Source organism: Acidimicrobiales bacterium, assembly GCA_025455885.1.
Taxonomy (GTDB): Bacteria; Actinomycetota; Acidimicrobiia; order Acidimicrobiales; family Acidimicrobilacustridaceae; genus Rhabdothermincola_A.
The window spans coordinates 1-56,006 of record JALOLR010000013.1; the positions used below are offsets into that span (position 1 = coordinate 1).

Below are 56,006 nucleotides of genomic sequence, written 5' to 3' on the forward strand. Positions count from 1 at the left end.
GGGATCACCGCCGGGGGGGCGGAGCCGCCGACGACGATGGCCCGGAACGCGGTGGGATCGAAGCGGGCCAGCGCAGTGGGGACGACGGTGGTGAGGGTTGCGCCCCGGCGGGCGGCGTCGGTGACGGCGGCAGCGTCGAACCCTTGGTGTACCTCGAGGGGCACCTCGAGGGTGAGTGCCCGGGTGATGACCGACAGACCGGCGATGTGGGAGACGGGCAGGCAGCACAGCCAGCGGTCGGTCGCCGGGTCGACCCCGAGGGCGACGCTGGTGGCCATTGCCGAGGCCCGCACCGATTCATGGCTGTGCACGACCCCTTTGGGCACCCCGGTGCTGCCGCTGGTGGGCACCACGAGAGCGTCGCCGTCCTCCACGGGCTCACCCCCCGGGAGCGCGGTTTCGTCCCCGTGGGCGTCGATCATGCGAGTGGGCCGCAGTGCGTCGATGGTGGCCGCGACCGCGGCCGCCGGGAGTCGGTGATCGATCGGCAGCACGGCGTCACCGCCGTCCCACGCCCGGCGTAGCGCGATGACGAACTCGCCTCCGGTGAGGGCCACAGCCACCAGCTCGCGCATGGAGACCGAGGCTAACGGCGCCCGTTCAGCCGGTGAACCTGGGGGTGGCCTGGGCGGCAGCCGCGGCGGGTGCGGCGGGTGCGGCGGGATCGACAGGAGTGGGTGGGGTCGGCGGGGTGGCGGCGGCGACCTCGACGGCGCCGATGTCGCATGCGCCGTTCTGCGGGCGGGTGATGCCCCGCTGGTCGGTGCCGGTGCAGTCGCCCACGCTGGAGGGGATGGCGTCGAGCAGGGGGCTCCCGGTCTCGGGGAGCATCGTGGCGGTGGGCCCGCCGTTGTCGGCGATTCCGGCCAGCCCGGGGTCGCCGTCGACGTCCTCGGTGTCGGTGGCCGTGTTGAGATCGCAGGACAGGTCGTCGGACCAGTTGTACCCGCCGGAGCTGAGGGAGCTGCTGCAGCTGTCGGCGGCGGCGTCGGCGAGGACGGTGGCGAAGACACTGCCGCCCGCGGACGCGATCGCGGCGCCGGACCCGCCCGCCTCGTTGCCCGAGAAGGTGGTGTAGCTGACGTCCACGTCCTGTGCGGCCAGCGCTCCACCGTCGGATGTGGCGGTGTTGCCCTCGAACGTCGAGTTGGTGACGGTGATGGTGCTGTCGCCCGAGTAGACGGCCCCGCCCCTCCCGGCTTGGTTCCGGGTGAAGGTGGAGCCCGTGATGGTCACGGCCTGGTTGGAGGTCCAGATGGCGCCGCCGTCGTCGTCGGCGGTGTTGTCGACGAAGGTCGAGTCGTTGACGGCAACCGGTCCGAAGCTCTTGATCGCGCCGGCGCTACCGGTGCGGTTGCCGCCGGTGATGGTGACCTCGTTGAAGGTCAGCTGCTCGATCGCGTCGTAGCGCATGATGCGCTCGCCGACACAGGTCTGATCGATCGTGGCGCCGTTGCCGTTGATCGTGAGCGGGCCGTTCCCGGCCTGGACCTCGAGGTAGCCGAGATCGCAATCGGTGAGCTCGTAGGTCTCGCCGGCCACCAGGTTGATGGTGTGGGGCCCGGCCCCCGCAGTGTTGATCTCGTCGATGGCGGCCCGCAGCGACCCGGCGCCGCCGTCGGCGGTCGTGGTCACGTCGATGGTGTCGGCGCCGGCGACAGAGGGGGCGATCATCACGAGCCCGCTGGCCAGGAGACCGAGCACCGCCACCCTGCTCGTCGACCGGATCAATGGCTTCATCTTTGTACGCACCTCGCCAATGTAGGGCAACTCCTCCCCTCAGGTCCCGGATCGCGGGATTCGGCGGACCTCACCCGTGCGGGGCATGCTGCTCGGGTGAACGCCTGGATCGAGGGGGCCCGCCCCCGCACCCTGCCGGCGGCGGTGGTGCCGGTCCTGGTCGGCACCGCGGCTGCGGCCGGGATGGCCGGCTTCGACGGCACGGGCAAGGGCATCGTCGCCTGGCGGTTCGCGGCTGCGCTGGTGGTGTCGTTGGCCCTGCAGGTCGGCGTGAACTACGCCAACGACTACTCCGACGGCGTGCGGGGCACCGACGACGAGCGGGTGGGGCCGTTGCGTCTGGTCGCCTCGGGCACCAAGCCCGCCTCGGCGGTGAAGCGGGCCGCCTACCTGGCGTTCACGGTGGCGGGCGCCGCCGGCCTCGCCCTGGCCGCGGCCACGACCTGGTGGCTCCTCGCGGTGGGCGCACTGGCCATCGCCGCGGCGTGGTTCTACACCGGCGGTCCCCGGCCCTACGGCTACGCCGGGCTCGGCGAGGTCTTCGTGTTCGTCTTCTTCGGGGTCGTGGCCACCACCGGCTCGGCCTTCGTCCAGATCGAGCGCCTCACCCCCCTCACCGCGGGCGTGTCGGTGCCGGTCGGCCTCCTGGCCACGGCGTTGCTCGTGGTCAACAACCTGCGTGACATCCCCGGCGACACGGTCGCCGGCAAGCGCACCCTGGCGGTGCGCCTCGGTGACCAGCCCACCCGGATCCTGTACACCGCGTTGATCGGCGCCACCTACGTGACGGTGCCGTTCCTCGCCGGCCTCTCCGAACGGCCGCTGGCCGCCGCCGCGCTGTTCACCGTGCTCCTGGCTCGTCCGCCGGTGCAGAAGGTGCTCGAGGGAGCGAGGGGCCCGGCGCTGATCCCCGTGCTCGGCGCCACCGGACGACTGCAGCTCGTGTTCGGCGTCGTGTTGGCCGGAGGCCTCTGGATCGGGGCCTGACGAGGCCGCTCAGGGTCGGGGCGGCTCGTCGACTCGGACCCGTTCGGGGGTGCCGGGCAGACCGCAGGCGCCGTCGGACTGCTGGGAGCGCCTGATCAGCCAGAACCCGTAGCCGGTCCCGGCCAGCCAGGTGAGGGTGATCACCGTCCCGGCGAACCAGGCGTGGTCGCGCAGGACGGCGCCGAACGCGGTGCCGCCGAAGACCGCCGCCAGGGCGGCCAGCGAGAGGGGGAGGTGGCACGGGCAGAGCACGAACGACCAGAGGAGCCACATCCGACCCCGCCGCTCCAGCGGCGGGGTGATGCCGACGGCTCCGTCGTCGGCGAACGTCACCGGGGATGGACGCTTCATACCCCGCAGGGTACCCGGACAGGTGGCCCGGGCCTAGCCGGCGTCGCGCAACGCCCGCAGGAAGGTCTTCACGTTGGCCGCCGACTGCTGGAGCCCGTCGGCGACCGTCGGGTAGGTGGCGTTCTTGGCGTAGACGGCCATGATCAGCCGCTCGCCGCCGGCTGTCGTCATGTAGCCCGCCTCGGCCTGGGTGACGAAGAGCGACGGGCGGGGTGGGAACTGCCCCTGGGCGCTGGTGCCGCTCTTGGCGGTGATCGTGCCGTCCTCGTCGAGGTCCGGGAGCGCGGCCTCGTAGACCTCGGACCAGGGCTGCGTGGTGGCCCACGTCAGGTAGTCGACCACGGACTGGGGCGTGGCCGACGAGGGGTCGCTGCCCTCACCGTCGTAGAGCAGCACCTGCTCGGGAGCCACACCGGCGTCCTCCACGCTGTCGTACATCGGGCCGAGGCCGTCGAGGCAGTCCTTCGAGCCCGCTTCGACCGCGAGGAGGCAGAGCATCGTCTCGGCTCCCCGGTTGTGGCTGATCTTGAGCACCAGCGTGGCGAAGGTGGACGCCGGGCCCGAGGTGAGCGACGCCACCTGGTTCGCCTCGACGTAGCTCCCCTCCGGCGGGAGGGCGGCGGCGCTCGCCGTGAGCGGGGCGGTGACCGTCACGCCGGCCCGCTGGAGCGCCTCGATGAACAGCGCCCTCGTGTAGGCGCCCGGGTCCGGGGCGAACACGGCCAGGTTGTACGGGTCGGCGCCGACGGGGACGCTGCCGGTGAGGACGATCCGGTTGTCGGCGCCGAGCTCGGCGGTGACGTCGGCCTCGCCGTCGGCGGTGGTGGTGACCTCGTTGACGACCTGGAAGTAGCCCGTCGTCGGGATCACCTGCGTCGCGGCGGGGGCCCCGGCGGCGGTCCCCGCGTCGACGCGGACGTCGAGCAGGTTGTCGTTCACCATGATCGGGGTGACGACGCCCTCCTTGGTCTCGAAGGGCTCCCACAACCGCTCGTCGACGAGGACGTCGCCGGCCACGGTGGTGACGCCCGAGGCGACGACCTGCGCGGCGAGGTCGTCCAGCCCGGCCAGAGGGTCGCCCTCCACCGGGGTCGCGAGGGGGGTGGCGTAGGCGTAGACGTGGTCCGGGGAGTTGAACTGGACGTCGCCGTCGCCGGCACCCACGCCCCGTCCGCCCATGATCATGTCGCCGGCTCCGACGAGCACGAGGTCGCCGGTGAGCGTGCCGCCGACCGGGGCGGCGGTGGCGTAGACCGGCGTCTCGAGGGTCTGGTCGACGCCGAAGATGTCGAGGTACGTGGCGACGGTGAACAGCTTGGTCGTCGAGCCGAGGAAGCTGATCTGGTCGGCGTCGGAGGCCCACTTCACGTCACCGCTCGAACGGTCGACGGCCTGGTAGGCCCACGTCCCGTAGTCGTAGGGGGGGAGGTCGACGACGGCCTGGGCGTCGGGCGGGAGGCTCGGCATGGTGGTGCCGGAGGTCGACTCCGAGTCGTCGGAGGTGCAGGCCCCCAGGAGGAGCGTCGCGGCGGCCACCAGGGCGGCGCCGATCCGCCATCGGGGAGGTCCGGTCCTGACCGCACCGAGGGTTGTTCGGGGTCCGATCGGATTCGGCATCGCGGTGTTCTAGCAGTCGTTCGATGACCGTTCACCCGTGGGCTCGCACGTCATGCTCGCCTCCGGCGGTCAGAGCGGCGCGGCGCCGGGGTCGGCCAGCCATCGCTGCACCGTCGCCGCGGTCCGCTCAGGGGCTTCGAGGTGGGCGGCGTGCCCGGTGTCGGGGACCACCGCCACCCGGGCGTTCTCCCCGATCGCCGCCGCCATCCGGCGGGCCAGGTCCGTGAACTTCCTGTCGTCGCCGCCGGCGAGCAGGAGCACGGGCATCGCCAGCCGGTGGAGCTCGTCCCAGAGGGGCCGCTGGGACCCGGTCCCCGCCGTCCGCAGGCTCGACGCCAGCCCTCCGGTGGTATTCCGGCGCCGTTCGTCGACGGCGGCGGCGCTGGGGGAGAGGCCGGCGAAGAGCGGTTGGGCGAGCCACTCCGCGAGGAAGGAGTCGACGCCGACGGCCTCGAGGTGATCGGCGAGACCCTCGTCGGCCGCCCGGCGGGCCGCCCGCTGGGCGTCGTCGTCGATGCCGGCGGTGGCCCCGATGAGCACCAGCCGGTCGACGAGGTCGGGCCGGGCGAGGGCCAGGTGCAGCGCCAGGCGACCTCCCATCGAGTAGCCGACGTACGTGGCCCGATGCCCCGACCGCCCGAGCAGGTCGGCACCGCCGACGAGATCGGCGCGGACCGCAGCGGATCCTCCGTGGCCGGGGGCGTCGACCGCCCACACGTCGTGGTCGGCGGCCAGCAGATCCGCGAAGGGGCCCCAGCAGCGGGCGGTCTGGGTGAACCCGTGCACCAGCACCAGACGATCCGCGCCGTCCGGGCCGCCCAGGCGCTCGATAGCGAGGCCGTCGTCGCGCGCCGTCGCGTCCGTCGATGCCATGCCGGGGAAGGTAGCGGTCGGCCCCTGCGAGGGGAACCGTCGGGGGCGCGGCGGGGGCATCAGCGCGACGACGGACGACCGTAGGCTGGCCGCCGTGGTCGACGACGCTGCCCCTCTCGCCCCCGACCCGCCGGGCGGGACGCCCGATGTCGGCGTCCTCAACGCCACGTTCGCGGCGACGCTGGTCGACGAGTGGGTGCGCGGCGGTGTGTCCGACGCCGTGGTCTGTCCGGGCTCCCGATCGACCCCGCTGGCCCTGGCCCTCGCCGCCGACGGCCGGATCCGGGTGCACGTCCACCACGACGAGCGCGCCGGGGCGTTCCTGGCCCTCGGGTTGGGTCGGGCCCTCGGCCGGCCGGCCGTGGTGCTCACCACGAGCGGCACCGCGGCCGTGGAGCTGCATCCGGCGGTCGTCGAGGCCGATCTCGACCGGGTGCCGCTGCTGGCCGTCACCGCCGACCGACCCCCCGAGCTCCGCGACGTCGGCGCCCCCCAGACCGTCGACCAGCAGCACCTGTTCGGCCGGGCGCCCCGGTGGTTCGCCGATCCGGGCCCCCCCGACGCCGCCGCGGAGGGGACGTGGCGGAGCGTCGCGGCGCGCTCGGTGCTCGAGGCGGTCGGTCCCCGGTCGGGACCGGTGCATCTCAACCTGCCCTTCCGCGAGCCGCTCCACGGTTCGCCGGCGGCGCTCCCGCCGGGACGCTCGGGGGGCGCCGCGTGGCACGCCCGGCCCCCGGGTGCCGGGGTGTCCGGCGAGCAGATCGAGGCCGTGGCGGCGTGCCTGCGTCCCGCTGCGGCGCGCGGCCTCATCGTGGTGGGCGGCGCGGTCGCCGACCCCGCCGGGGTGCTGGCCCTCGCCGACGCGTGGGGCTGGCCGGTCGTGGCCGACCCGCGCAGCGGCTGCCGTGTCGAGCACCCGCTCGTCGTCGCCCACGCCGACGCCGTGCTGCGCGTGGACGGGCCGCGGCGCGACGCCACGGCGGTGCTGCGCCTCGGCACGATCCCTGCGTCGAAGGTGGTGGCGAAGTGGTCGGCTGCGTCGACCGGCCCCCAGGTGGTGGTCGAGGCGGGCGGCGCCTGGCTCGACCCGCACCGCACCGCCGCACTCCTGGTGGCCGCCGAACCGGGCGCACTGGCGCGGGGGCTTGCCGGTGTCGCCGAGCCTGCGTCCGCCGATCCCGGGTGGTCGGCCGGGTGGCGGGCTGCCGATGACGCGGTGGCTGCGGTCATGGCCGCGGAGCTCGACGGCGAGGGGCCGGTCACCGAACCGGGCACGGCCCGTGCCGTGGCCGCGGCGGTCCCGCCCGGAGGTTCGTTGGTGGTGTCGTCCTCGATGCCGGTGCGCGACGTCGAGTGGTTCGCCGGCTCGCTCCCGGGGGTGACCGTCCACGCCAACCGGGGCGCGAACGGGATCGACGGCGTGGTGTCCACCGCAGTGGGGGTCGCGCTCGCAGGTGCACCGACCGTGACCCTGGTCGGCGACGTGGCGTTGCTGCACGACACCAACGCGCTGCTGGGCCTCGCAGGGCGTGACGTCGATCTGGTGGTCGTGGTGGTCGACAACGACGGCGGGGGCATCTTCTCGTTCCTCCCCCAGGCGGCGGCCCTGGACGCAGACCGGTTCGAGCAGCTCTTCGGGACCCCTCACGGTGTGGACCTCGGGCGGCTCGCGGCGGCGCACCACCTGGCGCTGCGCACCATCGACACCGCCGAGGCGGTCGGGCCCGCCGTGGCCCGGGGGCTCGCCGCGGGAGGCGTCCACCTCCTGCGGGTCGTCACCGACCGCGCCCGCAACGTCGAGGTGCACGAGCGTCTGCAGACGGCGGCAGGGGCCGCGGTCCGCGCCGCCTGCGGCGAGGTGGGTTAGGCGGTCGGGTCGCCGGCCGGACCGGCGGGAGGACCGCCGGGCGGAGGTCGGCCCCACCGGAGGCGGCGCCAGGTGCGACGCGCCACCCGGAAGGACACGATCGACACCGTGACGCTGGCCGCGAACAGCACGAGGGTCACGACGCCCGCGACGCGGGGATACGTGAAGGCGAGTGCCAGGAGCGCGGCGATCAGACCGTCCTCGAGCAGCGAGACGACGACGTTCGAGAACGGTTCGGGCGAGCTGTTCACCGCGGCCCGGACGCTCGCCTTGGCGACGTGGGAGGAGAAGGCCAGACCGCCGCCGGCGAGGGCCAGCACGACCGGATCGGGGATCGTCGGCCCCACCATCTGGTTCGGGGCCAGCGCCCCGATGGCGGCCCCGACGGCGGGCCGGATCACGGTGTGCGCCGCGTCCCAGACCGAGTCGAGCCAGGCGACCTTGTCGATGACGAGGTCCACGACGGCCAGCGCGAGGGCCAACGCGATGAGCCATGGCTGCTGCAGCACGTCGGACGTCTCGATCCACCCGACGCGCCCGGCGATGCCGAGCGCGGCGATCACCGCGTAGACGCTGATCCCCGCCGACCAGCTCGAGGCCAGCACCGTCCCGAGCTCCACGCGCTGACGGTACCCGCCGCCCATCGCGGTCCAGGGCGCGCCGCGTGGTGGTGGTCGCGCCCGCTGTCGATCCGGCCCTCCCTACGGCCGCACCAGGGCCCCAAGGAGGGCCTGGAGCTTGGCCCGCGTCTCGGCCAGCTCCTGGGCCGGGTCGGAGTCGGCGACCACCCCGACCCCGGCGAAGAGGCGAGCGGTGGTCCCGTCGATCTCCGCAGATCGGATCCCGACCGCCCAGGTGCCGTTGCCGGCTGCGTCGACCCAGCCCACCGGGCCGGCGTACCGGCCCCGGTCGAGCTCCTCGAGGTCGGCGATCAGGGCCAGCGCGGCGGCACGCGGCGTCCCGCCCACCGCAGGAGTCGGGTGCAGCGCGGTGACGAGCTCGAGCACCGACGCCGGCGGATCGGACAACCGTCCCTCCAGACGGGTGCCGAGGTGTTGGACGTTGGCCATGGCCACCACCGACGGCTCGGCCTCCTCGTCGAGGTACGAGCACCAGGGGAGCAGCGTGTCGTGGACCATGTCGATGGTGTGGCGGTGCTCGGCCCGTGTGTTCGACGAGGCCAGGAGGGATGCAGCCAGCCGGGCGTCCGCGCTGGGGTCGCCGCTGCGGGGGGCCGTCCCGGCCATGGGGTGGGCGGTCACCCGGTGGCCGCTGCGGGCGACGAGCAGTTCCGGGGTGGCGCCGAGGAAGCCACCGACGCTGAAGAGGTGGCTGGCCGGGTAGCTGCGGCGGAGCTGGTCGAGGATCGCCGAGGGCGCCAACGGCTGGTCGGTCCGGACCTCGACGGCTCGGGCCAGCACCACCTTCTCGGCCTCGCCCCGGGCGATGCGCACCGTGGCCTCGGACACGGCGTCGCACCACGAGGCCGCGCTGCGCAGGGCCCTCAGCGAGTACTCGCCCGGGCCGGCGTCGGCCGGGTCGAGGCCGGCGTCCCGCGCGAAGCCGGTGCTGCGGTCGAGACCCCGCCGTACGACCTGGTCCACCTCGTGGCTCGAAGGCTCGTCGTCCGCAGCGGCGATCGTGGTCACCCACCGGGTGCCGTCCTCGCTCCGGCCGACCACGATCCTCGGGACCACCAGCTCGCCCGCCGCCGACGGAGCGAAGGGCAGGGCGCCGATCGCCACCGGGCCCGAGCCGGGATGGTGGACGGGGTCGTCGTGGTCGATCGCCGCCAGGCTCGCCGCGACGACGGCGGCGTCGGCGGCGCCGCCCGAACGGGGGACCGGGATCCGCGCCGCGAAGCCGACCCCCGCCACGCCGACGCGCTCCTTCACGAACACCACACCGTCGTCGCCGGCGACGGCGACGAGGTCGGGGTCGGCGTCGAGGATTCGGGTGCGGGCCAGCAGGCCGGCGGGGCTCACCGCTCCGGAATCGTGCGGGTGGCGGTGACGAGCTGGGCGACGCCGGTCGACAACAGCGTGCGCTCGACCTGGTCGAAGCCGGCCCCCTCGAGCTGGCCGAGCATCACGCTCGGGGCGGGGAGATAGGCGACCGACTTCGGCAGGTAGCGGTACGCCGCCGGGTCGGAGAGCAGGCCCCCGACCTTGGGGACCACGGAGCCGAAGTAGATCCCGTGCCCCCAGCGCAGAAAGGCGTTCGGGGGCTCGGCCACCTCGAGAAGGGCGATGCGCCCCCCGGGCCGCACCGCCCGGGCCAGCTCCGTGAAGAACGCCGGGAGGTCGACGAGGTTGCGCAACGCGAACCCGCACGTCACGCCGTCGAGGCGGCCGTCGGGGACGGGGAGGCGCAGGATGTCGGCCTGGGCCAGCGGGGCGCCGGTGCGGGCGGCGGCCAGCATGCCGAAGGAGAGGTCGAAGCCGATCGGGCGCAGACCCTGGCCGCTGAGCTCGCGGCAGAAGTCGCCGGTGCCGCACGCCAGGTCGGCGACCGACGACCCGGGCCGGAGGTGCAGCGACCGCACGGTGCGCCGCCGCCAGCCGACGTCCATCCGGAAGGTCATGATCCGGTTGACGAGGTCGTACCGGGGGGCGATGGCGTCGAACATCGACTGCACGGCGACCCGCTTCTCGTCGCCCTCGGGCAGGTTCTCGGCGTCGATGTCGGCCACGAGCCGAGCCTACGGGTGCCGGTCGACGGTCATGCAGTCCGAGAGCGGCCGGACCCGACCGTCCCGCCCCGCAGCACCGGACCTAGCCTCGACCCGTGGTCAAGGCGCCCCGGGTACGGCTGTTCGGGATTCCGGTGCGGTTCGAGCCGGCCTTCTTCGTGATCGTCTTGCTGCTCGGCCTGCCCCAGTCACCGGAGTTCGTCGTCAGCTGGGTGGTGATCGCCACCGTCTCGGTGCTGGTCCACGAGCTGGGCCACGCCGTCGCCTTCCGTGCGTACGGTCTCGACGCCGACGTCGTGCTGCACGGCTTCGGCGGCCTGACCACGGCGGAGGGCACCCTGCCGCCGTCGGGGCGGATCGTGACCAGCCTGGCCGGACCCCTGTCGGCGCTGGTGCTGTTCGGCCTGCCGGCGCTGCTCCTCGAGCAGTCGGGTTCGGCGCCGGAGGGGGCGGCCGCCACGATCGTCACCCAGGTCGTGTGGATCAACGTCGGCTGGTCCCTGCTCAACCTCCTGCCCGTGCTGCCCCTCGACGGCGGTCACGTGTTCCTCGCCATCTGCGACGGGCTCACCAGGGGCCGTGGGCGACGGGCCGCGGAGATCCTGTCGGTGGCGGTCGCCGGCGCCCTCGCCGTCTGGGCGCTGTGGGCGGGTTGGGTGCTGGCGGCGGTGATGGCCGGTGGGCTGGCGGCGCTCAACCTGTTCCAGCTGCGCAAGGTCCGCCAGGACGAGCTGGCTGACGTGCTCGACCGGGCCCACCGGTCGCTGTTGGCCGGTCACCTCGACGACGCCGACGCCGGCCTCGCCCTGGTGGCCGCCGACCGCCCCACGGGGCCGAACCGCGCGCGTCTCGACGAGCTGCGGCGGTGGAGTGCCGTGTTCCACCACGGAGTGGCCGGATCGACCCCCGCCCCCCCGGGCCTGTCGCCGGCCGCGCCGGCGGCGTCCGGATCGACGGCGGTGCGGGCCGCCGAGACGCTGGCGGCCGGGCGCCGCGACGAGGGCGTCGCGATGGCGGCGTGGGCCTTCGCGAACGACGACGCCCCACTCGCCAAGAGCCTGCTCGCCGCGGTGCTGGCCCAGCAGGGCGTGGCCGGGGCCGTGGCCACCGAACTGGTGTTGATGGGCGACGAGGGGCGGGCCGGGGCGCGTCTGCTGTGCGAGCTCCTGCGCCACCTCGGCCGTGACGGCGCGGCCGCCCAGGTCGCGGCGGCCATGGGCTGACGGGCCCGGACCCTTCGTGGGGCCTGTGTCACACTGCCCGACCATGGCGATCGATTTCACGTTCCCGCCCGAGATCGACGAGATCCGTGGTCGCGTCCAGCGCTTCCTGGACGACGTCGTCCGTCCGGTGGAGGCCCGCGCCGACGCCGAGGACTGGAGTCGCGACCAGTGGATCGGCGGCATCGTCGAGATGCGCGCCGCTGCGAAGGACGCCGGGTTGTGGCTGCCGCACATGCCCGAGGAGTGGGGCGGGATGGGGCTCGGCCACGTGGCCATGGCCGCAGTGTCGGCGGAGGCGGGCAAGACCCGCATGGGCCCCTTCGCGCTGAACGCGCAGGCCCCCGACGAGGGCAACATGCACACCCTCCTGCACTGGGCCACCGACGACCAGAAGGAGCGCTACCTGCGCCCCCTCTGCGAGGGGCGGGCCCGGTCGTGCTTCGCCATGACCGAGCCCGACGTCGCCGGGTCGGACCCCACGTTGATCCGCACCCACGCCTACCCCGACGGTGACGAGTGGGTGATCAACGGCCACAAGTGGTTCATCTCCGGAGCCCGGGGGGCCAGGTTCGCGATCCTCATCGCCCGGACCGAGGACGACCCCGAGCGTCCCCAGGCCGCCAACACCGCCTTCCTCGTCGACATCCCGTCCGACGGCTGGGAGGTGGTCCGCGACGTCGAGACGATGTCGGGCAGCCACAACCACTGCGAGATCCGGATCACCGACCTGCGGGTGCACCGCGACCAGATGCTCGGTGGCCGCGGCCAGGGGCATCTCCTCGGCCAGGCCCGCCTGGGTCCCGCCCGGCTGGCCCACTGCATGCGCTGGATCGGCCAGGCCGAGGTCGCCCTCGACATGATGGTCGACCGGTCACTGCGCCGCTACGCCCACGGCTCGCTGCTCGCCGAGAAGCAGGGCATCCAGTGGATGATCGCCGACTCGGCGATGGAGCTCTACCAGTCCAAGTTGATGGTGCTCCACGCCGCCTACCTCGTCGACCACAAGCTCGACTTCACCTCCGAGGTGTCGATGGCGAAGCACTTCGTGGCCAACAGCCTCAACCGCATCATCGACCGGTCCATCCAGGTCCACGGCGCGCTGGGCTACTCCACCGACACCCCGCTGGCCCACATGGCCCAGCAGGCCCGGTGGGCCCGCTTCGCCGACGGCGCCGACGAGGTCCACCAGATGCGCATCGCCCAGCGCACCATCGCCGCCTACAAGGACCACGGCACCACCAAGGCGGCGACCGGCAAGCTCCCGCTCTGACACTCAGCTCGGCTCCGCGAGCGTTCGCCTCGCCGGCTTCGCCGAAACGCGGGACCGGTGCTGAGCCTCCTTGCTGGCGCGGCGTCGGCTGTCTCGTTCGGTTCGGCTCCGCGAGCGTTCGCCTCGCCGGCTTCGCCGAAACGCGGGACCCGTGCTGAGCCTCCTTGCTGGCGCGGCGTCGGCTGTCTCGTTCAGCTCGGCTCCGCGAGCGTTCGCCTCGCCGGCGGTCAGGGGGCGCGCGTGGTGGTCGGGGACGGGCCCGTCACCGCGCCGATGCCGAAGTCGGCGAGGTTGTTCACGCTCGGATGGGCGGCGCCGGCGGGCCCGGCGGCGAAGGCGTCGAGCAGGTTCTGGGTGACCTTCTGGAGGCGGCACGGTGGGCTGGTCTCGACGCCGTCGGGGCAGGCCTCGTCCATCAGCGGGCTCCAGCCGAACGTGCCGGCCGAGAACACCCCCGCTCCGCTCGGGGCGGAGTACCAGGTGGAGTCGGCGAAGGAGGCTTTGCCCCGGCAGTTCACGGGGGAGTGCGAGATCACCTGGATGTTCTCGGGTGTGGGCACCCCCGGGGTGACCCGGTCGTACTCGTTGCCGACCATGTCCTTCACCCGGTCGCCGTTCTCGAACCCTGAGCCGGCGAACATCCACGCTGACGCGTCGCCCACCACCCAGTCGGCCTTCACCGGGTTGCACTCGTAGTAGTTGCCGATCAGCGAGCTCTCGGGGTTGGCCGCCGGGGCGTCGCGGAACGATGTGGTGACCTGGGCGTTGTCCTTGCCGTTGAGGGGGTCCTCGGAAGCCGACCGGTAGTTCACCTCGTGGCGCCGCTCACCGAGCTCGGACGGTTCGAGGCGGATGCGCCGGTAGACGTTGTTGGCCCCGAAGAAGGCGAGGTTCACACCGGCGTCGCGAGCGCGCTCGAGGCCCTGGCGCATGGCGACGGTGTAGTACTCGTCGTGGCCGGGGATGAGCACGGCCTTGTGCTGCTGGGCCCGGTCGGGCTGGGCGTCGAGGTCGATGTTGGTCCAGTAGGTGACGTCGTAGCCGAGGCGCTCGAGGAACCAGATGAACTCGAACTCGCGACCGAGGAACTCACCTGAGCCGTTGCCGCCGTAGGGCCGGTCGAAGCTCACGACGCGTGCCCGGGTCTCCGATGCGCCGTTGACCCCGGTGTAGAGGTTGGTGCCGCCCCACGGGTTGTAGGCCTGCCAGGTGGTCACGGCGCTCTGCATGAGCAGGGGAGCGGTGCTGCCGTCGTCGCGCACCACGAGGGGGACGAAGGTGGCCCCGCCGTCGGAGCTGATGAGCTTGAACAGGTACTGCCCGGGTGGCCACGTGTCGTCGGTCTGCACGGTGAGCGACGGGGCCCACGGGGCCTCGCGCATGTTCGTCCTCGAGTCGATCACCGCGCCGGGTTGGTCGACACCGGGTTGGTCAGGGCTGGACCAGATCAGACGTCCGCCGCCGCCGCCGTAGTAGCCGATGCGGTAGGCGTCGACGCGCCAGGTGGGGGCCTTGGTCGAGACGTAGAGGGTGACGTCCTCGCCGAAGTCGATGCTGGTGGCATCGGCGAAGCCGCGGACCTTGTCCCACATCCTGGGGTCGTCGGGGATCTGCCACTCGGTGGTGCCCGGTCTGGTGTTCTCCTCACGGATCCAGTCCGGCCCGCGGTACTGCTCGATGCCCGCGCTCGTGTCGGCGTCGACCGCCGCCACCTCGACCCTGGCGTCCCCGCTGGCCTCGCTGGTCGGGGCTTCGGCGGAGGTGGTGGCAGGGGCGGTCGCGGACGTCGACGCCGCCCGCTCCGAGGGTGCCCGCAGGCCGAACGCGGCGCCCGCGCCGACGACGAGCAACAGGCCCACGGCCAGCGCCCACGCCGTGGCCTCCCGTCTGCGCATCCGGCGCAGCGACGCTTCGTCGGCGTGGCGCATCCGGGCGATGGTAGATGGGGCGTCAGGCGCTCAGGCGCACCCCTCGACGCCCGGCCCGTGCCCTTCGGGCGCTTCTCCGCTACTCGTAGTACCGGAAGATGACCTCGGCGACGCAGCTCGGCTTGGGGGCACCCACGACCTCGTAGGTGAACGTCATCGTGACCTGGGCACCGTTGCCGTCGAGCTCCTCCAGCGCGGTCAGCTCGGCGCCGAGACGCAGCTTCGATCCCACCGGCACGGGCGACGGGAAGCGCACCTTGCCCATCCCGTAGTTGACGGCCATGCGCATGCCCTCGACGCTCACGATGGTGGGCAGGAGGGCCGGGCCGAGCGAGAGGGTGAGGTAGCCGTGGGCGATCGGTCCGCCGAACGGGCCGTCCTTGGCCCGCTCCGGGTCGACGTGGATCCACTGGTGGTCGCCGGTGGCGTCGGCGAACGTGTTCACCCGCTCCTGGGTGATCTCGAGCTCGTCGCTGTACCCGAGGTGCTGGCCGACGAGCTCCTTCAACCCGGCGATGCCGGTCACGGTGGTGGTCATCTCCCGACCCTACCTGCGGCGGCGGAGCGTGCTACTTGAACCAGATGCGCTGGTAGTCGCGGCTCATGGGGTGCAGCAACAGCGCGAAGAGTGCCACCGGGAACAACAGGTTGATGATCAACCCGATGTCGAAGATCGACCCCAGGCCCTCGGAGGTCAGGAACAGGATGTACGGCAACAGCCCGAGGCCGGCCACGCCGACACCGAGCCAGTAGGCCCACTTCCTCTCGTTGGCGATCCCGAAGCCGGCCGCCGCCTGGCCCACGACGATGATCAGCCCGAGGACGGAGAAGACCTGTCCGAAGAGCACGCCGAACGCCGCGTTGATGTAGAGCAGGAAGACGGCGATCTGCAGCGTCTGGGGCTGGCCAGGGTTCGTCCACCTGCGGGTTTCCATCGGGTCAGTATGGCGGGCCGGGGGTCGGATGTGGAGGTCGCGGTCCGATCGACACCGGGGTTGCCTCGTGGGCGGCGCGCAGCTGGCCGCAGGCCGCGTCGATATCGGTGCCCCGGTTGGCCCGCACCGTCGCGTTCACCCCGACGGCCCGGAGCTGGTCGCGGAACGCCGCCACCCGCTCGGGGGGCGAGCCGGTCGTGGGCCAGCCGGGTGTGACGTTGAGCGGGATGAGGTTGACGTGGGCGCGCAGCGAGCGGGCGTAGTCGGCCAGCTCGTCGACGTCGGAACGGCGGTCGTTGACGCCGTCGATGAGCGCCCACTCGAACGACAGCCGGCGGTTCTTGGTCTCCAGGTAGGTGGCGCAGGCGGCGTGGAGGTCGGCGAGGGGGTAGCGGCGGTTGACGGGCACCAGCTCGTCGCGCAGGGTGTCGTTGGCGGCGTGGAGCGACACCGCGAGGTTGACCGGGAGGGACTCGGCGGCGAGGCGTCGGATGCCCGGCACGATGCCGACCGTCGAGATGGTGAGGTGCCGGGCCCCGATCCCGAGGTCGTCGTGCATCCGGGTCACGGCCGCCCACGTGCGGTCGTAGTTGGCGAGTGGCTCGCCCATCCCCATGAACACCACGTTCGACACGCGGCGGGGCGGGTCGCCGGCGGCCGCGTGGCGCCAGGCCTCCACGACCTGTTGGACGATCTCGCCGACGGTGAGGTGGCGTTGGAAGCCGGCCTGGCCGGTGGCGCAGAACCCGCACCCCATGGCGCAGCCGGCCTGGGTGCTGACGCACACCGTCGAGCGGTCGGGATAGTGCATGAGGACCGTCTCGACGGTGGCGCCGTCGTCGAGCTCCCACAGCCACTTCACCGTCTCGTCACCGTCGGCGCGCGACTCGGCGACGGGGCGCAGCGCCGACGGGAGCTCCGCGTCGAGCCGGGCCCGCAGCGCCGTGGGCAGGGTGGTCAGCTCGTCGGGGCGACGACGTTCGGCGTAGAGGCCCCGCCAGACCTGGTCGACCCGGTAACGGGGTTCGCCGGCGAGGAGCCCGGCGAGCTCGTCGCGGTCGAGGTCGTAGCGGGTGGGCACCTGCTCACGCTAGCGACCGCCCTGCGGTCGCTCCCACCAACGGTGGCTGGAGTGGGGGGTGAACCCGAGGTCGGCGTAGAGGCCCCGGGCAGCGACGTTGGTGGACTCGACGTGCAGCATCCCGTGGCGCAGGCCCTGGTCGGCCAGGTGGCGCAGGCCGGCCAGCGTGAGGGCCCGCCCGAGACCGAGGCCGTGGAAGTCGGGGTCGACGGCGATCACGTAGATCTCGCCGAGGGCGGGGTCGTCGTCGCTCGCGGGGTGGACCTTGGTCCAGCAGAAGCCGGCCAGGCGCCCCTCGCGCTCGTGGAGCAGGAACCCGTCGGCGTCGAACCATGGTTCCGCCTCGGCGGATCGGAGCTCGGCGGGCGTCCATCCCGACTGGTCGGGGTGCCATGCGAAGGCCCGGTTGTTGACGGCCAGGAACGCGTCGTCGTCGATGCCGGGGCGGAACGGTCGGAGCCCGATCGGGTCCGGTTCCGCGGCCGGGAGCGGGCACCGGAGCTGGAGCACCTCACGTACGAGCACCAGCCCGGCGGCCGCCGCTGCTGCGTCGTGGTCGGCGTCGACCGGTTCGGCGTCCAGGGCGATCAGGTCGCCGTCGGCGTTTCGCGTCTCGTGCACCACCCGGGCGACCCTAGGGCCTCGGTCGCGTCATCGGCGGCGACGCCGCGGGCCGTCTCGAAGGGTCGTCCCGACCCACCGCTAGCCTCGCCCGATGGCCCGTCCGAGAAGCCCGAAGGGGCGCGCCCGGGAGGTGCGACTCCGCCTCGACGCCGAGTACCCCGACGCCCGGTGCGAGCTCGACCACCGCAACCCCTACGAGCTGCTGGCGGCCACGATCCTGTCGGCGCAGTGCACCGACGCCCGGGTCAACATGGTCACCCCGGCGCTGTTCGCCCGCTTCCCCTCGCCCGAGGACCTCGCCGTCGCCGATCCGGGTGAGGTCGAGGAGCTGGTGCGCTCGACGGGGTTCTACAAGAACAAGACCAGGAGCCTGATCGGGATGGCCCAGGCCCTCGTCGACCGCTTCGACGGCGAGGTGCCCGGCGCCATGCGTGACCTCGTGACCGTGCCCGGCGTGGGCCGAAAGACGGCCAACGTGGTGCGCAGCGTGGCCATGGACCTGCCGGGGCTGCCGGTCGACACCCACGTGCTGCGCCTCTCGGGCCGTCTGGGTCTGACGACCGAGACCGACCCGGTGAAGGTCGAGCACGTCCTGAACCCGATGGTCCCGGCCGCCGACCGGGGCCGATTCAGCCTGTTGTTGATCCTGCACGGCCGCCGGGTCTGCGTGGCCCGTACCCCCCGTTGCGGCGACTGCGTGCTGTCCGACTTCTGCCCGTCCAGCCGAGTGTGACGATCTCGATCGGCTGGCGGGGATCGTGACGGATGCGGAGACCGCCGGGTCGACCCGACGCCGGAGCAGGCTTCGGTGCTGCCGACCTGACGTGTCCCGTCGGCCCGAGTGCACATGGGCGAGGAATACGGGTAGGGTCCTCGGCGTCAGGTTCCCGCCACCTGACATCGGCGACACACATGGGATCCGCCGCCCAGTGTCGCCCCGCCGACGCCCCCTTCGAGGGGCGTCGGCCTCTTTTTCGCCCTGGCGGGCGATCGACGGCCCATACTGCCGACGTGGACTCCGAACGCGCCCAGCTGTCGTCGGCCAGCACGACCCTCGAGGAGCTCGTCGCCAAGGTCACCGCGGTGGGGGAGCGCCTCCACGCCGACGGCGAGGAGTCCCTCGCCCACGAGCTGTTCGAGGTCGAACGGGCGCTGCGGGGAGCTGATCGGCGCCTGCGCGGCGTCACCGTGCGCATGCGCGGCTGACCGTCACGCACGATCCGGGCTCGAACCGGCGCCGGGGTCCGACGGGTGCGGCAGTAGCGTTCGATCCGTGTTGACGCGACTCGACCTGCGCGGGGTGACCGGCGATCCCGCCGCCCACCTGCCCCGCCCCGACCCCGGCGGGGAGGGCCCGGTGGCCGCGGTGAAGGAGATCGTCGCCGACGTTCGGGCCCGGGGCGACGTCGCGCTCAGGGAGCTCACCGAGCGCTTCGACGGCGTGAGCCTCGACCACCTGCGGGTCGACCCGGCCGAGGTCGCCGACGCGCTGGCCACCTCGCCCGCCGACCTGGTCGCCGCCCTCACCGAGGCCCGTGACGCCGTCGAGGCCTTCCACCGCACCCAGCTGGCCGCCCCGCACTCGTTCACCCGGGCCGGCATCCGCGTCGACGGTCTGACGGTCCCCGTCGACCGGGCCGGGTGCTACGTGCCCGGCGGCCGTGGCGCCTACCCGTCGACGGTGCTCATGACGGCGGTGCCGGCCAGGGTCGCCGGGGTGCCCGAGGTCGTGCTGTGCGTACCACCGGACCGCACCACCGGAAGGGTGGCCCCGGCCACCCTGGCCGCGGCCGCCCTCGCCGGCGTCGACGAGGTCTACGCGGTGGGCGGTGCCCAGGCCATCGCCGCCCTGGCCCACGGCACCGAGTCGGTGCCTCGGGTCGACGTGATCGTCGGACCGGGCAACGTCTACGTGGCGCTCGCCAAACGGGAGGTCGCCGGGCAGGTCGGTGTGCCCACCGCATTCGCCGGTCCGTCGGAGATCGTGGTGGTCGCCGACTCGGGTGCGCCCCCCGACTTCGTCGCCGTGGACCTGATGGTCCAGGCCGAGCACGGACCCGACGGGCTGTCGTGGCTCGTCACCTGGGACCCGGCCGTCGCCGACGCCGTCGACGCGGCCCTCGCCCGACTCGTCGCCGCAGCCCCCCGGCGCGAGGAGATCACCGCCACCTTCGCCACCGGCGGCTTCTGCGCCCTCGTGGAGGGGCCGGAGGCGGCCATGGCGGTCGTCAACCGCATCGCCCCCGAGCACCTCGAGCTGATGGTCCACGACCCCGATGCCCTGGTCCCGATGGTCCGCCACGCCGGGGCGGTGTTCTGCGGCCCGATGGCCCCCGCCTCGATCGGTGACTACGTCGCCGGCCCCAGCCACGTCCTGCCCACCTTCGGCAGCGCCCGCTACGGCAGCGCCCTCACCGTGGCGGACTTCACCAAGCAGGTCCACGTCGTGCACGTCGACGACGCCGGCTTCCGTCGCGCCGCGCCGGTGGTGGCCGCCATCGCCCGCGCCGAGGGGCTCTCGACCCACGCCGAGTCGGTCGACCTGCGCCTGCGCACCCTCGACGCTCTCGCCGCCGCCAACCCGTCCGCCGCACGGGTGACGCCGTGATCTCGCCCCGCGACGACGTCGCCCTCATGGAGGGGTACCACTCGGCCCAGGTCGACGTGGCCGTGCGCCTCAACACCAACGAGTCCCCCGAGCCGCCCCCCGCCGAGTGGATCGACGAGGTCGTCGACGCGGCGCGCCGCATCGAGTGGCACCGCTATCCCGACCGCGCTGCGCTCGAGCTGCGCACCGCCGTCGGAGAGCTCCACGGGGTGGGCCCCGAGCAGGTCTTCGTGGCCAACGGCTCCAACGAGGTCCTCCAGACGCTGCTGCTCACCTACGGCGGACCCGGCCGCACCGCCGCCATGTGGGAACCCACCTACGCGCTCCACGCCCACATCGCCCGGCTCACCGGTACCGGCGTCGTCGCCGGTGAGCGGGCTGCCGACCACGCCGTCGATCTCGACGAGGTGCGCCGCGTCGTCGCCGAGGCCTCGCCGTCGGTCGCCTTCCTGTGCTCGCCCAACAACCCGACCGGTCTCGTCGACTCCGAGGCCACCGTGCGGGCCACCCTCGACCTCGTGGCCGACGCCGGCGGCATGCTCGTCGTCGACGAGGCCTACGGGCAGTTCGCGCCGTGGTCGGCGCTCGGGCTCGTCGCCGACGACGTCCCCCTCGTCGTCACCCGCACGTTCTCCAAGACCTGGTCGATGGCCGCCGCCCGGCTCGGGTACCTGATCGGCCCGGCCGAGGTCGTGGTCGAGCTCCACAAGGTCGTCCTGCCCTACCACCTCGACGCGCTCAAGCAGGCCGCCGGGCTCACCGCCGTCGCCCACCGCGCCGAGATGGAGGCGCGCGTCGCTCGCCTGGTCGAGGAGCGCGGCCGTCTCGTGGCCCGGCTCGCCGAGCTCCCCGTGGACGTGTGGCCCTCGGGGGCCAACTTCGTGCTGTTCCGACCCCGACCCGTCCCCGGCGACGAGACGTGGCGGCGTCTCGTCGACAAGTCGGTCCTGGTGCGCGACTGCTCGTCGTGGCCCCGACTCGACGGGTGCCTGCGGGTCACCGTCGGCACCCCCGAGGAGGACGACCTCTTCCTCTCCGCCCTCGAGGAGATCCTCTCGTGAACGCCCATCGCCCCGATCCCGACCGCCGTGCCGCCGAGGTGGCCCGCACCACCTCGGAGACCGACATCGCCATCGAGCTCGACCTCGACGGCGGCACCACGGTCGAGGCCACCACCGGTCTGCCGTTCTTCGACCACATGCTGAGCCAGCTCGGCCGCCACGGGGGCTTCGACCTCGTCGTGCGGGCCACCGGCGATCTGGAGATCGACGCCCACCACACCGTGGAGGACGTGGGCATCGCGCTGGGGGAGGTGTTCCGGGCCGCGGTGGGCGACAAGGCCGGCATCCGGCGCTTCGGGTCGGTCCGGGTGCCTCTCGACGAGGCTCTCGTCGACGTGGCCCTCGACCTGTCCGGACGCCCCTACCTGCACTACGAGGTCGACTTCCCCGGCGAGAAGATCCTGGGCGATCCGCCGTTCGACCCTCAGCTCGTCGAGGAGTTCTGGCGGGCCTTCGTGGTCGCCTCGGCGATCACCCTGCACGTCACCTCCGTCCGCGGTCGCAACACCCACCACCTCGTGGAGGCCACGTTCAAGGGCGTCGCCCGGGCGCTGCGCGACGCGGTGCGCGTCGAGGGGTCCGGCGTGCCCTCGACCAAGGGCGTGCTGTGAGCGCTGTGGAGGGGTCGGGCGGCCAGGTCGGGCCGCTGGTGGCGGTGCTCGACTACGGGATCGGCAACCTGCGCTCGGCGCAGAAGGCGCTCGAGACGGTGGGTGCCGACGCGCGGCTCACCGCCGACCCCGCCCTCGTGGCCGATGCCGACGCCGTCGTCCTCCCCGGGGTGGGCGCGTTCGGGGCGTGCATGAGCGCGTTGGGGTCCGCCGGCCTCGACGAGGTCGCCGTCGCCGCGGTGGCATCCGGGCGGCCGTTCCTGGGTATCTGCGTCGGGATGCAGATGCTCTACGACGGTTCCGACGAGTCGCCCGGTGTGAGCGGGCTCGGTGTGCTTCCCGGGGTGCTGCGCCTCCTGCCCGACGGCGTCAAGCGGCCCCAGATGCAGTGGAACCTGCTCGAGGTGCGGCGCCCGTCGGCGATGTTCGCGGCCGTGCCCGACCCGGTGTGGGTGTACTTCGTCCATTCCTACGCCGCTCCCCTCGGTCCCGACGTCGTCGCCACCTGTGACTACGGCGGGCCCGTCCCCGCCGCGGTGGAGCGGGGCCCCCTGTGGGCCACGCAGTTCCATCCCGAGAAGTCGGGTACGACCGGGCTCGACCTCCTGCGCGGGTTCGTGGCGGCGGCCCGCACCGGCGTGGCGGCCGGCGCATGATGGAGCTGTTCCCGGCCATCGACGTCCGCGACGGGCGCTGCGTGCGGCTCTACCAGGGCGACTACGACCGCGAGACCGTGTACCACGACGACCCGGTCGAGCAGGCCCGCTCGTTCGCGGCAGCGGGTGCGCCGTGGATCCACGTGGTCGATCTCGACGCCGCCCGAACCGGACTCCCGGTCAACCGCGCGGTCATCGCCGAGATCGCCGCGGGGGTCGACGTGCCCGTCCAGACCGGCGGGGGCGTGCGGGACGAGGCCGCCGCCGAAGCGCTGTTCGAGGCGGGCGTGCGCCGCGTCGTCGTCGGCACCGCCGCCCTCGAACAGCCGGCGCTCGTCGCTCGGCTCGCGGCCCGCTTCCCGGTGGCCGTCGGCCTCGACGCCCGGGGCCGCGAGGTGGCCGTCCGAGGTTGGGAGAAGGGTTCGGGCCGTGACCTGCTCGACGTCGCCACGGAGTTCGCCGACGTCGGCGTCGAGGCGTTGGTGGTGACCGAGATCGCCCGGGACGGCACCTTGGCCGGCCCCGACCTGGACGGGCTGGCCGAGGTGCTGGCGGCGTCGCCGCTCCCGGTGGTGGCGTCCGGGGGCGTGGGCGACCTCGCCGACCTCGCCGCCCTCGCCGCGCTGCGTGCCGGCGAGCGCTCGTTGGCCGGCGTCATCGTCGGCAAGGCCATCTACGAGGGCGCCTTCACCGTCGAGGCCGCCCTCGCCGCTCTCGACCCGTCGCCCCGAACGGCCTGACGGGCCTCCGGGACGCTCCCCGTACACTCCGCCTCATGGACGCCGACGCCTGGAACGAGCGCTACGACACGGCCGAGCTGATCTGGTCGGGTGAGCCCAACCAGTTCCTGCCCCCCGAGGTCGACGGCCTCAGCCCGGGTCGGGCCCTCGACCTCGCCACGGGGGAGGGCCGCAACGCCGTGTGGCTGGCCACCCAGGGGTGGCAGGTCACGGGGGTCGACTACTCGTCGGTCGGGATCGACAAGGCCCGTCGGCTCGCCGCCGAGCGTGGCGTCGAGGCCTCCTTCGTCGTCGCCGACGCCACCGCGTGGACGCCCCCCGCCGACGGCTTCGACCTGGTGATCGTCTTCTACCTGCAGCTCCCCGCCGACCAGCGGAGAGCCGCGGTGGCCACCGCGGTGCGCGCCCTCGCCGCCGGTGGCACCTTCCTGCTCGTGGCCCACGACCTGCAGAACCTGGCCGAGGGCTACGGCGGTCCCCAGGACGCGGTCGTGCTCACCACCTCGGAGGCGATCGTCGACGACATCGCCGCCGCCTGCCTGGACTTCGGGGTCGAGCTCGTGGTCGAGCGCGCCGAGCGGGTCGACCGGGTCGTGGCCACACCCGACGGTGAGCGGGTCGCACTCGACACGCTCGTCCGGGCGAGGCGACTCGACGTGGCGCCCGCCGATTCGGTTCCCCCGCCGGGGTGAGGACCGCTCGGGTCATCCCCTGTCTCGACGTCGACGCCGGACGCGTCGTCAAGGGCGTCAACTTCGTGGGCCTGCGCGACGCCGGCGACCCCGTCGAGCTGGCCGCCCGCTACGACGCCGAGGGGGCCGACGAGCTGGTCTTCCTCGACATCACCGCGTCGTCGGACCGGCGCGACACCATCGTCGACGTGGTCCGCCGCACCGCCGAGCAGGTCTTCATCCCCTTCACGATCGGCGGCGGGATCCGCACCGTCGACGACGCCCGCCGACTCCTGCGCGCCGGGGCCGACAAGGTGTCGGTGAACACCGCGGCCGTCGAGCGCCCCGCGCTGGTGGCCGAGATCTCCGCCGAGTTCGGCAACCAGTGCGTCGTCGTGGCCATCGACGGGCGTCGGCGCCGGGATGCCGACGGCGCGCCGGGCGAGGGCTGGGAGGTGTTCACCCACGGCGGGCGGACTCCCACTGGCCTCGACGTCGTCGAATGGGCACGAGAGGCGGAACGGCTCGGGGCCGGGGAGATCCTGCTCACCTCGATGGACCGTGACGGCACCCGCGACGGCTTCGACGTCGAGCAGACCGCGGCGGTGGCCGACGCCGTCGGGATCCCGGTGATCGCGTCCGGCGGCGTCGGTACCCTCGACCACCTCGTGGAAGGCGTCACCGAGGGTCGCGCCGATGCCGTGCTGGCGGCGTCGATCTTCCACTTCGGCGAGCACACCGTCCACGAGGCCAAGGCGCACATGCTCGCTGGCGGCGTTCCCGTCCGCCCCTGAGCACTCAACAGTTCGGAGAAGGGGGAGGGGGAGGGGCGAGGGAGGCCGCGAACTCGATGACGAGGCGGGCGGCGGCGTCGGTGCGTCCGACGAGGAAGTGGTCGGCGCCGGCCACCACCTCCACCCGGGTGTTCGTCCATGTCGCGGTGGCCTCCCGGGCCGATGCCGGCGACCGGAACTCGTCGTGCTCCGGCACGATCAGCAGCTTCGGCCGGACGTCCCGGGCCACGGCCGCGTAGTCGGCGGTGGGGCGGATCCGCATCGGCGCGGCGATCAGCACCCACCCGTCGAGGCGATCGTCGAGGACGGTGAGCGACACGTCGGCGCCGAAGGACCAGCCGCACAGCACCAGTGGCCGCCGGTCGGTCCGCTCGGTGAGCGCGTCGATGGCCGCCTCCACGTCCAGGCGCTCGTCGACGCCGTGGCCGTGGGAGCCCTCGCTTCCTCCGACGCCTCGGAAGTTGAACCGCAGGGCTGCCAGCCCGGACTCGGGCAGCACCCGGAACAGCTCGCTGGTCACGAGCGACGCCATCGAGCCCCCGTGGAGCGGATGGGGGTGGGCGAGCACCACCGCGCCGACGGTCTCCGCCGTGGCGGGGCAGCGCACCTCCGCCTCGAGGTTCAGCCCGTCGCCCGTCGCCAGTCGCAGGGAGGTGGTGGCGAGGTCGTCGGGCACAGGGCGAGACGGTACCGTCCCTGCGGTGACCCCACCGAGCTCCGACATGGCCCCCGACGACGCCTCCGCTCCCGACAGCCTCGACAAGCTGCCGATCCAGATGCTCAACGACCGGATCCTCGTCCAGACCGCCCGGGCCGAGGGCGAGCGCCGCTCGACCGGCGGCATCCTCATCCCGGCCACGGCCCAGATGGGCAAGCGCCTGGTGTGGGCCGAGTGCGTCGCCGCCGGCCCCAACGTGCGTTCCATGCAGCCCGGCGACCAGGTCCTCTTCAACCCCGAGGACCGCTACGAGGTCGAGGTCCGCGGCGACGACTACATCATCCTGCGTGAACGCGACGTGCACGCCGTGGCCGCCAAGCGCCTCGAAGAGGGCAGCACCGGCCTCTACCTCTAGCCCGCCAACCCGTTCGCGGCCCGGCCACCCCGCCGGTACCCTCGCACCATGCCCGTGAGCACGCCCATCGCCTTCACCGACGACCAGCTCGAGGCCGTCACCTACAACGCCGACGGCCTCGTGCCCGCCATCATCCAGGAGGAGGGCACCGGGCAGGTGCTGATGATGGCGTGGATGAACGCCGAGTCGCTGCGCAAGACCCTCGAGACCGGTCGCACCTGGTTCTGGAGCCGGTCGCGCCAGGAGTACTGGTGCAAGGGCGAGACCTCCGGCGACCGCCAGTTCGTCCGATCCGGCTCCTACGACTGCGACGGCGACACCTTGTTGTTCGTCGTCGAGCAGGAGGGCAAGGGCGCCTGCCACACCGGCCACTACTCCTGCTTCTTCTCGCCGTTCGGGCCCGCCGCCGACGCCTCGTGAACCGGTGATCCGTCCCACCCGGGAGGAGTTCCACGCCTGGGCGGCCGAGTTCACGGTCGTCCCGGTCTGGCGCGAGCTGCTCGCCGACCTCATCACCCCCGTCGCGGCCTTCGCCCGGCTGTGCGGGGACGACGAGCCCGGCTTCCTCCTCGAGTCCGTCGAGCACGGCGAGCGGTGGAGCCGATGGTCGTTCGTGGGCCGCAACCCGCTGGCCACCATCGTGTCGAGGGACGGCGCACTGGTCGTCGAGGGCGACCTGCCCGACGACCTCCCTCTCGACGACGGCGTGCTCGGCGCGATCGAGTGGCTGCTCGGTCGGTACCGGTCACCGGTCGTCGAGGCGCTCCCGCCCCTGCACGGCGGGCTCATGGGCTACCTCGGCTACGACGTCGTCCGGGAGGTCGAGCACCTCCCCGACGTGCCGAGCGACGTCACCGGGTACCCCGACGCCGTCCTGTCGGTCATCGGTCAGCTCGCCGCCTTCGACCACTTCCGCCAGCGCGTCACGCTCATCGAGAACGTGCTCGTACCGGCCGACGCCGATGCCGCCACGCTCGATCGGCTCTACGACGACGCCCTGGTCCGCCTCGACCGGTTGGCGGCCGACGGCGCCCGCCCGCTGTCCGAACCGATGGTCGATCCGCCCGATGCCGAGGCCGCCGCGCCCGACGTGGTCTCGTCGATGGACACCGACACCTTCCACCGGGCCGTCGAGGTCGCCAAGGAGCACATCCTCGCCGGCGACATCTTCCAGGTGGTGCTGTCCCAGCGCTACTCCTTCGACCTCGGTGCCGACCCGTTCGACGTCTACCGGGTGCTGCGCCAGGTGAACCCGAGCCCCTACATGTACTTCGTGCGCACCCCGACGGTGAGCCTCGTCGGGTCGTCGCCCGAGCCGATGGTGAAGCTCGTGGACGGACGGGTGATCTCCCGGCCCATCGCCGGCACGCGGCGCCGTGGCCGGACCGAGGCCGACGACAAGCGCCTCGGCGCGGAGCTGCGGGAGCACCCCAAGGAGGTCGCCGAGCACGTGATGCTGGTGGACCTCGCTCGCAACGACGTCGGCCGGGTGGTGCGCTTCGGCACCGAGCAGGTCGACGAGATGATGGTGCTGGAGCGCTACAGCCACGTGATGCACCTCACCTCGCAGGTGTCCGGCGAGCTCGCCGCGGGGCGCACGCCCATCGACGTGCTGCGAGCCACGCTCCCCGCGGGCACGGTGTCGGGCGCCCCCAAGGTGCGGGCCATGCAGATCATCGACGACCTCGAGCCGGTGAAGCGGGGTCCGTACGCAGGCGTGGTCGGCTACATCGACTTCTCGGGCACGATCGACACCGCACTGGCGATCCGCACCCTGATGGTCGGCCCGGACGGTCGCGCCCACGTGCAGGCCGGGGCCGGCATCGTGGCCGACAGCGTGCCCGAGCACGAGGACCTCGAGTGCCGGAACAAGGCCGGCGCGCTGCTGGCCGCCATCCCCGGCGCCCGGTCCCTCACCGCCGCCCGCCGGGCGGCTGCAGGTGGCGACGGCGAGGGCGGCGCGGGGCGGCCGGTCCTCTAGGCCCGGGCGGGGGGTTGGTTCGGTGGCGCGCGCTGCGACACTGTCGGGATGCATCCCGCCGACCCGCCCGCCGTCGCCGCGGGCTTCGACGCCCTCGTCGGTGCAGGGGCCACGGCCGTCACCGAACGAGACCTCGTCCCCGTGGTGGGCCCCGACAGCGGCCGGTACCTCCAGGGCCAGTTGAGCCAGGAGGTCGTGGCCCTCGGCGACGGTGCCTCGGCGTGGTCGCTGCTGCTCCACCCCACCGGCAAGGTCCAGTCGTGGCTCCGCGTCCACCGGGTGGCCGACGACGCCTACGCGCTCGACGTGGATGCCGGGTACGGCGACGCGGTCGTCGCCCGCCTGTGCCGCTTCCTCCTGCGCACCGAGGCCGAGGTCGGCGAGGCGGAACGTCGTGTCGTGCTCTCCCGCCGCCACGGCGCCGGGCACGTCGAGCTCGGTCGCGACCCGGCCGGGGTCGCCGCCGGTGCGCTCGCCGGGGTGGTGGTCGGCCCTGGGGTCGCCGGCATCGACCGCATCCTCCCGGCGGGGACGACCATCGACCTCGCCGAGTCGGCCGCCGAGGCCGACGGCGACGTCGTGCCCCGTGCCGCCCTCGAGCGGTACCGCATCGTCCACGGCCTCCCGGCCATGGGCGCCGAGCTGACCGACGACACCATCCCCGCCGAGGCGGGCGGGTGGCTCGTCGAGACGTCGGTCAGCTTCACCAAGGGGTGCTACACGGGCCAGGAGCTCGTGGCCCGCATCGACAGCAGGGGCAACACGGTGCCCCGTCCGGTTCGCGTCCTGCGCTTCGACGACGCGCCGGGCGGTGAGCCGATCCCGGGGTCGACGGTACGCCTCGACGACAAGGAGGTGGGCGTGGTCACCAGCGTCGCCCCCTCGCTCGGTCCGGGGCATCCTGCGGTGGCCCTGGCCACCGTCGCCCGGGCCGTCGCGGTGGGCACCACCGTGTCGGTCGGGCCGGAGGCGACGCCCGCCGTCGTCGCCGACCCGGCGAGCGACGGCTGACCCCCCGTAAGGTCGGGCGATGGCCGGCGATCCCACGCACTACGACGTGCTCGACGTCGCCCCGGGGGCGACGCCCGCCGAGATCCGCGCCGCCTACCTCGCCCTCGCCCGGGCCCACCACCCCGACTTCCACACGACGTCCTCAGCCGCCACCCGCGCCGCCAACGAGCGGGAGATGCAGCTGGTCAACGAGGCATGGGCGGTGCTCGGCGACGAGCGTCGGCGCCGGGAGTACGACGACGAGCTGCGACGCCGCCGCCGTGACGAGCGGCGGCCCGGCGCGGCGAGCTACGACTTCACGCCCATCGACGACGACGACACCGACTACGCCGCGCTCCTCGACGACGAGCCGGTCGGCGACGGCGCCACCGTGTCCCGGGGGCTCCAGATGCTCCCGGCCGTCGGCGTCCTCGGAGGGTTGGGCGTCCTCGTGCTCGGGATGTTGCTGCGCACCACCTTCTTCCTCGCGTTCGGCGTCGCGGCGGTCGTGATCGGCGTGCTGGCGTTCGTCGCCACGCCGGTGGTCGCCGTCATGCGCTCCTACCGCAGCGACCCCGAGGGCTGAGCCGGAACGGGCGAACCCCGCTTCGGACGAGAGCGCTAGGGTCCCCGACCATGGCACAGACCTCGCTGTTCGTGAAGATGGTGGCCCAACCCGGCAAGCGCGACGAGATGGTGGCCGCGCTCGAGACGATGCTCCCGCAGGTGGCCGACGAGGAGGGGACGCTCGTCTACTCGTTCCACCTCGATGCCGGCGACGAGAACACGGTGTGGGTCTTCGAGCTCTACACCGATGCCGACGCCCTCGGCGTGCACGGTGGCAGCGACGCCATGGCGACCTGCTTCGGCCTGCTCGGTCCGCTCTTCGCCGAGCCGCCGATGATGGTCATGGCCACGCCCACCGCGGGAGCGAAGGGCCTTCCCAGCTGACGACCTACCTCGACCGCATCCTGGTCGCCCATCGGGCCGCGGCTGCGGCCGACGAGCGGCCCGAGGGGCCGTTGCTCGACCGGGCCCGCGCCGCGGCACCGGCACGCGGCTTCCGCGCCGCACTCGACGCCGTGGCGGCGTCGGGTGACGTCGCGGTGATCGCGGAGGTGAAGCGACGGTCCCCGTCCAAGGGGGACCTGGCCCCTGACCTCGACGCCGCGGCGTTGGCCCGGGAGTACGCGGCCGGGGGAGCGGCCGCGCTGTCGGTGCTGACCGACGCCGAGTTCTTCGGGGCCCGCCCGGACGACCTCACCCTGGCCCGCGGGGCCTGCCCTCTCCCGGTGCTGCGCAAGGACTTCACCGTCGACCGCCGCGACGTGCTCGACGCCCGCATCATGGGCGCCGACGCGGTGCTGTTGATCGTGGCGGCGCTCGACCAGTCCGAGCTCGTCGACCTGCTCGACCTGGCCCGCCAGGTCGGGCTCGACGTCCTCGTCGAGATCCACGACGAAGCCGAGCTGGCCCGCGCCGTCGACTGCGGGGCCGACCTGGTGGGGGTCAACCAGCGCGACCTCGTGACCTTCGCGGTCGACACCGACCGGGCGGTCCGCATGGCCGCGGCGATGCCCGCCGGCGTGGTGCGCGTCGCCGAGAGCGGCATCACCGGTCCCGACGATGCGACGGTGCTGGCCGCGGCCGGCTACCACGCCGTGCTCGTGGGCGAGTCCCTCGTCACCTCCGGCGACCCTCGTGCCGGCGTCGCCGGGTTGCGAGCCGCCCGGCGCTAGCGATCGGACCGGGCCGGCGCGATCGGGCGTCCTACACTCCGGACGCCCGATCAGCGAGGAGTCCCCATGACCCGTTTCGTCCTTCCCGAGGCGCAGCTCCCGACCGCCTGGTTCAACATCCTCCCCAGGCTGGCCGAGCCGCTCGACCCACCTCTCCACCCGGGTACGCGCGAGCCGGTGACCCCTGACGACCTCGCGCCGTTGTTCCCGATGGCCCTCATCGAGCAGGAGATGTCGCCCGCCCCGTGGATCGACGTCCCCGGCGAGGTGCTCGACATCCTGAAGCTCTGGCGCCCCACCCCGCTCGTGCGGGCCACCCGCCTCGAAGCGGCGCTCGGCACGCCGGCGCGCATCTACTTCAAGGACGAATCGGTCTCGCCGGCCGGTTCGCACAAGCCCAACACCGCCGTGCCCCAGGCCTTCTACAACAAGCAGGAGGGCGTCACCCGTCTCACCACGGAGACCGGCGCCGGTCAGTGGGGAACGGCCCTGTCGTTCGCCACCGCGCAGTTCGACATGGAGTGCATGGTGTACATGGTGCGGGCGTCGTACGACCAGAAGCCGTACCGCAAGATCATGATGGAGATCTGGGGTGGGGAGGTCGTGCCCTCGCCGATCGACGACCCCACCAGCCCGGGGTCGCTCGGCGCGGCCATCTCCGACGCGGTGCGCGACTGCGTGGGCCGGGACGACTCCCACTACGCCCTCGGCTCGGTGCTCAACCACGTCTTGCTGCATCAGACCGTCATCGGCCTCGAGGCCAAGGAGCAGCTCCAGCTGGCCGGTGAGGACCTCCCCGACGTCGTGATCGCCCCGTGCGGCGGCGGCTCCAACCTCGGAGGTCTGGCGTTCCCGTTCGTCCCCGACGAGGGCGTGCGCATCGTGGCCGTCGAGCCCGAGTCGTGCCCGACCCTCACCGCCGGGCGCTTCGAGTACGACTTCGGTGATGTCGCCGGCATGACCCCGCTCATGCCGATGTACACCCTCGGCCACGACTTCATGCCCCCGTCCATCCACGCCGGGGGACTGCGCTACCACGGCGACTCCCCGATCGTCTCGAAGCTCGTGAAGGACGGCCGCATCGAGGCCGTGGCGCTGCCCCAGAGCAAGGTCTTCGACGCCGCCATCCAGTTCGCCAACACCGAGGGCAAGGTGGCCGCCCCCGAGGCGGCCCACGGCATCCGGATCGCCATCGACGAGGCGCTCGCCGCCAAGGAGACGGGCGAGGAGAAGGTGATCCTCTTCAACTACTGCGGTCACGGCCACCTCGACCTCGCCGCCTACGACGACTACCTGCACGGTCGTCTCGTCGACGGCTGACGGATCCATCCGGAGCGCCGCCGGGCCCCGGCGATACCGTGGCACTCCGATGTTCGTCAAGATCTGCGGGACCACCAACCTCGCCGATGCGCTGATGTCCGTGGCCATGGGCGCCGACGCGATCGGGTTCGTCATGGCCCCGTCACCGCGGCGGATCGAGGCCGACGAGGTCGGCCGCATCCTCCGCGAGGTCCCCGACGACGTCCTCACGGTGGGCGTGTTCCGTGACGAGTCCGCCCAGTACATCGTCGACGTGGTCACCGAGACGGGCCTGCGGGGCGTCCAGCTGCACGGGCGGGAGTCCCACGGTGAGGCCAGCTGGATCCGGGCGCGGGTGCCGTTCGTGGTGCAGGCCTTCGGAGCGGGTGATCCCCGTCTCGACCGCGTCGACGACTACGACGTCGACGCGGTGCTGCTCGACTCGTCCACGCCGGGGTCGGGGCGGACCTTCGACTGGTCCCTCGTGGGCGACCTCCCCCGCCGCCGGCGCGTCCTGCTCGCCGGGGGCCTCCGGCCCGACAACGTCGCGGCAGCCGTCGCCGCCGTCCGGCCCTGGGGGGTCGACGTGGCGTCCGGCGTCGAGTCCTCGCCCGGGCGCAAGGACGTGAGGTCGGTGCGGCGCTTCATCGCCGAGGCGAACCGGGCGGCCGACCTGCCGACGGCGACGGCGCCGTTCGACGACGCTGCCGACGAGACCGGCGATCCGCGGGACGAGGGCGAGCCCACGCACGACACCGACACCCTGCAGCTCTTCGACGAGCGTCGTTGAGCGCACGCTGCAGTCGGCAGCGTTCCTCCTCGGCACCGCAGAGGTCACACGTTCGAGACCTCAGTCGGCGTCTCCTCGTGACCGGCCTCGACCCGTCGGTGGGAGACCTCGCCCGAGGTCGACCTCAGGACTGGTCCCGGCACACCCCTTCCAGGGTGCGAAGCCAATCGGTCGGGCGGTAGTGCAGGAACAACGACGCGTAGTAGCGGCCGCGCAGAGGATGGGGCCGGCCGTGGGGGAGCTTCGCTCCCTCGTACAGCAGCATCTGGCCCGGTTCGAGGTACACGTCGTGGCATTGGCCCTCACGGTCCTCCACCACGAGCGGCCAAGGTTCGTCCACATCGGCGCCGACGTGGACGATGGAACTGATCACGTGGGTCTCGTAGCGGTCGTTGTGGCGGATCAGCGTCTGACCCTCTCGGTAGACCCTGAGTCCGTAGTGCGCGGTGGGCTCCAGCGGCGCCTGGTACCACTGCTCGTGCATCGACTTCAGCTCCTCGATCACCCAGGCGCCGAGCTCGCCGACGTCGATGAACGAAGGCATCCCGTCGGGCAGGAAGTGGTCGTCGGTGGTCTCGTCGGGGGCTGATGCCGCCCGGGCGGCGAGGACCTCGGCGAGCCGCTCTTGGACATCGGCAGGGGTGGTCACCACCCGGAACCCGTCGGCGGTCAGTGCCGGGAGGAGTTGGTGCTGGAGATCGGTGCGTCGATCGGCGTCCCCGGTGAAGACCTCGGCGGGGGACTTGGTTCGCCTGGCCCAGAACACGATCGTGAACCGTCGGTCCTCGAAGCGGTCACCGGGGACGTGAACGGGGCGGACCTCGTGGGGCACATGGCTGTCGAAGACCACGAGGGTGTTGTCCTTCGGGGCCACCTCGGTGAAGGTGTCCGCAGCCTCGATGACCCCGCCCACGTCGACGGTGTCGAAGAGTCGGAGCTCGCCACCCGAGAAGGCTTGTGGCTCACGGTTGAAGTAGTAGACCGCGCTGATGACGCGAGCCGCGACATCCGGACCGGCGGCGTCGACGTGCAGTCCGAAGTGGTCGCCGTCACCGTGCACGGTGAGCTGGCGCTCGATCGAGCCGAGTCTGAACCACTCGATGCCGAGCTCTCGACGGATGTGGGGGAGCAGGCCGACGAGTCGACCCTCGAACAGATCCCAGACCTTGTCGACATCGAAGTCCGTCTGTGATCGGCGCAGGTGGATGTGGTCGTCGAGCGGTTCGTCGGTGAGGACCTTGCTGGGGCTGAGATCGGCCTCCCGTGACAGCGCATGGTCGAGAAGACGACGGTGTTCCTCGGGAGTCAGGAGGTCGTCGAAGCGCAGGTGGCGGGCCCGGGTGACCTTCGCTTCGAACGCGGCCACCGCGGGCCGGGTCTCGGTGTCGTCGGGCGGCGCCTGGAGCTCGACCATCGGCTGTTGCTCGGCTCGGAGGAGCATGTCCGCAGCCAGGCCGTCCGCATCGGATGCCGCGCCGCGGAGCAGGACCAGGTGCGGTGCGAGCCGGCCGAGCAGGGACCTGGCCGCTGGAGCTCGTTGCTGGTTCGGCACCACGTGCTCGAGCAGAGCGAGCGCGGCACGGGCACCGGTGACCTCGACCAGGTCCGGGTCGGGCTCGACCGCGACCACGAGCATCAGGGGTGCGGGTCGCGGTGAACCCGGCTCGTCGCGTTCCCTCGGGTCCGGGTCGGCGCAACCGCCCCCCACGAGGATCGGGAGGACGTGACCGGATCGGTCGAGGACCGCGAGACCGATCGAGAGCAGGGTTGCACCCGCTCTGACGAGCGCGTCGATCAGAGCCGGCGACTCGTCTGATCCGACGACAATGATGCCGCGACCGTGCCACGCGACGGCGCTGGCCCTCGCGACCACCAAGTCGGGACGCCGACGGTGCAGGCCGTCGAGGAGATCGGTGAGGAGCGCTCGGATGACGACGTCCCCGGCGACGTTGTGTCGCAACCCGCCATGCCCTCGCTCGAGCCCGTAGTGGTCGGGAGCACGGCCGGTGACCTCGTAGCGCACTGCCGGTGCACCCGAGAGCACAGGCAGGGGCCCGTTCAGTCGGTCCGTGAGGGGTGCTCGCAGCTCCTCGGGCAGCACGATCGAGGCCACGAAGCCATCGACCTCCACCAGCAGTTCGCGCCCTGGTGTCGCGTGTGTGTCCATCGACGTGGCCGTCAGGCCATCGGAAGGTTCAGCCAGTGAACTTCGGCGAGGCATTCACCGCGGTCGCCGCGTCCGCTTCGGCGTCGGGGTCCACCGCCGCCGGTGCGGGGGCTGGTGCCGGTGCCGGTGCCGGTGCGGGGGCCGGTGCGGGGGCCGGTGCCGGTGCGGGGGCTGGGAACGGTGCGGGGAACGGTGCGGGGAACGGTGCCGGGAACGGTGCTGCCGCCGGCGGGGGAATGGGGGCGCCGGGTGCGGTCTGCGCGTCGGCACGGCTGGGCGAGGTGACGATCGACTCGACGATCGGGAGCGCCACCGCGGCAGCAGCCGCGGTCAGACCCAGCTTCTTGATGAGCTCGCGGCGGCCGATGGTCGGGACGCCGACCACGCCGGTGTCGATCAGCCCGCTGTCCACGAGCTCCTCGATGGCGAGCTCGACCACCTGGGCGTCCGGCGCGAGGCCGGTCGCCGCGGCGACCAGCGGGACCATGTCGGCGATCGTCGTCTTCCCGTCGCAGTGGTCCCAGACGACGGCCGCCGCCTCGTTGAGGGCATGCGCCTCACCGGTGACGTCGTTGAAGGCGAGGAGCTCGGTGGGCGTCCGCTCGACGAGGATGCCGTCGGTGCGGATCGGGCGGCTGTTCAGATCCATGGGCGGAACCGTACAACGGATGCCGGCGGATTTCAGGGGTCCCTGAGGCGAGCCTCCGGCCACTCGCGCATCCACGCCAGCGCCGCGGGGTCGACCGGGTACCCGAGGCGGTTCCAGGTGAAGGGTCCGTCGACGACCGGCAGGTAGGTGCAGCGCTCGAAGCGAGTTCCGCCTCCCAGGAAGTCAGCGGTGAACATGAACGGCTCGAGCGGGTCGGCGAGGTGGCGTCGGCGGTGGATGATGCCGGTGAACGTGCTCGCGAAGGTGCCGACGAAGCTGTCGGCTCGGGCCGCCACCTCCTGGGTGACCATCGCCAGCGCCGAGTCGTCGTGTCGCTCCAGTTCGGCGAAGCGCGCTCGCCACACCGGATCGTCGAGCAGGTGCTGGGAGAGGAACACCACGTCGCCGAAGTGGGAGCGGAGGGGCTTGAACACGTCGGAGTCCGGGTCGGCCTCGGTGCAGACCACCAGCCGCTCCTCCGACGGCAGGACCGCCGCCAGGTTGTCGCGGATCATCCACGGCGTGACCCGTCGGTAGTCGGGAACCCCGACGAGGTGGTCGGTGCGTCGGATGTGGACGGCGTTGAACCGACCGAGCTCGGCGGCCACCGAGCTCGCCAGCTCCCGGTAGGGACGCTTCGGTCGGATCTGCTCCAGCAGCGAGAACACCTCGCGGCGCCGGTCCGGTCGCAGGTGGAAGAAGTACGAGTACGAGGCGAGGCCGCGTGCGGTGAGGTCGAGGATCGGTGCGTCGGCCCAGTCGGGATCGAAGGCGACGGTCGGGCGCCCGTGGGCGAAGGCGGCGGCACACTCCTCGTCCTGCGGACCTGTCGGACCATCGGCGTAGGCGACCTGGTAGAGGTCCGGCCAGTCGACGGTGAGCACCGGATGCGCGCCCACGAGCTGGTCGTAGTCGTCGTCGCCGAGCACCGTGACCGGGAGGTCGAACAGATCCCGGAGGCTCGAGGCCGTCCCCGCATCCACGCCGTCGAGCGCCGGTCGCGGCCCCCAGCCGATCGGCGAGTCGACCGGGAGCGACAACGCGCGATCGCTGAGGTGGGCGAGTCCGACCCCGATCTCGAGCGCCATCAGCTTGTTCGAGAGGTAGCCGACGTCCTCGGCCATTCGGAGCACCCGTACCACCCGGCGAGCCTACGGCGCATCCGTCGGTACTCTCCGGCCATGGCCGGCGCGAGCGAACCGCTGATCTTCGTGGCGCTGGCGTCCTACTGCGAGCCGGAGCTCGCGCTCACGATCGAGGACTGCCTGCGTCGGGCCGAGCGTCCCGACCGGCTGCGCTTCGGCGTCCTCCACCAGTTCGACGAGGACGGCCCGCCGGAGATCGGCGAGGACTGCTTGGCTCACCTCGCCGAGGATGATCGCTTCCGCATCGTCGTCCGTGACCACCGCGAGAGCAAGGGCGGATGCTGGGCCCGTCACTGGGTGCAGGGCCTCTACGAGGGCGAGGAGCTCACGCTCCAGGTCGATGCCCACACGCGGTTCGCCGACGGCTGGGACGCCCGGCTCGTCGAGATGATGGAGGAGCTCCCCTCGGAGCGGCCGCTGATCACCGGATTCCCTCCCCCCTACTTCCGTGCCGACGGCGTCGACCTCGTCGATCGGACCGCCGTCGAGCGGGTCCCGTCCGTGCGAGTGGTGCACTGGTCCGACGAGGGGTGGATCCACCATCCGACCGAGCACATCGAACACACCAGGCCTGCGCCCCGGCGCACCAGGGTCCTGTCAGGGGCCTTCGTCTTCGCCCCCGGCTCCTGGATCACCGACGTCCGCCAGGATCCGTCCCACATCTACACGGGTGAGGAGTTCGCGCTGACCCTGCGCTCGTTCACGCACGGCTACGACCTCTTCGAGCCGACCCAGGTGGTGGTCTGGCATCGCAGTCATCCCACCACGAACCGGAAGTGGATCGGCGACGCCCCCAGTGGCCTCGTCGGTGCCCGCCAAGGCCGGGCCTACGCCCGCCTCCGGCTGCTCCTCGCCGGTGACCCCGACCGGCGGCTCGGGTCCTACTCCCTGGGTTCGGAGCGGACGCTCGACGACTACCACCGGTTCTCGGGCCTCGACTGTCGGACCCGAACGATCCACCCCGACGCCTTCGCAGGGATCCCGCCCGACTCGATGACGATCACCGCCCCGCCTCAGGAGACGCGCCGCGGGTCCGCGGACTTCTGATCCACGGCGTCGGCCAGGATCGTGAGCAGATCACGGCAGTAGTCGAGCCGGGCCTCGGCCGGATCGACGCCGATCGGCTCCCATGGTCGGTAGTCGCGCTTGGACCACAGCGGCCGGCCATCGTGGGCCTCGACGGTCTGGCAGTAGTGGATGATCGGCGCCCCCGCCACCACGTCCTCGGGCCAGTTCATCCACGCAGTCATCGCCTCGGTGACCAGGTCGAGACCGTCGGCGGCCAACGCGCCCACCAACGCGTACATGTCGCTCTCCCACCGCCCGGTCGCTTCCCGAACGACGGCCGTCAGCTCGATCCAGCGGGGGAGGATCCGCTCGAGGTCGGCGGTGTGGACGAGGCCGGGCCAGGTCACTGCCGGGAGGTCGCCGGCATCCGACCCGATGGCGTCGGCCACGACCCGGGCGGGGGCGCTGGTCGGGTGGAAATCGAGCCACCGCTGCAGCGTCGCGGTCCCTGCGACCGCCCGCCCTGGCACTCGAGCTCGGAACACCATGTCGGGGTCGAGGATCAGTACCGTGCCGACCGGTCGCTCCTCCTCCAGCCACTCGAGCAGGGAGAACAGCCGGTTGTAGGGCGGGTAGCGATCGCCGGTGGCGGGGTGGACGTTCGGCGCGTCGGTCGCCACGACCCGCGCGTGGACGTGATCGGGCACCGGTCCTCCGTCAGGGGTGGCGACCAGACGCACGAACTCACCGGGTTGTCCCACCTGCTTCCAGGTGTGGATCAGCAGCTGGCACTGCCAGTTGACCGAGGGGGCGGTGTCGGTGCACACGACCGAGTAGAGCGATTCCCGAGCGGTCATGACGAGGAGAGGGCGATCCGGCGTCGGGCCGAGGGCTCCGGCCGACGACGACCGGTCGACGGTCGGCGGCTCCGGGACGATCGCAGGAAGAGGGCAGTGGGATGCTCGGCGAACCGACGGGTCGTCTCCGGATCGTACATCGGCACGTTCCTGGGCTGGAGTGGGCCGAGCCGACCGATCATGGCAGGCCGAATCGCTCGATCTTCGCGAGCTTCTCCGCGGGGTCGCGTGTCCACGAGTAGTGGATCACCACGCCGTCGGACCGCCACCGGTGCGCCGCCGGACTCAGGCCGTCCACCAGGTCGAAGAGGTGGCCGTTGAGGTACTCCGACTCGGGGAGCACCTGCACCCGCACCTGGTTGTAGGCATGGAATCGTTCGAGGACCCGATTCAGCACGAGCTGCTCGCTGCCGAGGTGCACGATCGAGGCGGCGTTGCCCACCACCGTCGCCCACAGGCTGCGGGTGGCGTCACCGGCCCGCACGTGCACGAATCCCGAGTTCACGTGCAGCGGTGCGAAGTGCGGATTGGGACCGTCGTGCATGACGAGCACGTCGGCATCCGTCTCGCGCCCGGCCAGATCGGCGATGGGGTCGCGGAGCCAGATCAGGTCGACATCCTGGAAGAGCACGACCTGTGCCACGTGCAGGGCGTCCCACGTGGCCACCGATTTCCAGGGCACCAGGCGCGAGAAGCGGGCGTCGTTCCAACCGACGACCGAGCCCAGCCGGTCGCAATCCTCGACGTTGGCGGCCACCGACGTCAGGCCGAGCTGGCGGCAGCGCCGATCGGTATCGAGATCGAGGGCGACGATGACGGTGCGGGACCGCACCTCGATCGATCTCTCGTCACAGGAGGACAACCAGCGCTCGAGGAACGGCAGGAACGGGGCGTTGCAGACCGACACGACCAACGTCCGAGGGTGATCGAGGGCCGCCACCGCCTGGTGCCACGCGTCCGCCCGTCGGGGGCCGTCGACGTTCAGCATGTCGACGAACATCTGCCGTGTCTCGTCGATGCCGAGGGGACGGGGGTCGGGCAGGAGACCGAGCTCCGCGTCCAGGATGCGGACCAGGTTCGGGTTGACGGCCGCCTCCTGCGCCACCGAGGGCGCGTGCATGGCCATTCCCGCCATCGTCACCCGGTCGTCGAGCCCCACGACCCACGGCCAACGGACATCGTCCACCCGTCGACGGTACCGGTCGGGAGTTCGGCCTCGTTGCCGTGGCCGCCCGGCGTCGCCATGACGCCCTCGCCCGAGCCGGTCGAACAGGCAGGCCTCCCCGGCTGTCGCCGTCACGGGACGAGAGCTGGGGCCGAGGACGAGCCGTACGACCATGGGATACGGTCGCCGGCTTGTGAAGGTTCTTGTCGCCGGTGCCGGCGGGTTCATCGGTGGTCACCTCGTGGCGTCGCTGCTGGCCGACGGCGTCGACGTGCGTGCAGTCGACCGCAAGCCCCGGGTCGAGTGGCTCCAGTGCTTCGCCGACGCCGAGAACGTGACGGTCGACCTCGACAGCGCGTCGACGTCGGCTGCGGCCGTGGCCGGGTGCGACCGGGTGTTCAACCTGGCGTGCGACATGGGAGGGATGGGCTTCATCGAGCTGAACAAGGCCCTCTGCATGCGGTCGGTGCTCACCAACACCCACCTCATCGCCGCCGCCGTGGACGCTGAGGTCGACCGCTACTTCTTTGCGTCGACCGCCTGTGTGTATCCCCAGAGCCGGCAGGACACCACCGCTCCGGTCGCTCTCTGCGAAGACGATGCGTACCCGGCCGATCCCGAGGACGGCTACGGGTGGGAGAAGCTGTTCAGCGAACGGATGTGCCGACACCACGCGGAGGACTTCGGCTTGGACGTGCGCATCGCCCGTTTCCACAGTGTCTACGGACCGCACTGCACCTGGCAGGGCGGGCGGGAGAAGGTCCCGGCCGCGATCTGCCGGAAGGTGGCCGAGGCCGCCGCCGACGGCGTGGACGAGATCGAGGTGTGGGGCGACGGCGAGCAGCGCCGCAGCTTCCTCTACGTCGACGACGCCATCGTCGGGGTGCGTCGCCTGATGGACTCCGAGGTGTCGGATCCGATCAACATCGGGTCCGCGGAGATGGTGAGCATCAACGACCTGATCGATACGGTGAGTGCGGTGGCCGGTGTCGCACTCGCCCGTCGCCACGATCTCTCGGCCCCCCAGGGGGTCCGCGGTCGATCGAGTGACAACACGATGGTGCGCGAACGACTCGGCTGGGAGCCGACCACGACCCTGCGGGAGGGCATCGAGCCCACGTACCGGTGGGTCGCCGCGCAGCTGGGGACCGGGACCGTCGAGCCGTAGCCGATCGGTCTGCTCGGGTGGGGAGCAGGGCTGACCCGCGCCGACCCAACCGTCCTTTCCGAGTTCCCCCTCCCGTCCGGGGCGACCTACCCTCCGCGAGTCCGTCCCGTCCCCGTCGTCGCCCACCACCGAGGTGCGTTCCCATGGCCCTGTCCGAACCCTCTGCGAGCGGGCGCTTCGGCGAGTTCGGCGGGCGATTCGTACCCGAGACGCTGGTGCCGGCCTGTGAGGAGCTGGAGCGGGCCTTCCGCTCGGCGTGGGGGGACCCGGCGTTCCGCGGCGAGCTCGACGGCCTCCTGGCCGACTACGCCGGCCGCCCGTCCCCGCTCACCGAGTGCACCCGCCTCTCCGAGGAGCTCGGCGTGCGCGTCCTGCTGAAGCGCGAGGACCTCAACCACACCGGCAGCCACAAGATCAACAACGTGCTCGGCCAGGCCCTGCTCGCCCGGCGCATGGGCAAGACCCGCCTCGTCGCCGAGACCGGGGCAGGCCAGCACGGCGTCGCCACCGCCACCGCGGCAGCCCTGCTGGGCATGGAGTGCATGGTCTACATGGGTGAGGTCGACATGGGCCGCCAGCAGCTCAACGTCTTTCGCATGCGCCTCCTCGGCGCCGAGGTCGTCCCGGCCGTGTCGGGCAGCCGGACCCTCAAGGACGCCGTCAACGAGGCCATGCGGGACTGGGTGGCCACCGTGGCCACGAGCCACTACTGCCTCGGTTCGGTGATGGGCCCGCACCCCTACCCGTGGATGGTCCGGGAGTTCCACACCGTGATCGGCACCGAGGCCCGGGCGCAGTGCGCGGAGCTCCTCGACGGTGGTGTCCCCGACGTGGTGACCGCGTGCGTGGGCGGCGGCTCCAACGCCATCGGCATCTTCTCGGGCTTCGCCGACACCGACGCCGAGCTCGTGGGCGTCGAACCGGCCGGCGGCGCGGCCGTCGGGCGGGGCGTGCCCGGCGTGGTGCACGGGATGAAGAGCTACCTCATGCAGGACGAGTTCGGGCAGGTGCAGGAGGCGCACTCCATCTCCGCCGGGCTCGACTACCCCGGGGTCGGGCCGGAGCACTCGTTCCTCTCCTCGATCGGCCGGGCCCGCTACGAGCAGGTCACCGACGCCGAGGTGATCGACGCCTTCCAGCTGCTGAGCCGCACCGAGGGCATCATCCCGGCGCTCGAACCCGCGCACGCGCTGGCCTGGATCAGCCGCGACCGGGCCGCCCTCGCCGGGCGCACCGTGTTGTTGAACCTCTCGGGGCGAGGCGACAAGGACGTCGGCCAGATGATGGAGATCCTCGGTTGACCACCGAGGGCTCCGAGGCCGCCCCCGGGGTCCCGGTCGCACCGCAGGAGTGGGGCACCCTCGAGCGGGCGCTGCGGGCGGCCCGCGACACCGGGCGCAAGCTGCTCGTCCCGTACGTCACCGGTGGGTTGGGCGACGACTGGCCCGACGTGGTGCGCGCCGTCGCCGACGCCGGCGCCGACGCCATCGAGATCGGGGTGCCCTTCTCCGACCCGGTGATGGACGGACCCGTCATCCAGGCCGCCAGCGAGCGGGCGTTGGCCTCCGGTGCCACGCCGCCCTCGATCCTCGACCGCCTCCGCCACATCGACGCGGGCGTCCCGATGGTGGTGATGACCTACTACAACGTCGCCTTCCGGGCCGGGCACCACCGGTTCGCAGCGTCGCTGGCCGCCGCCGGGGTCAGCGCGGCGATCCTCCCCGACCTCCCCCTCGAGGAATCCGGCCCGTGGGCCGCCGCCGCCGACGCCGCCGGCGTCGAGACGGTGATGCTCGCCGCACCCACCGCTCCCGACGCTCGGCTGCCCCGTATCGCCGCCCGCAGCCGGGGCTTCGTCTACGCCGTCGGCCTCCTCGGGGTCACCGGGGAGCGCGACGAGCTCGCCGCCTCGGCGCTCGACATCGCCGGGCGGGTGAAGGCGGTGACCGACAAGCCGGTGCTGGTGGGTGTCGGGGTCTCCAACGCCGCCCAGGCGGTCGAGGTGAGCGAGGTGGCCGACGGCGCGGTGATCGGCTCGGCGCTGATGCGGCGGATCCTCGACGGCGAGGGACCGGCCGGCGCGGGCGCCTTCATCGCCGGGGTCCGGGCCGCCCTCGACGGCTGAGGGCCTCAGCCCAGCCCGAGGGCCCGGGCGATGACCAGGCGCTGGATCTCGCTGGTGCCCTCGCCGATCTCGAGGATCTTGGCGTCCCGGTAGAACCGGGCCACCGGGGTCTCGTCGATGAAGCCGTAGCCCCCGAAGACCTGCGTGGCGATCCGGGTGGCGCTCACCGCCGCCTCGGTGGCGTGCAGCTTGGCGACGGCCGCCTCGCGTGCGAAGGGGCGGCCCTGGTCGCGGAGCCAGGCGGCGCGGTAGGTGAGCAGCCGGGACGTGTCGGCCATCACGGCCAGGTCGGCGCACTGGAACGAGACGCCCTGGTTGGCCCCGATCGGCCGGCCGAACGCCTGGCGCTGGCCCGCGTAGCGGGTGGCGTGCTCGAGGCAGGCCTGTACGACGCCGGTGGCGAGGGCGGCGATGGCGACGCGGCCCTCGTCGAGGATCTCCAGGAACTGGTGGAAGCCCCGGCCCCGTTCGCCGAGGAGGTTCCCGGCGGGCACCCGGCAGTCCGTGAACGTGAGGCCGTGGGTGTCCGAGGCGTGCCATCCCATCTTGCGGTAGGGCGGTTGCACCTCGAACCCGGGGGTCCCGGCAGGGACGATGATCGTGCTGATCTCCGACGGGCCGGTGCGGGCGGTGACGGTGACGAGCGAGGTGATCGGCGTGCCGGAGTTCGTGATGAACGCCTTCTCACCGTTGATCACCCACTCGTCGGTCGTCTCGTCGAGCACCGCGGTGGTGCGGGTGCCGCCGGCGTCGGATCCGGCATCGGGCTCGGTGAGCCCGAACCCGCCGAGGGCCCGCCCGGCGCACAGGTCGGGGAGCCACTCGGCCTTCTGGCGGTCGTCCCCGTAGCGGTGGATCGGGTTGGCCCCCAGGCCCACGCCGGCCTCCAGCGTGATGGCCATCGACTGGTCGACGCGGGCGACCTCCTCGATGGCCACGCACAGCGTCACGAGGTCGGCACCCCCGCCGCCGTGCTCGGTCGGGAACGGGAGTCCGAACAGGCCCAGATCGCCCATGGCCAGGACCGTGTCGACGGGGAAGACGTGGTCACGGTCCCAGCGCTCGGCGTGGGGGGCGATCTCGGCCTCGGCGAAGTCGCGCACCACCCGCCGGAGCTGCTCCTGTTCGTCGGAGAAGTCGAAGCCCAGCACGCGACGAGGGTAGGCCACCCGCCGCTAGCGTGACCGGGTGGTGGCGACCCGCACATCGGCGGCCCGGCAGGGGCATCGGACGTGACCGGCACGGCCGAGGAGCAACCGCTCTTCGAGCGGGTCGACGGCGAGGCGTTCTTCGTCGGGCTCGTCGATCGCTTCTACACCGGCGTGATGGCCGACCCGGTGCTCGCTCCGCTCTACCCGCCCGACGACGTCGAGGGTGCCAAGGAGCGCCTCGCGGGCTTTCTCGTGCAGTTCTGGGGCGGCCCGACCACCTACAGCGACCGCCGTGGGCACCCCCGGTTGCGCATGCGGCACGCTCCGTTCGTCATCGGACCCGCCCAGCGCGACGCCTGGTTCCGTCACATGGCCACCGCGGTCGGCGGGGCCGTCGAGGCGGGCGAGCTCTCGACGGACGACGAGGCCCGGATGCTGGCGTACTTCCACCGGGCCGCCGAGCACATGGTGAACCAGCCCCCGGACCCTGTCCCTCGGGCGTGAAATCCACCACCCCGGCGGAGAATGGCACCATGCTGTGCACGACAAGGGTGATGCCGTCGCCCGAACCGCCCGCCCGTGGTCGACACGCAGTGCCTCCCCGGGCCTACAGGAGGATCCAATGACGAAGTCCGAGCTCATCGCCGAGATCGCCGAGCGCACCGGCGTTGCCAAGGCCGATGTCGAGAAGTCTCTCAAGGCGTTCGAGGAGGTCGCCAACGAGGTCGTCGCCAAGGGCACCGAGAAGCTGACCCTTCCGGGGTTCCTCAGCTTCGAGCAGACCACCCGCTCCGCCCGCACCGGTCGCAACCCCCAGACCGGCGAGACCATCCAGGTGCCGGCCAGCAAGGCCGCCAAGGTCACCGCCGGGTCGAAGCTCAAGGCCACCGCCAAGGCCGCCAAGATGTGAGCCGGCGGCCCTCCGGGGTCGCCGTCGTCGAGCATGGCCGAAGGGAGCGTCGTCCGACGCTCCCTTCGGCGCGTCCGGGCCGGCGTGTCGGACCTCCCCCGCTAGATTCGGCGCCATGACCGCATCCGAGACCCTCGCCGTCGGCGCCAAGGCCCCGTTGTTCGCCCTCCTCGACCAGAACGGCGACAAGGTGCGGCTCAGCTCGTTCAAGGGCCGCAAGGTGCTCGTGTACTTCTACCCGAAGGCCGACACGCCCGGCTGCACCACCCAGTCGTGCGGCCTGCGCGACATCCTCGGTGACATCGGCGACACCGTCGTGCTCGGGATCAGCCCCGACCTGCCCGCCAAGCAGAAGAAGTTCGACGACAAGTACTCCCTCGGCTTCCCGCTCCTGTCCGATGCCGACCACACCGTCGCCGAGGCGTACGGCGCGTGGGGGGAGAAGAGCATGTACGGCAAGAAGTACATGGGGATCGTCCGTTCGGCGTTCCTCGTCGACGAGAAGGGCCGGATCGCCGAGGCCTGGCCGAAGATCAGCCCCAAGGACACCCCGACGAAGCTCCTCGCGGCGCTCGGGGCGTGACCGCACTGCGCCCGCCGGCGGAGGTCCTCCCGCACCGGCCACCGTTCCTGCTGCTCGACGAGGTCACCGAGCTCGCCGTCGGCCGGTCCGCCGTCGGGCGTTGGGCCCTCACCGGGGAGGAGAGCTTCTTCGCCGGTCACTTCCCGGGCCGGCCCACGCTGCCGGGGGTGCTGATGCTCGAGTCGATCGCCCAGCTCGGCGCCTACGCGGTCCTCTCCGACCCGGCGTTCGCCGGACGGCTACCGCTCTTCGGTGGGGTCGACAAGGCCCGCTTCCGACGCCAGGTCGGCCCGGGCGACGTGCTCGTCGTGGAGATCGAGCTGGGTCGGATGTCGGCGCGCGCCGGGAAGGGCCACGGGCGGGCGCACGTCGCGGGGGAGACGGCCTGCGAGGCCGATCTGCTGTTCGTGTTCGCCTGACGCGCCGTCCCGCTGCCCCGGTCGGGGCTCAGGCGTCGGGCGGGCCGAGGACGATGCACCCGTTGTGGCCGCCGAAGCCGAAGCTGTTCGACAACGTCGGGCCCGGGGTCCACGGTCGGGCCTCGCCGACCACGAGGTCGATCGGGGCCATCTCCGGGTCGGGGTGCTCGAAGCCCGCGGTGGGCGGGATGAGGCCCTTCTGGATCGAGAGCACCGTCGCCACCGCCTCGAGCGCTCCGGCGGCCCCGAGCGAGTGGCCGGTGATCCCCTTCAGCGAGGTCACCGCGGGCCCCGGCGTGCCGAACACCTTGGCGATGGCCTCGGCCTCGGCGGCGTCGTTGAGCGGGGTCGACGTGCCGTGGGCGTTGATCTGGGTGATCTGCTCGGGACGCAGGCCGGCGTCGGCGAGTGCCAGCTCGATGCAGGCGATGGCTCCGGCGCCGCCCGGGGAGGGGGCGGTGATGTGGTGGGCGTCGGCCGTGGAGGCGGCGCCGAGGACCTCGGCGAGGATGGTCGCACCGCGGGCCCGGGCCGTCTCCCACTCCTCGAGCACCAGCACGCCGGCGCCCTCGGCCATCACGAACCCGTCACGGTCACGATCGAACGGTCGGGACACCCCGCTGGCCGACATCGCCGTCATGTTCGTGAAGCCGGCGATGCAGGTGGCGGTCATCGTGGATTCGGAGCTGCCCGTCACGACGGCATCGCAGCGGCCGTACGCGATGAGCCGATAGGCGTTGCCGATGGCCTGGGTGCCGGCGGCGCACGCGGTGCAGGTGTTCTCGCAGGGGCCCTGGTAGCCGTAGCGCATGGACACCGCAGCCGACGCGGCGTTCGCCATGAGCATCGGCACCATGAACGGGCTGACCCGCCGCGGTCCCTTGTGCTCGTGGACGAGCACCTGCTCCTCGAGGGTGGTGAGCCCCCCGATGCCGGTGCCGATCCACGTGCCGATGCGCAGCGGGTCGGCGGCGAGGTCGCCGGACTGCGCGAGGGCCTCGGCGGCGGCGGCCAGCGCGAACTGGGCGAAGCGGTCGGTGCGGCGGGCCTCCTTCGGGTTGTCGAAGGCGACGTCCATCGGATCGAAGTCGACGACGTGGCGGAGGCCGACGGGTGCCGGGCCGAGGAGGCCCTCCCAGAAGGCCTCGGCGCCGATGCCACAGGGGCTGACGACGCCGACGCCGGTGACGGCGACGCGGCGCTCGGCCATCAGGTCTTCGAGGTGATCAGCGCGAAGGCCTGACCGACCGTCTCGATGTCCTCGAGCTCGGATTCGTCGACGGTGACGTCGAACTCCTCCTCGAGGGCCATGACCAGCTCGACCAGGTCGAGGCTGTCGGCGTCGAGGTCGTCGCCGAACTTCGCCTCCATGGTGACCTGCTCGGGGGTCACGTTGAGAAGGTCGACTGCGCACTTGCGGAAGCGCTCGAAGGGATCGTCACTCACGGGTTGCTCCTTGTCGGGTCGGCACGACGGTAGCCGTGCCGGGGGTCGGGATCGGGCCGAGTCGGGGGACGGCGAGGATCACGTGGCCCCCATGCCGAGGCCCCCGTCGACGGGGAGGACGGCGCCGGTTATGTAGCCGGCGTCGTCGGAGGCGAGGAAGGCCACTGCGGCGGCGACCTCGCCGGGCTCGGCGAGGCGACCGAGGGGCACTGCATCGGCGATGGCGGCGCGGGTGTCGTCGGCGACCGCCGCGAACATGTCGGTGGCGACGGGCCCGGGGGCGACGACGTTCACGGTGATCGAACGGGATGCGAACTCGCGGGCCAGGGAGCGGGCCAGGCCGACGAGGCCGGCCTTGGACGCCGCGTAGTTGGCCTGTCCGGCCTGGCCCGTGCTGCCCACCACGGACCCGACGAAGACGATGCGCCCGAAGCGGGCCCGCATCATCTTGGCGACGGCGCGCTTCGCCACCCTGAACCCACCGGTCAGGTTGGCGTCGAGCACTGCGGTGAAGTCCTGCTCGCCCATGCGCAGCACCAGCATGTCGGCGGTCATCCCGGCGTTCGAAACGAGGATCTCCACGGTTCCCCACGTCTCCTCGACGCGGCTGAACGCCGCGTCGACCTGCTCGGTGTCGGTGACGTCGCAGGGCAGGCAGAGCCAGTCGTCGGGGATGTCGCCCGGCAGCTCGGAGCGGTGCGTGATCGCCACCCGATGGCCCGCGGCGGCGAGCGCCTCGGCGCAGGCGCGGCCGATGCCCTTGTTGCCGCCGGTGACCAGCGCGACCCGGCTCATGTTCCGCGGCGCCGATCGGCGGGATCGGGCCAGCGCAGCACCGCCGACGCCCAGCTCATCCCGGCCCCGAAGCCGATCATGAGCACGAGGTCGCCGGGCCGGACCCGTCCGCCGTCGAGGGCGTCGACGAGGGCGAGGGGGATCGACGCCGAGGAGGTGTTGCCGGTGGAGTGCAGCACCATGGCCACCTTGTCCGTGGAGATGTCGAGGCGCTGGCAGGCGGCCTCGATGATCCGGACGTTCGCCTGGTGGGGCACGACCAGGGCGATGTCGTCGGCCGTCACGCCGGCGGCGTCCATCGACGCCTTCGCCGACGCGACCATCACCGTGACGGCCTGGCGGAAGACCTCCCGGCCGTTCATCTGCATGAACCCGCCGATGGGCGCGTCGAGGAGCTCGCGGAGCGACCCGTCGGAGCCGAGGTCGAAGGAGAGGAGCTGGTCGCCCGCCTCGGTCGCCTCGATCACCACCGCGCCTGCGCCGTCTCCGAAGAGGATCGCGGTGTTCCGGTCGTCCTGGTCGGTGATCCGACTCATCGTCTCGGCCCCGATGAGCAGCACCCGCCGCATCCCCATGGCGATGAGCCCGTGGGCGTGGACGAGGCCGTAGACGAAGCCGGAGCAGGCGGCGTTGAGGTCGCTCGCCCCGCCCCGGATCCCCAGCTCGTCCTCCACCTGGGAGGCGGTGGACGGCACCTGGTAATCGGGGGTGCAGGTGGCCAGGAGCAGGTAGTCGATGTCGGCGCCCGTGAGGCCGGCCGCGTCCAGGGCCTGCCGGCCGGCGTCTGCGGCGAGCGCCGCCGTGGTGCTCCCGTGGCGGCGCTCCTTGATGCCGGTGCGCTCGGTGATCCACTCGTCGGTGGTGTCGAGCCGCGCCTCGTAGTCCTGGTTGGTGACCACCAGGTCGGGCAGTGCGGTCCCCCAGGCGACGATGGCCGCTCCCGTCGCGCGCCGGTGGGTGGTGCCCGGATCCGTCACGATGCTCGCAACCAGGCGATCGGCTGGCTGGCGGTGACGCGCTCGCCGTCGACGGCCAGCATGCCCATGACGACCCCCGCGAAGGGCGAGCGGACCTCCTCGGCGCCCACGGTGCCGAGGACGGAGCCGGGGACGACCTCGGTGCCGGTGGCGGCGTCGTCGGCCGGGGTGAAGACCCCGGCGGCGGGGCTGACCACGATCCGCTCGGTGGCGAAGAGGTGCTCGCCCTCGTGGACCCCGGCGCCGGCGGCGCTCGGCACGGCGAGCGTGGAGAGGAGCTTGTCGAGGTCGTCGGGAGTGGAGACCGACAGGGTGGTGGCCCCCTGCACGGTTCTCTTGGCCATGCCGGTGAGCACGTTGCCCGGACCGAGCTCGACGTACACCGTGGCGCCGTCGTCGGCGAGGTGGAGGAGCGACTGGCGCCACCGGACCGGGCTGCACAGCTGCGCGCCCAACAGGGTCGCCCAGTCGGCGGGATCGGGGTGGGCCCGGGCGTCGACGTTGGCGTAGACCCCGATGTCGGGTGACCGGAGCTCGACGGCGGCGATCGCCTTGCGCAGGCGGTCGCGGGCCGAGGCCATGAACGGGGTGTGGAACGCCCCGCTCACGGCCATCGGCATGACCTTCTTGGCGCCCAGTGCGCGGGCTTCCTCGGCGACGTCCTCGACGGCCTCGGGGCTCCCGGCGACGACGACCTGTCCGGGAGCGTTGTAGTTCGCCACCCAGACGTCGCCATCGACCCGGGCGCAGGCGATCTCGACGTCGTCGTCGTCGAGGCCGAGCACGGCGGCCATGGTGCCGGTCCGGTCGGTCGCGGCGGCGCGCATCGCCGCACCCCGCTCGGCGACGAGGCGCACGCCCTCCTCGAGGGAGAGCGCCCCGCAGGCGACCAGGGCGGTGTACTCGCCGAGGCTGTGGCCGGCGGTGGCCGCCGGCTCGACGCCCACCCGCTCCACGGCGTCGAGCACGACGAGGCTCGTGACGAAGGTGGCGAGCTGGGCGTTGTCGGTCTCCTTCAGCTCGTCGGCCTCGGCCTGGAGCAGCAGGCGGGCCACGTCGCGATCGAGGACCGAGGAGGCCTCGTCGACGATCTCCCACGACGGGTGGTCGCGCCACGGCTCACCCATGGCGGGCTTCTGGGAGCCCTGTCCGGGGAAGGTGAAGACGATCATCGGTGGCTGGGGACCTCCCGGCGAGGGGGACGGTGCGCTCGGAGCGACGGGGCGTGGGTGTGACCGCCGCCGCGGTCGGGACGTTTCATCGGCGGCGAGGTGGACCGGGGGCGCCCCGCGGGGTGGCGGGTCATCGGGCGTCCCTCCCGCCGTAGACGGCGGTGAAGGACGCGTGGTTGTGCTCCATGATCCGACGTCGCACCGCGGCGACGGCGACGACGAGGACGATGGCGACGGCGGCGGAGGCGAGCCCCCGGACCCCCGGTCGCCGTGGAGCGGACATGGTCGACATGAGTGCGGCGGGAGGGATTCGAACCCTCAAGCCCTTGCGGGCAGCGGGGTTTGAGCCCGCCCTGTATGCCGGTTCCAGCACCGCCGCGTGCGATGAGGAGCAGGCTCACGGTAGCGCCGGTCACGTGGGGGTCTCCGGCTACCGATCGGTAACCGCCGTAGACTCCTCGACGATGAGCAGGGCCATGGTCGAGAGACGCCTGTCCGACGTCGCCGTGAAGCTGAAGGAACTGCGTCGCGAGCTGTCGGTGAGCGACGAGCAGCTGGCCCACCTGGCCGACGAGGCCGACGACGCCCGGCTCAGGTCGCTCGTGTCGGAGACCCCGCTGGCCGAGCGCGAGCACCGTGAGGCCTCCCGGCACGCCGAGGCGATGGGGCGCCACCGGGCCGATGTCGTCGCCGACATCGCCCGGCTCGAGCGCCTCCAGGACGAGCTGCTCGACAAGCTCCTCGACGCCGGTTCCTGATCGCCGCTCCCCGATCGGGACACCGCGCCCGCGCCCGGGGGGCGGGCGCGGTGGGTCCGGTAGCCTCGCCCGAGTGTCGACCAGAGTCGTGATCGCGGAGGACGAGGCCATCATCCGCCTCGACCTGAAGGAGACCCTCCTCGAGGAGGGCTACGAGGTGGTCGGCGAGACGGGGCGTGGCGACGAGGCCGTCGAGCTCGTCAAGGCCCACTCGCCCGACATCGCCATCCTCGACATCAAGATGCCGGGTCTCGACGGGCTGTCGGCCGCCCGGGAGATCGCCGGCGAACGCCGGGCGGCGGTGCTCGTCCTGACCGCGTTCAGCCAGCGCGACCTCGTCGAGCAGGCCCGCGACGCCGGGGCGCTCGCCTACCTCGTCAAGCCGTTCCAGCGCAGCGAGCTCGTCCCCGCCATCGAGGTGGCGATCGGGCGCTTCCGGGAGATGAAGGCGCTCGCCGAGCAGGCCCAGAGCCTCGAGGAGCAGCTCGAGACCCGCAAGGTCGTCGACCGGGCCAAGGGGATGCTGATGGACGGCCACGGCCTCTCCGAGGCCGACGCCTTCGGCTTCGTCCAGCGCACGGCGATGCAGCAGCGCCTCACCATGAAGGCCGTGAGCGAGCGCATCATCGCCGGTGAGCTGGCCCCGCCCTCGTCGTGAGGCGCGACCGATGACCACGTTGATGCTGATCGACGGGAACTCGCTCGCCTACCGCGCCTTCTTCGCCCTGCCCACCGACCTGGCCACCGCGTCGGGCCAGGTCACCAACGCGGTCTTCGGCTTCACGTCGATGCTCGTCAACCTGGTGCGCGACCACCGGCCCGACCATCTCGCGGTGGCCTTCGACCGACCCGAGCCGACGTTCCGCCACGAGGCGCTCGCGTCCTACAAGGCCAACCGCACAGAAGCCCCGGACATCCTGCGCCAGCAGCTCGGCCTGGTGCGCCAGGTCGTCGAGGTCCTCCACGTCCCGGTGCTCGAGGCGCCCGGCTACGAGGCCGACGACATCATCGCCACCCTCGCCACCCAGGCCCGTGACCGCGGTGACGACGTCCTCGTCGTCACGGGGGACCGCGACAGCTACCAACTCGTCGAGGACCCCCACGTTCGGGTGCTCTACAACCGCCGCGGTGTCTCCGACTACGCGCTCTACGACGAGGCGGGCATCCTCGAGCGGACCGGCGTGCCGCCCACGAGCTACCTCGAGTACGCGGCCCTGCGCGGCGACCCGTCCGACAACCTCCCGGGGGTGCCCGGAGTGGGGGAGAAGACCGCCGCGAAGCTCATCACCACCTATGGCGGCATCGACGGGATCTTCGAGCACCTCGACGAGCTGACCCCGAAGCTGCGCGAGAACCTCGGCGCGGCCGAGGCGGCGGTGCGCGGCAACGCCGTCGTCATGGAGCTCGTGCGTGACGTCCCTCTCGACGTGGAGCTCGACGAGCTGGGCTTCGGCGACTACGACCTCGACGAAGTCCGCCAGCTCTTCGACTTCCTCGAGTTCCGCACCCTCTACGACCGCCTCCTCGAGGCGCTCGCCGCGACGGGCGCCGCCGTCCCGGCGGCCGGCGGACCCGGGCTCGCCGTCGTCGAGGCGGAGCGCAGCGACCTGTCGACCGTCGACGACGCGGTCGGCGTGCTCCGGGCCCTCTCCGACGGCGACGGGCTGCTCGCCGTGGCCGCGTCGTGGGTGGGCCAGGAGGGCCGCTCGCCGCTCGAGGGCCTGGCGCTGGTGACCGACGCCACGACGGCCGACGTGGCCTGGATCTCGGCCGCCACGCTGGCTGCCCCGGAGGTCCGGGCGGCGCTCGCCGACCTCGTGGTCGACGGGGGTCGCCCGGTCGCCGCCCACGGCGCCAAGGCGCTCGTGCGCAGCCTCCACGAGCTCGGCGTCGACCTGCGCAGCCTCGCCCTCGACACCATGATCGCCGCCTACCTCCTCGATCCGGCCGAGGCGCGCTACGCGCTGGGCGAGCTGCTCGAGCGCTACGCGCAGGCCCAGCTCCCCGAGGAGGTCGCCGAGCTCGACGGGCGGCTCGACTTCGGCGGCGACGCGGAATCCGACGGGCAGGTCGCCGCCCGTCACGCCCTCGCGGTCGCGACGCTCGCTCCGCCTCTGCTCGACGCGCTCGACAGCCGGGGCCTGCGGGCGCTGCTCGACGACATCGAGATGCCGCTCGTCCGGGTCCTCGCCCGGATGGAGATCGTCGGCGTCGGCGTCGACGTCGACGAGCTGCGCCGTCTCAGCGAGGAGTTGGGCGCCGAGTGCGAGCGCCTTCGGGTCGAGATCTGCGCCGATGCCGGTGAGGAGTTCAACGTGAACTCCACCGTCAAGCTCCGCGAGATCCTCTTCGACCGGCTGGGCCTGACCCCCCAGAAGAAGACCAAGACGGGGTACTCGACCGACGCCGCCACCCTCGAGAAGCTGCGCGGCGAGCACCCGATCGTGGAGCACCTGCTCGCCTATCGCGAGGTCGAGAAGCTCCGCTCGACCTACGGCGAGGCGTTGTTGGCCGAGGTCGGCCCGGACGGGCGGATCCACGCCACGTTCAACCAGACGGTGGCCCGCACGGGTCGTCTCAGCTCCGACGCCCCGAACCTGCACAACATCCCGGTGAGGACCGAGATCGGCCGGTCGTTCCGCAAGGCGTTCGTGCCCGCTGAGGGCTTCCGGTTCCTCGTCGCCGACTACAACCAGATCGAGCTGCGCTGCATCGCCCACCTGGCCGAGGACCCCGGGCTGATCGAGGCCTTCGAGTCGGGCCGCGACATCCACACCGCGACGGCCGCCGAGGTCTTCGGCGTGGACTCCGCGGCGGTCACCTCCGAGCAGCGCGCCAAGGCCAAGATGGTGAGCTACGGGTTGGCGTACGGGATGGAGGCCTACGGCCTGGGGCAGCGCCTCGGCATCCCCACGGGGGAGGCGCAGACGATCCTGGACGCCTACTTCGTCGCCTTTCCGTCGGTGCAGGCCTACATGGACCGCACGGTGGAGGAGGCTCGTGAGCGGGGCTACACCGAGACGCTGTTCGGGCGGCGGCGTCAGATCCCCGAGCTCTCCTCGTCGAACTTCCGGATCCGCCAGGCCGGGGAGCGCCAGGCGATGAACGCCGGGATCCAGGGTCTCGCCGCCGACATCTTCAAGGTGGCTCTCGTCCGCCTCGACCGGGCGCTCGCCGAGCTGGGCGGCGAGAGCCGGCTCATCCTCCAGGTGCACGACGAGGTGATCGTCGAGGTGAGGCCGGTCGAGCTCGAGCAGGTGACCTCGGCCGTGGTCGAGGCGATGTCGGGCGCCTTCTCGTTGCGGGTCCCGCTCGAGGTGAACCTCAGCGTGGGCGACTCGTGGGCGGAGGCCAAGGGATGAGCTCCCCCGACGACCCGGTGGTGCACTGGTTCGAGGAGGTCGCCGACCACCTCGGCGAGGCCTATCTGCGGTATTCGTTCACGAAGGGGACCGAGAACGAGGTGGCCTTCCTCGTCGAGGAGCTGGGTCTGGCGCGGGGCGATCGTGTCCTCGACGTCGGGTGCGGACCCGGCCGCCACGCCCATGCGCTGGGGCGACGGGGCATCGAGGTCGTCGGGGTCGACGTGTCCGAGCGGTTCCTGGCCATCGCCCGCGACGGGGCTCCCGACGGGGTGACCTTCGTGCGCGCCGACGCCCGCCGGCTCACCTACGACGCCGAGTTCGACGCGGTGATCTCCCTCTGCCAGGGGGCCTTCGGCCTCGCCGGCGGGGGGCCGGGCACCGCGGTGGCCGCCGACGTGGCCGACGGGCTGGTGCCGGGCATCGCCCCCGGGGCCGGGCCCGGCGCCCGGGCGGGCGATCCCGACGTCTCGGTGCTCGACGGGATGGCCCGGGCGCTGCGCCCGGGCGGGCGCCTCGCGTTGTCGGCGTTCTCGGCGTACTTCCAGGTGCGGTACCTCGAGCACACCGACAGCTTCGACGTCGCCGCCGGGGTCAACCACGAGCACACCACCGTCCGCTCGCCCGACGGCGTGGAGGCCGCGGCCGAGCTCTGGACCACGTGCTTCACCCCGAGGGAGCTGCGGTTGATGGCGGTGCGGTCCGGTCTGCGGGTCCGTGACCTCTGGTCGGTGACGCCCGGCGACTACGCGAGGCGGGACCCGGATCTGGACCATCCCGAGTTCCTCATGGTCGCGGTGACCGGAGCGAGCCGGCCGCCCACCTGAGGTCGCGCCCCGGTCGATGGGGTGCCGGCGGGGTCGGGTTGCTACCCTTTGCGGCTGACGTGCGCGCCCGCGCACGCCTCGTCCCGCCCGGTGGGTCACCCTGCCGGGCTCGAGTCCCGTGTCCGAAGAGAGCCCTACCTTGTCCGAGCAGGTCGACGCCGTCACCCACGACGACGCCACTCCCGAGTCCACCGCCCGCACCGCCACCCTGACCGTCGACGCACCGACGGGCATGGGGAGCTTCGACGACGAGGGTCGCTACGTCCCCCGTCAGGTGGTCGAGGACGACCTCGCCGGTCTCTCGCTCGACGAGGCCTACACGGCCTCGATGGTCCAGGTCGAGGACGGGCAGATCGTGGAGGGCACCGTCGTCAAGGTCGATCGCGACGAGGTGCTGCTCGACATCGGCTACAAGTCCGAGGGCGTCATCCCGTCACGGGAGCTGTCGATCCGCAACGACGTCGATCCCGCCGAGATCGTCGCCCTGGGCGACCAGATCGAGGCCCTCGTCCTCCAGAAGGAGGACAAGGAGGGCCGTCTCGTCCTGTCCAAGAAGCGGGCCCAGTACGAGCGGGCCTGGGGGACGATCGAGCGCATCAAGGAAGAGGAAGGCGTCGTCGAGGGCCCGGTCATCGAGGTGGTCAAGGGCGGCCTCATCCTCGACATCGGGCTGCGCGGCTTCCTCCCGGCGTCGCTCGTCGAGCTGCGTCGGGTGCGCGACCTCGCCCCCTACGTGGGTCGCCGGCTCGAGGCCAAGATCATCGAGCTCGACAAGAACCGCAACAACGTCGTGCTGTCCCGACGGGCATGGCTCGAGGAGACCCAGAAGGAGCAGCGCGAGGACTTCCTCGCCAACCTCAAGCCCGGCGAGGTGCGTCGCGGCACCGTCTCGTCGGTCGTGAACTTCGGGGCGTTCGTCGACCTCGGCGGGATGGACGGCCTCGTCCACGTCTCCGAGCTCTCCTGGAAGCACGTCGACCACCCCGGCTCGGTGGTGGCCGTCGGCGACGAGATCGACGTGCAGGTCCTCGAGGTCGACCTCGACCGTGAGCGCATCAGCCTGTCGCTGAAGGCCACGCAGCAGGACCCGTGGCAGGAGTTCGCCTCCAACCACCAGGTGG

Annotated in this window: 61 protein-coding genes and 1 tRNA gene (1 of these 62 running past the window's edge); 35 read left to right on the forward strand and 27 right to left on the reverse strand. The window is 72.4% G+C overall.

The window, feature by feature from the left end; all coding sequences use genetic code 11:
- Positions 1-575 (reverse strand): AMP-binding protein (locus MUE36_11725; protein MCU0311594.1); only part of this gene is annotated, 575 nt, incomplete at its 3' end.
- Between the two features lie 25 nt (positions 576-600).
- Positions 601-1,752 (reverse strand): hypothetical protein, encoded by a 1,152-nt coding sequence (locus MUE36_11730; protein ID MCU0311595.1) that lies wholly within the window; start codon positions 1,750-1,752, stop codon positions 601-603.
- Positions 1,753-1,836: 84 nt separating this feature from the next.
- Here MUE36_11730 and MUE36_11735 point away from each other — a divergent pair, with 84 nt between their 5' ends.
- Positions 1,837-2,727 (forward strand): 1,4-dihydroxy-2-naphthoate polyprenyltransferase, encoded by an 891-nt coding sequence (locus MUE36_11735; GenBank protein MCU0311596.1) that lies wholly within the window; start codon positions 1,837-1,839, stop codon positions 2,725-2,727.
- A 9-nt stretch (positions 2,728-2,736) separates the two neighbouring features.
- On the opposite strand, the gene MUE36_11740 is transcribed toward MUE36_11735, so the two are convergent.
- The 3 genes from MUE36_11740 to MUE36_11750 form a co-directional block, all read right to left on the reverse strand.
- On the reverse strand, positions 2,737-3,078 hold the full coding sequence (locus MUE36_11740; protein MCU0311597.1) for a hypothetical protein: 342 nt from the start codon (positions 3,076-3,078) through the stop codon (positions 2,737-2,739).
- 33 nt (positions 3,079-3,111) lie between these two features.
- Positions 3,112-4,614, reverse strand: a complete 1,503-nt coding sequence (locus MUE36_11745; protein MCU0311598.1) for a D-alanyl-D-alanine carboxypeptidase — start codon at positions 4,612-4,614, stop codon at positions 3,112-3,114.
- A 150-nt stretch (positions 4,615-4,764) separates the two neighbouring features.
- Positions 4,765-5,568 (reverse strand): alpha/beta fold hydrolase, encoded by an 804-nt coding sequence (locus tag MUE36_11750; protein ID MCU0311599.1) that lies wholly within the window; start codon positions 5,566-5,568, stop codon positions 4,765-4,767.
- A 94-nt stretch (positions 5,569-5,662) separates the two neighbouring features.
- On the opposite strand from MUE36_11750, the gene menD reads away from it, so the two are divergent.
- On the forward strand, positions 5,663-7,435 hold the full coding sequence (menD, locus tag MUE36_11755) for a 2-succinyl-5-enolpyruvyl-6-hydroxy-3-cyclohexene-1-carboxylic-acid synthase (protein MCU0311600.1): 1,773 nt from the start codon (positions 5,663-5,665) through the stop codon (positions 7,433-7,435).
- Here the strand turns inward: menD and MUE36_11760 are convergent.
- The 3 genes from MUE36_11760 to MUE36_11770 all read right to left on the reverse strand — a co-directional run bounded on the left by MUE36_11760 (position 7,432) and on the right by MUE36_11770 (position 10,127).
- The gene (locus tag MUE36_11760) at positions 7,432-8,055 is read right to left on the reverse strand and encodes a DUF4126 domain-containing protein (protein MCU0311601.1); all 624 of its coding nucleotides are present in this window, start codon (positions 8,053-8,055) and stop codon (positions 7,432-7,434) included. The genes menD and MUE36_11760 overlap by 4 nt on opposite strands.
- Before the next feature lie 81 nt (positions 8,056-8,136).
- A complete protein-coding gene (locus tag MUE36_11765; GenBank protein ID MCU0311602.1) occupies positions 8,137-9,420 on the reverse strand; it encodes an isochorismate synthase in 1,284 nt (427 codons plus the stop codon).
- Positions 9,417-10,127, reverse strand: a complete 711-nt coding sequence (locus MUE36_11770; GenBank protein MCU0311603.1) for a ubiquinone/menaquinone biosynthesis methyltransferase — start codon at positions 10,125-10,127, stop codon at positions 9,417-9,419. The genes MUE36_11765 and MUE36_11770 overlap by 4 nt, the downstream gene beginning before the upstream one ends.
- 95 nt (positions 10,128-10,222) lie before the next feature.
- Between MUE36_11770 and MUE36_11775 the strand changes: the two genes are divergently transcribed.
- Complete coding sequence (locus tag MUE36_11775; GenBank protein ID MCU0311604.1) at positions 10,223-11,350, forward strand: site-2 protease family protein; 1,128 nt, start codon at positions 10,223-10,225, stop codon at positions 11,348-11,350.
- 43 nt (positions 11,351-11,393) lie between these two features.
- Complete coding sequence (locus MUE36_11780) at positions 11,394-12,620, forward strand: acyl-CoA dehydrogenase family protein (protein ID MCU0311605.1); 1,227 nt, start codon at positions 11,394-11,396, stop codon at positions 12,618-12,620.
- Positions 12,621-12,847: 227 nt separating this feature from the next.
- On the opposite strand, the gene MUE36_11785 is transcribed toward MUE36_11780, so the two are convergent.
- The 5 genes from MUE36_11785 to mshD all read right to left on the reverse strand — a co-directional run bounded on the left by MUE36_11785 (position 12,848) and on the right by mshD (position 17,185).
- Positions 12,848-14,548: a hypothetical protein gene (locus MUE36_11785; protein ID MCU0311606.1), complete on the reverse strand. Its 1,701-nt coding sequence runs from the start codon at positions 14,546-14,548 to the stop codon at positions 12,848-12,850.
- Positions 14,549-14,627: 79 nt separating this feature from the next.
- Positions 14,628-15,086, reverse strand: a complete 459-nt coding sequence (locus MUE36_11790) for a MaoC family dehydratase (GenBank protein MCU0311607.1) — start codon at positions 15,084-15,086, stop codon at positions 14,628-14,630.
- A 31-nt stretch (positions 15,087-15,117) separates the two neighbouring features.
- Complete coding sequence (locus MUE36_11795) at positions 15,118-15,483, reverse strand: hypothetical protein (GenBank protein ID MCU0311608.1); 366 nt, start codon at positions 15,481-15,483, stop codon at positions 15,118-15,120.
- A gap of 4 nt (positions 15,484-15,487) precedes the next feature.
- Positions 15,488-16,564, reverse strand: coding sequence for a 23S rRNA (adenine(2503)-C(2))-methyltransferase RlmN (rlmN, locus tag MUE36_11800; GenBank protein ID MCU0311609.1), 1,077 nt, complete (start codon positions 16,562-16,564; stop codon positions 15,488-15,490).
- Positions 16,565-16,573: 9 nt separating this feature from the next.
- Positions 16,574-17,185 (reverse strand): mycothiol synthase, encoded by a 612-nt coding sequence (gene mshD / locus MUE36_11805; GenBank protein ID MCU0311610.1) that lies wholly within the window; start codon positions 17,183-17,185, stop codon positions 16,574-16,576.
- Between the two features lie 94 nt (positions 17,186-17,279).
- On the opposite strand from mshD, the gene nth reads away from it, so the two are divergent.
- From nth to hisF, 9 genes are all read left to right on the forward strand, one after another.
- On the forward strand, positions 17,280-17,921 hold the full coding sequence (gene nth / locus MUE36_11810; protein ID MCU0311611.1) for an endonuclease III: 642 nt from the start codon (positions 17,280-17,282) through the stop codon (positions 17,919-17,921).
- A gap of 278 nt (positions 17,922-18,199) precedes the next feature.
- Complete coding sequence (locus MUE36_11815) at positions 18,200-18,394, forward strand: hypothetical protein (GenBank protein ID MCU0311612.1); 195 nt, start codon at positions 18,200-18,202, stop codon at positions 18,392-18,394.
- Positions 18,395-18,461: 67 nt separating this feature from the next.
- A complete protein-coding gene (hisD, locus tag MUE36_11820; GenBank protein MCU0311613.1) occupies positions 18,462-19,796 on the forward strand; it encodes a histidinol dehydrogenase in 1,335 nt (444 codons plus the stop codon).
- On the forward strand, positions 19,793-20,857 hold the full coding sequence (hisC, locus tag MUE36_11825) for a histidinol-phosphate transaminase (protein MCU0311614.1): 1,065 nt from the start codon (positions 19,793-19,795) through the stop codon (positions 20,855-20,857). Before hisD ends, hisC begins: the two co-directional genes overlap by 4 nt.
- Positions 20,854-21,468, forward strand: coding sequence for an imidazoleglycerol-phosphate dehydratase HisB (hisB, locus tag MUE36_11830; protein ID MCU0311615.1), 615 nt, complete (start codon positions 20,854-20,856; stop codon positions 21,466-21,468). Before hisC ends, hisB begins: the two co-directional genes overlap by 4 nt.
- Positions 21,465-22,124, forward strand: a complete 660-nt coding sequence (gene hisH, locus MUE36_11835) for an imidazole glycerol phosphate synthase subunit HisH (protein MCU0311616.1) — start codon at positions 21,465-21,467, stop codon at positions 22,122-22,124. Before hisB ends, hisH begins: the two co-directional genes overlap by 4 nt.
- Entirely contained in the window at positions 22,121-22,864 is a 744-nt protein-coding gene (gene hisA, locus MUE36_11840; GenBank protein ID MCU0311617.1) for a 1-(5-phosphoribosyl)-5-[(5-phosphoribosylamino)methylideneamino]imidazole-4-carboxamide isomerase, read from the forward strand. The genes hisH and hisA overlap by 4 nt, the downstream gene beginning before the upstream one ends.
- Positions 22,865-22,899: 35 nt before the next feature.
- Entirely contained in the window at positions 22,900-23,556 is a 657-nt protein-coding gene (locus tag MUE36_11845) for a class I SAM-dependent methyltransferase (GenBank protein ID MCU0311618.1), read from the forward strand.
- Positions 23,553-24,329 carry an imidazole glycerol phosphate synthase subunit HisF gene (hisF, locus tag MUE36_11850; protein ID MCU0311619.1) on the forward strand — a complete coding sequence of 259 codons (777 nt, stop codon included), beginning with the start codon at positions 23,553-23,555 and terminating at the stop codon, positions 24,327-24,329. The genes MUE36_11845 and hisF overlap by 4 nt, the downstream gene beginning before the upstream one ends.
- Before the next feature lie 4 nt (positions 24,330-24,333).
- Here hisF and MUE36_11855 read toward each other — a convergent pair whose 3' ends face one another.
- Positions 24,334-25,005 carry an alpha/beta fold hydrolase gene (locus MUE36_11855; GenBank protein ID MCU0311620.1) on the reverse strand — a complete coding sequence of 224 codons (672 nt, stop codon included), beginning with the start codon at positions 25,003-25,005 and terminating at the stop codon, positions 24,334-24,336.
- A gap of 25 nt (positions 25,006-25,030) precedes the next feature.
- Here MUE36_11855 and MUE36_11860 point away from each other — a divergent pair, with 25 nt between their 5' ends.
- The 9 genes from MUE36_11860 to MUE36_11900 all read left to right on the forward strand — a co-directional run bounded on the left by MUE36_11860 (position 25,031) and on the right by MUE36_11900 (position 32,201).
- Positions 25,031-25,402, forward strand: a complete 372-nt coding sequence (locus MUE36_11860; GenBank protein ID MCU0311621.1) for a co-chaperone GroES — start codon at positions 25,031-25,033, stop codon at positions 25,400-25,402.
- Positions 25,403-25,450: 48 nt separating this feature from the next.
- Positions 25,451-25,822, forward strand: a complete 372-nt coding sequence (hisI, locus tag MUE36_11865) for a phosphoribosyl-AMP cyclohydrolase (protein ID MCU0311622.1) — start codon at positions 25,451-25,453, stop codon at positions 25,820-25,822.
- A 4-nt stretch (positions 25,823-25,826) separates the two neighbouring features.
- The gene (gene trpE, locus MUE36_11870) at positions 25,827-27,383 is read left to right on the forward strand and encodes an anthranilate synthase component I (protein ID MCU0311623.1); all 1,557 of its coding nucleotides are present in this window, start codon (positions 25,827-25,829) and stop codon (positions 27,381-27,383) included.
- Between the two features lie 48 nt (positions 27,384-27,431).
- A complete protein-coding gene (locus tag MUE36_11875; GenBank protein MCU0311624.1) occupies positions 27,432-28,394 on the forward strand; it encodes a hypothetical protein in 963 nt (320 codons plus the stop codon).
- Positions 28,395-28,413: 19 nt separating this feature from the next.
- A complete protein-coding gene (locus MUE36_11880; GenBank protein MCU0311625.1) occupies positions 28,414-28,959 on the forward strand; it encodes a J domain-containing protein in 546 nt (181 codons plus the stop codon).
- A gap of 50 nt (positions 28,960-29,009) precedes the next feature.
- A complete protein-coding gene (locus MUE36_11885; protein MCU0311626.1) occupies positions 29,010-29,324 on the forward strand; it encodes an antibiotic biosynthesis monooxygenase in 315 nt (104 codons plus the stop codon).
- Between the two features lie 71 nt (positions 29,325-29,395).
- On the forward strand, positions 29,396-30,112 hold the full coding sequence (locus MUE36_11890) for an indole-3-glycerol phosphate synthase TrpC (GenBank protein ID MCU0311627.1): 717 nt from the start codon (positions 29,396-29,398) through the stop codon (positions 30,110-30,112).
- A gap of 66 nt (positions 30,113-30,178) precedes the next feature.
- A complete protein-coding gene (locus MUE36_11895; GenBank protein MCU0311628.1) occupies positions 30,179-31,432 on the forward strand; it encodes a TrpB-like pyridoxal phosphate-dependent enzyme in 1,254 nt (417 codons plus the stop codon).
- Between the two features lie 49 nt (positions 31,433-31,481).
- Positions 31,482-32,201 carry a phosphoribosylanthranilate isomerase gene (locus MUE36_11900; protein ID MCU0311629.1) on the forward strand — a complete coding sequence of 240 codons (720 nt, stop codon included), beginning with the start codon at positions 31,482-31,484 and terminating at the stop codon, positions 32,199-32,201.
- A gap of 124 nt (positions 32,202-32,325) precedes the next feature.
- On the opposite strand, the gene MUE36_11905 is transcribed toward MUE36_11900, so the two are convergent.
- Genes MUE36_11905 through MUE36_11915 form a run of 3 tightly spaced genes read right to left on the reverse strand, consistent with a single transcriptional unit; the run spans position 32,326 to position 36,141 of the window.
- Positions 32,326-34,368, reverse strand: a complete 2,043-nt coding sequence (locus MUE36_11905; protein MCU0311630.1) for a 2OG-Fe(II) oxygenase — start codon at positions 34,366-34,368, stop codon at positions 32,326-32,328.
- 28 nt (positions 34,369-34,396) lie between these two features.
- On the reverse strand, positions 34,397-35,017 hold the full coding sequence (locus MUE36_11910) for a PqqD family protein (protein ID MCU0311631.1): 621 nt from the start codon (positions 35,015-35,017) through the stop codon (positions 34,397-34,399).
- A 32-nt stretch (positions 35,018-35,049) separates the two neighbouring features.
- Positions 35,050-36,141, reverse strand: coding sequence for an O-fucosyltransferase family protein (locus MUE36_11915; GenBank protein ID MCU0311632.1), 1,092 nt, complete (start codon positions 36,139-36,141; stop codon positions 35,050-35,052).
- Between the two features lie 57 nt (positions 36,142-36,198).
- Between MUE36_11915 and MUE36_11920 the strand changes: the two genes are divergently transcribed.
- Positions 36,199-37,209: a UDP-N-acetylglucosamine-transferase gene (locus MUE36_11920; GenBank protein ID MCU0311633.1), complete on the forward strand. Its 1,011-nt coding sequence runs from the start codon at positions 36,199-36,201 to the stop codon at positions 37,207-37,209.
- Here the strand turns inward: MUE36_11920 and MUE36_11925 are convergent.
- Together MUE36_11925 and MUE36_11930 are read right to left on the reverse strand one after the other, a co-directional pair.
- On the reverse strand, positions 37,176-38,027 hold the full coding sequence (locus tag MUE36_11925) for a hypothetical protein (GenBank protein ID MCU0311634.1): 852 nt from the start codon (positions 38,025-38,027) through the stop codon (positions 37,176-37,178). The two genes, MUE36_11920 and MUE36_11925, sit on opposite strands and share 34 nt — an antisense overlap.
- A gap of 178 nt (positions 38,028-38,205) precedes the next feature.
- Positions 38,206-39,213 carry a glycosyltransferase family 77 protein gene (locus MUE36_11930; GenBank protein MCU0311635.1) on the reverse strand — a complete coding sequence of 336 codons (1,008 nt, stop codon included), beginning with the start codon at positions 39,211-39,213 and terminating at the stop codon, positions 38,206-38,208.
- Between the two features lie 172 nt (positions 39,214-39,385).
- Between MUE36_11930 and MUE36_11935 the strand changes: the two genes are divergently transcribed.
- From MUE36_11935 to trpA, 3 genes are all read left to right on the forward strand, one after another.
- A complete protein-coding gene (locus MUE36_11935; GenBank protein MCU0311636.1) occupies positions 39,386-40,360 on the forward strand; it encodes an NAD-dependent epimerase/dehydratase family protein in 975 nt (324 codons plus the stop codon).
- A 143-nt stretch (positions 40,361-40,503) separates the two neighbouring features.
- The gene (gene trpB / locus MUE36_11940) at positions 40,504-41,661 is read left to right on the forward strand and encodes a tryptophan synthase subunit beta (protein MCU0311637.1); all 1,158 of its coding nucleotides are present in this window, start codon (positions 40,504-40,506) and stop codon (positions 41,659-41,661) included.
- Entirely contained in the window at positions 41,658-42,485 is an 828-nt protein-coding gene (gene trpA, locus MUE36_11945) for a tryptophan synthase subunit alpha (protein ID MCU0311638.1), read from the forward strand. Before trpB ends, trpA begins: the two co-directional genes overlap by 4 nt.
- Positions 42,486-42,490: 5 nt before the next feature.
- Here the strand turns inward: trpA and MUE36_11950 are convergent, their stop codons facing one another.
- On the reverse strand, positions 42,491-43,636 hold the full coding sequence (locus tag MUE36_11950; GenBank protein ID MCU0311639.1) for an acyl-CoA dehydrogenase family protein: 1,146 nt from the start codon (positions 43,634-43,636) through the stop codon (positions 42,491-42,493).
- Between the two features lie 81 nt (positions 43,637-43,717).
- Here MUE36_11950 and MUE36_11955 point away from each other — a divergent pair, with 81 nt between their 5' ends.
- The 4 genes from MUE36_11955 to fabZ all read left to right on the forward strand — a co-directional run bounded on the left by MUE36_11955 (position 43,718) and on the right by fabZ (position 45,548).
- Positions 43,718-44,140, forward strand: coding sequence for a globin (locus MUE36_11955; protein MCU0311640.1), 423 nt, complete (start codon positions 43,718-43,720; stop codon positions 44,138-44,140).
- Between the two features lie 118 nt (positions 44,141-44,258).
- Positions 44,259-44,546: an HU family DNA-binding protein gene (locus tag MUE36_11960; GenBank protein MCU0311641.1), complete on the forward strand. Its 288-nt coding sequence runs from the start codon at positions 44,259-44,261 to the stop codon at positions 44,544-44,546.
- 115 nt (positions 44,547-44,661) lie between these two features.
- Positions 44,662-45,129 carry a thioredoxin-dependent thiol peroxidase gene (gene bcp, locus MUE36_11965; protein MCU0311642.1) on the forward strand — a complete coding sequence of 156 codons (468 nt, stop codon included), beginning with the start codon at positions 44,662-44,664 and terminating at the stop codon, positions 45,127-45,129.
- On the forward strand, positions 45,126-45,548 hold the full coding sequence (gene fabZ, locus MUE36_11970) for a 3-hydroxyacyl-ACP dehydratase FabZ (protein MCU0311643.1): 423 nt from the start codon (positions 45,126-45,128) through the stop codon (positions 45,546-45,548). The genes bcp and fabZ overlap by 4 nt, the downstream gene beginning before the upstream one ends.
- A 28-nt stretch (positions 45,549-45,576) precedes the next feature.
- On the opposite strand, the gene MUE36_11975 is transcribed toward fabZ, so the two are convergent.
- The 7 genes from MUE36_11975 to MUE36_12005 form a co-directional block, all read right to left on the reverse strand.
- The gene (locus tag MUE36_11975; protein MCU0311644.1) at positions 45,577-46,758 is read right to left on the reverse strand and encodes a beta-ketoacyl-ACP synthase II; all 1,182 of its coding nucleotides are present in this window, start codon (positions 46,756-46,758) and stop codon (positions 45,577-45,579) included.
- Positions 46,758-46,994, reverse strand: coding sequence for an acyl carrier protein (acpP, locus tag MUE36_11980; protein ID MCU0311645.1), 237 nt, complete (start codon positions 46,992-46,994; stop codon positions 46,758-46,760). The genes MUE36_11975 and acpP overlap by 1 nt, the downstream gene beginning before the upstream one ends.
- A gap of 78 nt (positions 46,995-47,072) precedes the next feature.
- Entirely contained in the window at positions 47,073-47,789 is a 717-nt protein-coding gene (gene fabG, locus MUE36_11985; GenBank protein ID MCU0311646.1) for a 3-oxoacyl-ACP reductase FabG, read from the reverse strand.
- Entirely contained in the window at positions 47,786-48,766 is a 981-nt protein-coding gene (locus MUE36_11990) for a ketoacyl-ACP synthase III (protein MCU0311647.1), read from the reverse strand. Before MUE36_11990 ends, fabG begins: the two co-directional genes overlap by 4 nt.
- Complete coding sequence (gene fabD, locus MUE36_11995; GenBank protein ID MCU0311648.1) at positions 48,763-49,938, reverse strand: ACP S-malonyltransferase; 1,176 nt, start codon at positions 49,936-49,938, stop codon at positions 48,763-48,765. Before fabD ends, MUE36_11990 begins: the two co-directional genes overlap by 4 nt.
- Before the next feature lie 130 nt (positions 49,939-50,068).
- The gene (locus MUE36_12000; GenBank protein MCU0311649.1) at positions 50,069-50,221 is read right to left on the reverse strand and encodes a hypothetical protein; all 153 of its coding nucleotides are present in this window, start codon (positions 50,219-50,221) and stop codon (positions 50,069-50,071) included.
- A gap of 12 nt (positions 50,222-50,233) precedes the next feature.
- Positions 50,234-50,317 (reverse strand) — tRNA-Leu (locus MUE36_12005).
- An 85-nt stretch (positions 50,318-50,402) separates the two neighbouring features.
- Between MUE36_12005 and MUE36_12010 the strand changes: the two genes are divergently transcribed.
- From MUE36_12010 to rpsA, 5 genes are all read left to right on the forward strand, one after another.
- Positions 50,403-50,696: a hypothetical protein gene (locus MUE36_12010; GenBank protein MCU0311650.1), complete on the forward strand. Its 294-nt coding sequence runs from the start codon at positions 50,403-50,405 to the stop codon at positions 50,694-50,696.
- A 73-nt stretch (positions 50,697-50,769) separates the two neighbouring features.
- Positions 50,770-51,354 (forward strand): response regulator, encoded by a 585-nt coding sequence (locus tag MUE36_12015; protein MCU0311651.1) that lies wholly within the window; start codon positions 50,770-50,772, stop codon positions 51,352-51,354.
- 10 nt (positions 51,355-51,364) lie between these two features.
- Positions 51,365-54,058 carry a DNA polymerase I gene (gene polA / locus MUE36_12020; GenBank protein MCU0311652.1) on the forward strand — a complete coding sequence of 898 codons (2,694 nt, stop codon included), beginning with the start codon at positions 51,365-51,367 and terminating at the stop codon, positions 54,056-54,058.
- A complete protein-coding gene (locus MUE36_12025) occupies positions 54,055-54,885 on the forward strand; it encodes a class I SAM-dependent methyltransferase (protein ID MCU0311653.1) in 831 nt (276 codons plus the stop codon). The genes polA and MUE36_12025 overlap by 4 nt, the downstream gene beginning before the upstream one ends.
- Positions 54,886-55,024: 139 nt before the next feature.
- Positions 55,025-56,006 carry the 5' portion of a 30S ribosomal protein S1 gene (gene rpsA, locus MUE36_12030; protein ID MCU0311654.1) on the forward strand. The gene runs 458 nt beyond the window's last position, so only the first 982 of its 1,440 coding nucleotides appear in the window; the start codon lies at positions 55,025-55,027; its stop codon lies beyond the right edge, outside the window.

Coding starts and splice junctions, on each gene's coding strand:
- MUE36_11780 (MCU0311605.1), top strand. CDS start 11,394: ATGGCGATCGATTTCACGTTCCCGCCCGAGATCGACGAGATCCGTGGT.
- MUE36_11920 (MCU0311633.1), top strand. CDS start 36,199: ATGGCCGGCGCGAGCGAACCGCTGATCTTCGTGGCGCTGGCGTCCTAC.
- MUE36_12010 (MCU0311650.1), top strand. CDS start 50,403: ATGAGCAGGGCCATGGTCGAGAGACGCCTGTCCGACGTCGCCGTGAAG.
- MUE36_11790 (MCU0311607.1), bottom strand. CDS start 15,086: ATGACCACCACCGTGACCGGCATCGCCGGGTTGAAGGAGCTCGTCGGC.
- MUE36_12000 (MCU0311649.1), bottom strand. CDS start 50,221: ATGTCCGCTCCACGGCGACCGGGGGTCCGGGGGCTCGCCTCCGCCGCC.
- MUE36_11740 (MCU0311597.1), bottom strand. CDS start 3,078: ATGAAGCGTCCATCCCCGGTGACGTTCGCCGACGACGGAGCCGTCGGC.
- MUE36_11910 (MCU0311631.1), bottom strand. CDS start 35,017: ATGGATCTGAACAGCCGCCCGATCCGCACCGACGGCATCCTCGTCGAG.
- MUE36_11795 (MCU0311608.1), bottom strand. CDS start 15,483: ATGGAAACCCGCAGGTGGACGAACCCTGGCCAGCCCCAGACGCTGCAG.
- MUE36_11905 (MCU0311630.1), bottom strand. CDS start 34,368: ATGGACACACACGCGACACCAGGGCGCGAACTGCTGGTGGAGGTCGAT.
- MUE36_11785 (MCU0311606.1), bottom strand. CDS start 14,548: ATGCGCCACGCCGACGAAGCGTCGCTGCGCCGGATGCGCAGACGGGAG.
- polA (MCU0311652.1), top strand. CDS start 51,365: ATGACCACGTTGATGCTGATCGACGGGAACTCGCTCGCCTACCGCGCC.
- trpB (MCU0311637.1), top strand. CDS start 40,504: ATGGCCCTGTCCGAACCCTCTGCGAGCGGGCGCTTCGGCGAGTTCGGC.
- hisI (MCU0311622.1), top strand. CDS start 25,451: ATGCCCGTGAGCACGCCCATCGCCTTCACCGACGACCAGCTCGAGGCC.
- hisA (MCU0311617.1), top strand. CDS start 22,121: ATGATGGAGCTGTTCCCGGCCATCGACGTCCGCGACGGGCGCTGCGTG.
- bcp (MCU0311642.1), top strand. CDS start 44,662: ATGACCGCATCCGAGACCCTCGCCGTCGGCGCCAAGGCCCCGTTGTTC.
- fabG (MCU0311646.1), bottom strand. CDS start 47,789: ATGAGCCGGGTCGCGCTGGTCACCGGCGGCAACAAGGGCATCGGCCGC.
- MUE36_11925 (MCU0311634.1), bottom strand. CDS start 38,027: ATGACCGCTCGGGAATCGCTCTACTCGGTCGTGTGCACCGACACCGCC.
- nth (MCU0311611.1), top strand. CDS start 17,280: ATGGCCCGTCCGAGAAGCCCGAAGGGGCGCGCCCGGGAGGTGCGACTC.
- MUE36_11845 (MCU0311618.1), top strand. CDS start 22,900: ATGGACGCCGACGCCTGGAACGAGCGCTACGACACGGCCGAGCTGATC.
- MUE36_11975 (MCU0311644.1), bottom strand. CDS start 46,758: ATGGCCGAGCGCCGCGTCGCCGTCACCGGCGTCGGCGTCGTCAGCCCC.
- MUE36_11875 (MCU0311624.1), top strand. CDS start 27,432: ATGCATCCCGCCGACCCGCCCGCCGTCGCCGCGGGCTTCGACGCCCTC.
- MUE36_11900 (MCU0311629.1), top strand. CDS start 31,482: ATGTTCGTCAAGATCTGCGGGACCACCAACCTCGCCGATGCGCTGATG.
- MUE36_11880 (MCU0311625.1), top strand. CDS start 28,414: ATGGCCGGCGATCCCACGCACTACGACGTGCTCGACGTCGCCCCGGGG.
- MUE36_11960 (MCU0311641.1), top strand. CDS start 44,259: ATGACGAAGTCCGAGCTCATCGCCGAGATCGCCGAGCGCACCGGCGTT.
- MUE36_11885 (MCU0311626.1), top strand. CDS start 29,010: ATGGCACAGACCTCGCTGTTCGTGAAGATGGTGGCCCAACCCGGCAAG.
- fabD (MCU0311648.1), bottom strand. CDS start 49,938: ATGATCGTCTTCACCTTCCCCGGACAGGGCTCCCAGAAGCCCGCCATG.
- MUE36_11750 (MCU0311599.1), bottom strand. CDS start 5,568: ATGGCATCGACGGACGCGACGGCGCGCGACGACGGCCTCGCTATCGAG.
- MUE36_12025 (MCU0311653.1), top strand. CDS start 54,055: ATGAGCTCCCCCGACGACCCGGTGGTGCACTGGTTCGAGGAGGTCGCC.
- MUE36_11895 (MCU0311628.1), top strand. CDS start 30,179: ATGACCCGTTTCGTCCTTCCCGAGGCGCAGCTCCCGACCGCCTGGTTC.
- MUE36_11915 (MCU0311632.1), bottom strand. CDS start 36,141: ATGGCCGAGGACGTCGGCTACCTCTCGAACAAGCTGATGGCGCTCGAG.